Here is a 56,892-nt window from a genome sequence, read left to right on the forward strand (position 1 = left end):
GCGGCATCGACCGGCAGGTACTGACCGGCCAGCCACAGCGTCAGCAGCGGCGTGGCCAGCGGCGCCAGGATCGTGGACACGGAGGTCATGGCCACAGACAGGGCGACATCGCCCCGGGCCAGGTACGCCACCACGTTCGAGGCGGTGCCGCCGGGAGCACAGCCGAGCAGGATGACGCCGGCGGCGATCTCCCCGGGAAGCTGGAGGATCCAGCAGACGAGCACGGCCGCCAGCGGCATGATGACGTACTGGGCGATCACCACCAGGATCACCGGCAAGGGCCGCTTGACGACCAGGGCGAAATCGACCGGCTGCAGGGTCAGGCCCATGGTGAACATGATGATTCCCAGGAGCGGATTGACCAGGAAAGCGCCTTCGCTGACCGGACCGGCGAAGAAGTACCCGACGATCGCGCCGAGCAGGATCAGGATGGGGAAGACCAGAACGGCGCGGTAGCTGTTGCGTGCTTCCTGCGGGGTCTCCGCTTTCGCGCGCGTGGCCGTGGACTCAGGACTCATGGACGTGTGCCTCGTCTTTCAGTGTGCGAGCGGCCCGGGCGTGCACGGCCTCATTGCCGTTGGTGTGTGCTCCTGCCGTGCCGGTGCCGCCGCCTGCCCTCCGATGGGCAGGCATACGCCCCCACGATAATGCGGGAATCGCGTCTTCGAACCGGATTCCGGCGCATTTCTCACGATACGGAATCACTTTGGCGTCCGAGGTTTCCCCTCCGCGTCAAGCCGGCATGCCGGAAAGGTCCGCCGCGATCTCCCGGCGGCAGACCGGTTGCGCCGGAGCGCAGCGCAGGACGGAGCCTCCGTGAACTCGCGAGGCCGGCGGCCATGCGCAGCGGGTTGCTGCGGGGCTCACCGCCGCTGCCCGTCACGAACGGCGCGCCGCGGCGGGCGCCACCGGGGGGCGGAATCTGTACCGCTCAGGCGCTACGAGGGTGCCGGAGCCAGCAGTTCGCGCACGATGACGGTCGCCGCCCGCCGGCCTGCCCGGTTGGCGCCGACGGTGGAGGCCGAGGGTCCGTAGCCGATGAGGAACAGCCGGGGCTCGTCCACGGCGCGGGTCTCGTCGACGCGGATGCCTCCACCCGGCACGCGCAGGCCCAGCGGCGCCAGATGGTCCAGCGCGGGCCGGAACCCCGTGGCCCACAGGATCGCCTGAGCCGGCTCGAAGGCGCCATCGGGCATCCGCACGCCGTCCGGTTCGATCCGGCTGAACATGGGGTGCCGGACGAGCGCGCCGCGCGCCTGCGCCGCCCGTGCCCACGGCGTCCAGAACAGCCCGGTGGCCTTCACGACGCTTTCCGGGGTGAGCCCCTGCCGGGTGCGCTCGGCGATGCGGTTGATCACGGCGATCCGCCGCGGCTCGTCGAAGGGTTCCTCGCTGAATACCGGTTCGCGCCGCGTCACCCAGAGCGTTTCCGTCACCCGCGAGATCTCGTCCAGGAGCTGAATCGCGGAGACCCCGCCGCCGACGATCACCACACGCCGGCCCTCGAATTCCGCGGCCGAGGCGTACTGCGCCACGTGGAGTTGCCGGCCCCGGAAGGTCTCCTGCCCCGGATAACGCGGCCAGAACGGCTTGCTCCAGGTGCCGGTGGCGTTCACCACGGCACGGGCGGCGAACACCCCGTGGTCGGACTCCACCAGCAACCGGCCGGGCTCCTGCCCGGGTGCGCGGCCTTCGCCCCCTTCCGCCGCAGGTGCTGCGGACCCAGCGGGACGATCAGCGGACCCAGCGGGACGACCGGCGCGCTTGCCGGCGCGCCGGACCGCGTGCACCCGGACGGGCCGGCGGACGGCCAGTTCGAACTGCTCCTCGAAGGCGGCGAAGTACTCCGGCAGCACCTGGCGGCTGGGGCTGCGCGGATCCGGTTCCGGCTGGTGCATGCCCGGCAGGTCGTGGATGCCGTTGACGCTGGCCATCGTGAGGGACGGCCACCGGTGCTGCCAGGCGCCGCCCGGGCCCGCCTCGGCGTCGAGCACCACGAAGGTGCCCCGGCCGGTAGCCGAGCGCAGCGGGACCAGGCCGCGGCGGCGCAGGTGATACGCCGCTGAGAGCCCGGCCTGCCCCGCGCCGATCACCACCACATCGACCGCGGCCGCCGCCTCAGCCACCGCATCGACGGCCCCATCGCTCACAGCGTCGACCGCCTCTGTCGTCCCGGTGCCGGCGGGCGCCACTGCGGCGTTCTGCATGCCTCCATCGTTCCAGATCTGCCGCATCCCGGCGCGGTTCCTTGTTCTCCTTGTTTCGCGAGGCCCCGCTGGCCGCCATGCGCCGGTAGGCTGTGCCAGTGGAGAGGAGCAGACGATGAGACTCAACCGGGCCTGGGGGATGGGACTCCTCGCCCTGGCCGTCGGCGCGGCGGGGTACCGGCTGCTTCCGGGCAGGCACCCCAGCGGGCGCTACTTCGACGATGAACGCGTCGTGGAGCTGCTGCGCGCCGCCGAGAAGTCCAACCGCGCGGCCATCACCGCCGCGCTGGAGGCCGGAGCGGATCTCGATGCGGTGGGCAACGACGCAGACCCGCGCCGCACCGGCATCTCCCCGCTGCATTACGCCGTCGAGTTCTCCTCGCCGGAGGCGGTGCGGCTGCTGCTGGAAGCCGGCGCGGACCCGCGCGCGCAGAGTCAGGAGCTCAACGGCGGTTTCTGCGTGCCGGCCTACGCCGTGCTGCGGGACGCCACGGAGAACCTCGCGGTCCTGCTCGAGCACGATCCTTCCCTGGCCGATGCCCCGTTCCGCAGCTTCGGCAATCTGCTGCATGGCGCTGTCCTCCACGACCGCGCCGCCGCGCTGCGTCTGCTGATCGACGCGGGTGCCGAGCTGGACAGCGCCGATCCGGCCACCGGGCGGACTCCGCTGCACACCGCCGCCAATGTCCGCAACGTCGGGGCGTGCCTGACGCTGGTGCGGGCGGGCGCCGATGCCGGTGCCCGCGACATCCACGGCCGCACCTTCCTGCCGGTGCTGTTCCGCAACGACGAACGCTCCAGCGCGGAGTTCCTGCGCGTACGCGAGGAACTCGTCCGCGAGCTCCAGCGGCGCCGCTTCCCGGTGGAGACCGGTCTCTGAACCGCGTGACCCCCTCCGCGCCGCCCGCCGGCCAGACCTCACCGTCGCCGTCGTCCTCGTCCGAGCGCGCCGGCGATCTGCTGGCCATCAGCGATCTGCACACCCGGTACGGCGCCAACCGCCGCATCGCCGAGGACCTGCGCCCGGCACGTCCGGGGGACTGGCTCATCGTCGCCGGCGACGTCGCCGACCGGTTCGACGACGTGGTGCGCACGCTGGCCGGCCTGCGGGAGCGCTTCGACCGGGTCCTGTGGGTACCCGGGAACCACGAGCTGTGGACGCTGCCGGGCGATCCGGTGCGCGAACGCGGCGCCGCCCGGTACGAGCGCTTCGTCGCGGCGCTGCGCGATGCGGGGGTCACCACGCCCGAGGACCCCTATCCGGTCTGGGACGGCGGCGAGGGCAGGTACCTCGTCGCGCCGCTCTTCCTGCTCTACGACTACACCTTCCTCCCGCCGGGCGCCGGCACGAAAGACGAGGCGATCGCCGCTGCGCGCCGGGCGCGGGCAGCGTGCTCCGATGAGATCTATCTCCATCCGGACCCGTACCCGAGCCGGGAGGCATGGTCTCGCGCGCGGGTGGAGGCGACCCGTCAGCGGCTGGACGCCGCGGCCGCCGATGCCGGGGTCCGCACCGTCCTGGTGAACCACTATCCGCTCGTCCGCCGGCCGACCAGGAGGCTGTGGGCGCAGGAGTTCGCCCTCTGGTGCGGGACCGAGGCGACCGCCGACTGGCCCGCGCGATACCGGGCAGAGGCCGTCGTCTACGGCCATCTGCACATCCCAGTGACCGAGCGCATCGACGGCGTCCGGCACATCGAGGCCTCCCTCGGCTATCCGCGCCAGTGGGAGCGCCGCGCGTGGCTCGACGGCGACCTGCCCCGCGGGGTCGTGCGCGTGCTGAGGGGCTGAACCGCGGTGCCGCCGCGCGCCGCCGGTACTGTCATCAGCGCCGTCAGCGCCATCCGTGGAGGCGGAGGAGGAACCGTGACACCGCCGCGGCGACGTGTGACACAGATAACAAAATGGCAGCGATTACCGCAGGACGCCCTGCACGCTCCCCGCGGTGTCCGTGCCCGCTGTTAGGCTCGCGCACAGATTCAGGCAATGACGCCCGATCGGGACGATGCCGTCCCACCACCAGGAAAGGGTCACCCCCGTGAATGCAGTGGTTCTCATGTTCGTAGGCCTGGCGATCATCCTCGCCGGCTATTTCGTCTATTCCCGCTATCTGGCCAAGAAGGTCTATCGCCTCAGCGCCACCCACCGCACCCCTGCCCATGAGTTCAAGGACGGGGTCGACTACATCCCGACCAACAAGTTCGTCCTCTGGGGACACCATTTCACCTCGGTCGCAGGCGCGGCGCCCATCGTCGGTCCCGCCGTCGCGATCATCTGGGGCTGGGGCCCGGCCTTCCTGTGGGTCACCCTCGGCACCGTGTTCTTCGCCGGCATGCACGATCTCGGTGCGCTCTGGGCCTCCGCACGCAATAAGGGCCAGTCGATCGGCACCCTCTCCGGCCGCTACATCGGACCGCGCGGACGCAATCTGTTCCTGGCGATCATGTTCCTGCTCCTGGTCATGGTCAACGCCGTGTTCGCCGTGGTCATCTCCGGTCTCCTGGTCAGCCAGCCCAGCGCCGTCATCCCCACCTGGGGCGCGATCGTCGTGGCGCTGCTGATCGGCCAGGCCATCTACAAGCTGCGCTGGAACCTGGCTGTGGTCTCCATCGCCGGCGTGGTCGCGCTCTACGGCCTCATCCTGCTGGGCGACCGCTTCCCGATCGTGCTGCCGGAGACGATCATGGGCCTGTCGGCCAGCGCGTTCTGGATCATCGTGCTGTTCATCTACGCCGGCATCGCCTCGCTCATGCCGGTGTGGATGCTGCTGCAGCCGCGTGACTACATCAACGGCCTGCAGCTGTTCATCGGCCTGGGCCTGCTGTACGCGGCCATCCTCCTCTCGGCGCCGACGATGGTGGCCCCGATGATCAACCAGAACACCCCGCCGGACACCCCCGGCATCGTGCCGCTGCTGTTCGTCACCATCGCCTGCGGCGCGATCTCCGGTTTCCACGGCATGGTCTCCTCCGGTACGTCCTCCAAGCAGCTGGACAAGGAGACCGACGCCCGCTTCGTCGGGTACTTCGGCGCGGTCGGCGAAGGCCTCCTGGCGCTCGTCACGCTGCTGGTCGTCTCCGCCGGGTTCCAGACCCTCGCCGACTGGGAAGAGGTCTACCACGCCTTCAACGAGGGTGGCGCGGGCGCATTCGTCGCCGCCGGCGGGACCGTCCTCTCCAACGGCCTGGCCATCCCCGAATCGCTGTCCGCGACCGTCCTGGCCACCATGGCGGTGCTGTTCGCCGCCACCACGATGGATACCAGCGTCCGGCTGCAGCGGTACATCATCTCCGAGATCGGCGAGCTCATGGGCCTCAAGCTCAAGCCGCTCATCGCCACCGTGCTGGTGCTGCTCTTCGGCCTGGGCCTCGCCTTCGGCGCCGATCCGAGCGGCGAGGGCGGCATGATCATCTGGCCGCTGTTCGGCACCACCAACCAGCTGCTGGCCGCTCTCACGCTGTCCATCATCACCGTCATCCTGGTGCGCAAGCGCCGGCCGTTCCTGCCGGTGCTGCTGCCGCTCATGTTCGTGCTCGTCATGTCGGTCTCGGCGCTGGTGGTGCAGCTGGGCACCTTCTACGGTCAGGGCAACTGGCTGCTGCTGGGCATGGGCATCGTGATCCTGATCGCGGCGATCTGGGTGATCATCGAGGCCGCCGTGACGCTCAACCGGGTCCGGAATCAGCCCCCGGAACCGGAGGACGAGGATGTCGCCGTCGCGGCGCAGGCGGGTGCGGATGGCCGCTGACGGCCTGCTGCGGCGGATATCCGACGGCCTCGGAGAGTTCTACGCGGCCCCCTACCGGCGCACGCTCGCGCGCGCCAAGCGGGACCAGGACGATCTGTTCACCATGCTGGTGCTCTCCGAGGCCCTCGGCGTGCCGAACCCGGCGTCGCATTACACGCTGGAACTGCTGCCGGTCGTCTACGAGGAATTCCACGACTGGCACCGGCGGATGGGAATGGACCGCTCCCCGCTGGATGAGGTGGCATGCTGCTAGAGCTGGCCCGCCGCCGGCGGGTGCTGTTCCTCGGCGGCAAGGGCGGCGTGGGCAAGACGACGGTGGCCTCCACCGTCGCCCTTGCCCGTGCCCGGGAGGGCGGCCGGGTGCTGTTGGTCTCCACTGATCCGGCCCACAATCTGGGCCATCTCTGGCAACAGCGCATCGGCGGACGTGCGGTGCGGCTGCGGGAGAACCTGGACGCCCTCGAACTGGATCCCGAACAGGCCAGCAGGGAGCATCTGGCATCCGTTGAGGAGAATCTGCGGTCGTTCATGCCGGAGCACCTGCACCGGGAGATCGGGCGGCACATCGAACTGGCGCGGCATGCCCCCGGCGCCCATGAGGCGGCGGTCCTGGAGCGGATCGCGCAGCTGATCGCCGACGGGTCCCGGGACTATGACCTGGTCGTCTTCGACACGGCGCCCTCAGGCCACACGGCGCGGCTGATGGTGCTGCCGGAGGCGATGGCCGCCTGGACCGGCGGCCTGCTGCGCAACCGGGCCCGCTCCGAACGCCTGGGCGCCGCGCTGGGGGCGCTGGGAGGCGATGCGAAAGCCGCGCGGGACGCGCGCATCCGCGCCGTGCTCGACGACCGGCGGGCGCGGCTGACGGCGCTGCGCGAGACGCTGCGGGATCACGAGCACACGTCCTTCGTCATCGTGCTCACCCCGGAACGGATGCCGGCCCAGGAGAGCGTCGAGCTGGCCGCGCAGCTCCGTCAGGCGGGCATGGGCATCGGCGCCCTGGTGTGCAACCGGCGCACGCCCGCTGGAGCGGACGGGCTCCTGGCTGGCCGGCACGAGATCGAGACGGGCATCCTGGCGCAGCTCACGGCCGCCCTGCCCGGCGTGCCGCTGACCGAACTGCCGATGCTGCCGGGGGAGTTGCACGGCGCGCATGCCCTGGACCGGTTCGCCGCCCGTCTCGCTTCGCTGTAACGGCGCCCTGCCATCCACGTGAGCTGCCTCCCCGGTGCTCTGCCTCCCCGGCGTTCTGCCTCTCCGGGCGTTCGCCTCGCCTCCCCGGGGTCGCCGTCCCCTCCGGGCGCTGGTTCCGCCTTCCCGGGGCCGCCGTCCTTGTGTTCACCCTGCTACCGGTGCTCTGTCGCCCTCCGGGGGCGCTGCTCCTGTAGTGCTCGTTCCGCGCCGGCGTCCTGCGGTCCTGGTGCTTGCCCCTGCCGCCCCAGTGCCCTGCCGGCTTGCTTGGTGCTCGCCCTGCCGCGCCGGCGCTCGTCCTGCACCGGTCGTGAGCTGTCCCGTATCGCCCGGGACCGGTCAATGCTGCGGGCCCGGCTGGCGTTGCGGGCCCGGGCGGCGCGGGAGGTGCCTACCGCCGTCGGCGTCAGAGCCGGGCGGTAGGATCGGAGGCGTTCGCGTTGTTCGCGTCACATTTTGTCGGCATGAACGGACGAGACGTCATGCCCGGAACTGAAAGGCCGCACTGTGACAGTCGCCCCGACCGAGAACACCCAGGCCCCGGCCGCTCCCGCCGACCGGGACGAGCTGCGACGCCGGATCGACGTGCTGGGCATCGAAGCCCAGCTGACGTCCGACGAGCTTGCCGTCCGTGACACCGCTCGCCGCTTCGTCGACGAGCGCATCCGCCCGAACATCGCCCAGTGGTACGAGGACGCCCGCTTCCCGGTGGAGATCGTCCCCGAACTCGGTCGCCTCGGGCTGCTGGGCATGCACCTGGACGGGTACGGCTGCCCGGGACGCAGTGCCGTGGAGTACGGCCTGGTGGGCATGGAGCTGGAAGCCGGGGACTCCGGCCTGAGGACGTTCGTCTCGGTGCAGGGCTCGCTCGCGATGAGCGCCATCCACAAGTTCGGCAGCGAGGAGCAGAAGCAGCAGTACCTTCCCGGCATGGCGCGTGGCGAGATCATCGGCTGCTTCGGCCTGACCGAGCCCAAGGCGGGTTCCGACCCGGCGGGGATGGTCACCTACGCCCGCCGTGACGGCGACCACTGGATCATCAGCGGTGAGAAGCGGTGGATCGGCCTGGCGTCCATCGCGCAGCTGGCGATCATCTGGGCCAAGACCGACGAGGGTCTGCGCGGGTTCATCGTGCCCACCGACACCCCAGGCTTCACCGCGCGGGTGCTGGAGCCGAAGCTGTCGATGCGCGCCTCCGTCCAGTGCGAGATCGAGCTCGACGAGGTCCGGATCCCGGATTCGCTGCGGCTGCCGGAGGCCACCGGGTACCGGGGTCCGTTCTCCTGCCTGAACGAGGCCCGGTACGGCATCATGTGGGGTGCCCTCGGTGCGGCGCGGGACTGCCTGGAAGAGGTCCTGGCGTACACCTCCGAGCGCCGCCAGTTCGGCACCCCCATCGCCGCGTTCCAGCTGACCCAGCGCCGCCTGGTGGAGATGCAGCTTGAACTGCAGAAGGGTCTGCTCGTGGCGCTGCACACCGGTCGGCTCAAGGACGCCGGCACCCTGGACCCGGTCCAGATCTCGGTGGGCAAGCTGAACAACGTCCGTGCCGCCATCGAGATCGCCCGCGATGCCCGCGCCATGCTCGGCGGCAACGGCATCACCCTGGACTACTCGCCGCTGCGGCACGCCAACAACCTCGAATCGGTGCGCACCTATGAGGGCACCGACGAGGTTCACACGCTGATCCTCGGCCGCGCGCTGACCGGTCACGCCGCTTTCAGCTGACGACGCTGTCCGGGGCCAGGACGGCGCTTCGCGGCGGTGACCGGTCACGCCGCGTGCGGCTGACCCTCTCCGCCGTGCGCGGCCGGGCCACAACGAGCTACCCTCGACAGGTGGACCGAGAGCGCGACATGTCACAGACCCCCGCATCGACGGCCGGAAAGCCCGCTGGCCAGGGCACCGGCACCCCTGCGCCGGGCGCCCGGCCCGGTGGCCCCGGTACCGGCGGTGCCGCTATGGGCGGAGGGGACCGCGGGCCGGCCGCGACTGCGGGCCAGGGTCGTAGTGGGGAACAGGGCCGTGCCGCGGAGCCTGGACAGGCCGAGGAGATCGTGCTCACGCTCTCCTGCATGGACACGATCGGCATCGTGCACGCGGTCAGCGGATTCCTGGTGGCGCACCGGCTCAACATCGTCAACAGCCAGCAGTTCGACGACCCCGGCAGCGGACGCTTCTTCCTGCGGGTGCAGGCCCGCGCCGAACGCCCGGTGGACGTGCTGGCACTGCGTTCGGCGTTCCAGGCGCTCGCGGACAACTACGGCATGGACTGGAACCTCTCTGACGCCGATGAGCGCATGCGCCTGCTCATCATGGTCTCCAAGTTCGACCACTGCCTGAACGACCTGCTGTACCGGATCCGCACCGGGGCGCTGCGGGTCGAGGTGCCGGTCATCGTCTCCAACCATCCGGACCTGGCGCCGCTGGCCGAGGCCGAGGGGATCCCGTTCGTGCACATCCCGGTCACCGCCGAGACGAAGCCGCAGGCGGAGGTACGGGTGCGGGAGATCGTCGACGAGTACCGGATCGATCTGGTGGTGCTGGCCAGGTACATGCAGATCCTCTCCGATGAGCTCTGCGCCGATCTGGCCGGGCGGGCGATCAACATCCACCACTCGTTCCTGCCCGGTTTCAAGGGCGCACGGCCCTACCACCAGGCGTTCGAACGCGGAGTGAAGCTCGTCGGGGCGACGGCGCACTACGTCACGGCGGACCTTGACGAGGGACCGATCATCGAGCAGGAGGTGTTCCGCGTGAATCACGCGCACAGCGCCGAGGACCTCGCGCTGGCCGGACGGGACGCCGAATGCGCTGCGCTGGCCCGGGCGGTGCGCTGGCATTCGGAACGCCGTGTGCTGCTCAACGGCGCCCGCACGGTGGTCTTCACCGACTGAGGTCCCGGGGCGCTCCGGCGAAGACGCGCGCATAGCGGCCGGCGGCTGAAGGGCTACCCTGGAAGAACCTGCACGACGAGGAGGACGACCATGCCCGCCAACCCGCCCAAGGATCCCGGCCTCGCCCTGGTGCTGACCATCATCGGGTTCTTCTTCATCGCCGGGCTGCAGTACTTCTACATCGGGAAGTATCTCAAGGGGTTCCTGTTCCTGATCACGCTCGGCTTCCTGTACATCGGCACGATCATCTCGCTGTTCACCATCACGGGGGAGACCCGGCGCCGCAACGTCCTCGAAGGGTACCGCTGACCCGGACGAGTCTCCCTATGTCGTTGCTGCGCCCGTAGATCGTCACTCTCCAGGCCCGGGCGACGACGATATAAGAGCGCGACGACGATGTAAGAGCGCAGTGACGAGCTAACAACCTCGCCAGGCGCGCGACGAGGTGACGACATGCACGGGTGACGACGCAGCTCATTAAGGGGGTCTGCCGGCCCGCGCGCACGCCGGGGGCCCGAGCTCAGCAACGACGCGCACGGCCCAATAGACGAGCTCACTCGAAAGGCGAGGAAGCGCCGTTCAGCGGCCGAGAAGCCGTCTCAGGTATGCGGCACTGTCGAGGTGGCTCCATAGGACGCGGTGAACCGTCCATCCTTCGTAGCGCAACGCCAGTTCGCGCCGCTTCTCCGCGGCGATGGCCTTTTCGGGGTCTGTGCCCGGTGCGACATACTTGCCGATGCCGTCGCACTCCAGGCCCTCTTTCGCCTCTTCGTCGCCTGAAGATGGTCCCTGGCGGAAGCTCATGTACCCGGCTGAGCATGCCTGCTCGGATAAGCAGGGCGTTCTTCTCCCACGGGCGCATCTGAGCCGAGCGTTGCTTGAGCGTTGGGGAGGACGCCAGAGCTGCGACGGGGTTGTGGTCAAGGATCCCGCAGGTATCGAACACGAGATACCAGCCGGTTCGGATTCGCCGCAGGCAGCACCTTCGCGCCGCGGCGTCGATGGCGTGCTCGCTCATGCCCAGGTGGCGGAGTTCGTTTCGCGAGACTACTGTCGGCTGCTCGTGCATGCCCTTTACGTTCGCTTACCGCGACGGTGGCGCGCGACCCTTGGCCACTGGCTGTGGATAACGCTGGCGGGTTTGCCATTGCGCCCGGAGCGAAGAATGGCCAGGCGGACGAGCCTCCTTACGTCGTCGCTGCGCGCTTATATCGTCGTCGCCCGGGCCTGGAGAGTGGCGACGTAAGAGCGCAGTGACGACGTAAGGGCGCGTAACGACAGCGCGGCGCGTTCAGCCGCCGAGGCTGCCGATGACGATGTCCCACTCGCGGATGGTGCGCTCGGCGATGACACCCTCGGTCCAGAACGGGTCCTGATCGAGCAGCCGCGTGACTTCCTCGGCGTCTGCGGCGTTCATGATGACGAGGGCGCTCGGCGGGGTGCCGGGGTGCGGGCCCGATACGATGAGCTTGCCCTGCTCGTGCAGCGAGCGCAGATAGTCACGGTGCGCCGGACGATGCTCGTCCCGCTTCGCTTCGTCGTCGATGTAGTCGTAGATGACGGAGAAGGTGGCCACGGTGCGTTCCTCCTGGTGATGGGTTGCGCCGCCCCATGCGGGCGGCGCGGATGCGCTCTCATCCTCGCACAGCTCTGCCTCCACCCCCGGAACCAGGCGTGCGCGGCTACGTGCGCATCGCGTGGCCCGGCGGGGCAGTGCGGCCGGGCCGGCTAAGGCAGCTCGGGGACCCCGCCGGGCTCGCGGCTAGCCTCGTGAGCCGGTGGCCCCACGATGCCGTGGGAACGCGAAGGCGCCCGCGGCGCTCAATGGCCACGGGCGCCTTCCGGTGCGTACCGCGCGTATATGCGCGAGAATCGTCCGTCCGGAGGTGGCGATCAGATCTTGGTGGAGGCCTCGGTGAGGACGCTGCGCAGGATCTGCTCGATCTGGTCGAACTCGCTCTGACCGATGGTCAGCGGCGGAGCGAGCTGGATGACCGGGTCGCCGCGGTCGTCGGCGCGGCAGTACAGCCCGGCGTCGAAGAGCGCATTGGAGAGGAAGCCCTTGAGCAGTCGCTCGGACTCCTCGTCGTTGAAGGTCTCCTTGGTGGCCTTGTCCTTGACCAGCTCGATGCCGTAGAAGTACCCCTCGCCACGGACATCGCCGACGATGGGCAGGTCCAGCAGCTTCTCCAGCGTGGAGCGGAAGGCGCCGGCGTTGTCGTGCACCCGGTCGACCAGCTTCTCCTGCTCGAAGATGTCCAGGTTCGCCAGAGCGATCGCGCAGGCCACCGGGTGCCCGCCGAAGGTGTAACCGTGGTAGAAGGTCTCGCCGCCCTTGCCGAAGGGCTCGAAGAGCTTCTCCGAGGCGATCATCGCACCCAGCGGCGCATAACCGGAGGTGATGCCCTTGGCGCAGGTGATGATGTCCGGGGTGTAGCCGAAGTCCTTGCAGGCGAAGATCTCGCCCACCCGGCCGAAGGCGCAGATGACCTCGTCGGAGACCAGCAGGACGTCGTACTCGTCGCAGATCTCGCGCACGCGCTCGAAGTATCCGGGCGGCGGCGGGAAGCAGCCGCCGGAGTTCTGCACCGGCTCCAGGAAGACCGCGGCCACGGAATCCGCGCCTTCGAACTCGATCGCCTCGGCGATGCGGTCGGCGGCCCAGCGGCCGAACGCCTTCTCATCGCCCGAGAACTGTTCGGGCGCGCGGTAGAAGTTGGTGTTGGGCACCTTGCGGGCACCGGGCACCAGCGGGGCGAACTGGTTGCGCAGACCCGGCAGCGAGGTCACCGAGAGCGCCCCGTGCGGGGTGCCGTGGTACGCGGTGGCGCGGGAGATCACCTTGTGCTTGCCGGGCTTGCCCTTGGCGAGGAAGTAGTTCTTGGCCAGCTTGAGCGCCGACTCCACGGAGTCGCCGCCGCCGGAGGTGAAGAACACGCGGTTCAGATCGCCCGGGGCGTATCCGGCGAGCCGGTCGGCCAGCTCGATGGCGCTCGGGTGGGCGTAGGACCACAGCGGGAAGAAGTCCAGCTTCTTCGTCTGCTCGTACGCGACCTTCGCCAGTTCCTCCCGGCCGTGGCCCACCTGGACCACGAACAGACCGGCAAGGCCGTCGATGTACTCCTTGCCCTTGTCGTCGTAGATCAGGTGGCCCTCGCCGCGGGTGATGACGGGCACCTGCCCGCCGTCGACGAGTTCCTTGTGGTTGGACATGTGCAGCCACAAGTGGTCGCGAGCCTGCTGCTGCAGGGTCTCGGATGCGATATCCGCCATGGTTATCTGGTCCCCCAGTCGTATTTCTGCTTGCGAAGCGATAGGTACATGAAGGTCTCCGTGCTGACGACCCCGTCGATCGATCTGATCCGGTCGTTGATCAGGTGGAACAGGTCCGAGTCTGACTCGCACACCGCCTCGACGATGAGGTCGAATCCGCCGGCCGTGATCACCACGTAGTCGACCTCGTCAATCGCGGTCAGCTGGTCGGCGACGACGCTGACGTCCCCGGCGACCTTCACTCCGAGCATTGCCTGACGCGAGAATCCCAGTTGCAGCGGGTCGGTGACCGCTACGATCTGGATGGCTCCGCTGTCGACCAGTCTCCCGACGCGTTGCCGCACCGCGGCCTCGGACAGTCCGACTGCCTTGCCGATGGAGGCGTAACTGCGGCGGCCGTCCTCCTGCAGCTGCTCGATGATGCGCTTGGCGAGGTAGTCCAGTTGCAGAGGCCCGCCCCCGCGTTCCGCTCGGGATTTCTGGCTCACAGAGGGCTCCTTCGTTCTCGCGACCTTATCGTGACGTCTACCACCTTCTATTGAATCCGTAGATTGTGCCCAGCGCAAGAACTGATTCCGAAGTCCCTACCGGGGGAAACCGGCTGAGACTGGGCGCTGATGTTCATCATAGCTGTCCGGGCTGCGGATTCAAGCAGTACCCCGGTGACCATTGCACTGATTTCGTTTCAAGTCGGTAAACAACTCATGGATGCCGTTGTATCGTGATCGCTATCACTGTTTAATGAGGGCACTCGCCCGTGCGCACACGCCGCAGGGGCGAGTGTGACGAGACAGGCGCGGCCACGCGCACCGAGGAAGGCCGCGGCCGTAACGCCCGGTAAGGGCACCGGCCGGTACGGCAGAGCAGAACAGCGCCAGAGGGCGGGAAGTGAGAGATCGTGCAGTTCATCAACGGGGAGCTGATCGCCGGTTCCGGCGAGCAGATCGAGGTCATCAATCCGGCCACCGCGGAGGTGACCGGCACACTGACCGCCGCTGAGCCCGCTGACGTCGATGCTGCCGTGCAGGCGGCCAAGAACGCCTTCCCCGCCTGGTCCCGGCTGACCCCGGGTGAACGCAGCGACCTGATGCTGGCCTGGGCGCAGGCGCTGCGAGACCAGGCAGACGAACTCGCCGCCACCGAATCCCGCGAGACCGGGAAGAGCATCCGCCTGGCCACCGGCTTCGACGTGCCAGGATCCATCGACAACACCGTGTTCTTCGCCGGCGCGGCCCGTCACCTGCAGGGGCTCTCCGCTGGGGAATACTGGCCCGGTGCGACGTCGATGATCCGCCGTGAGCCGATCGGCGTCATCGGCTCCATCGCGCCCTGGAACTACCCGCTGCAGATGGCCGCCTGGAAGATCCTGCCCGCGGTCGCCGCCGGCAACGCCATCGTGCTCAAGCCTAGCGAGCTCACCCCCTCCACCACCCTCGCCTTCGCCCGGGCCGCCTCCGAGGCCGGCATCCCGCCGGGCGTGATCAACGTCGTCAACGGCTACGGCCGGGTCACCGGAGAAGCGCTCGTCGGCCATCCTGACGTGGCCATGACCTCCTTCACCGGCTCCACCGCCGTGGGCCGCCGCATCATGGAGATCGCCGCCGGCACCGGCAAGCGGGTCCACCTGGAACTCGGCGGCAAGGCGCCCTTCGTCGTGTTCGACGACGCCGATGTCGAGGCCGCCGCCCGCGGCGCCATCGCCGGATCGCTCATCAACGGCGGACAGGACTGCACCGCCGCCACCCGCGCCTATGTGCACCGCTCCCTCTTCGGCGAGTTCACCGAGCGGGTGGCCGCTCTGATGGAGCAGATCGTCATCGGCGATCCCAGCGACGAGGACACTGACCTCGGCTCGCTCATCTCGGTGGCCCACCGGGACCGCGTGGCCGGGTTCGTTGAGCGGGCGCAGGCCTCCGGCGCGCGCGTGCTCACCGGCGGAGAGGCACCCCAGGACGTGCCGGCAGGCTCGGCGTTCTACCGTCCCACCCTCATCGTCGGTGCCGAGCAGGACAGCGAGGTCGTCCAGCAGGAGATCTTCGGCCCGGTCCTGGTCGCGCTGCCCTTCGAGACGGACGACGAGGCGATCGCCCTGGCCAACGACACCCCGTACGGCCTGGCCGCCAGCGCCTGGACCTCCTCGGTGAACCGCTCCATGCGCGCCGCCGAGGAGATCGCCGCCGGGACCGTCTGGATCAACGAGCACATCCCGATCATGTCCGAGATGCCCCACGGCGGATACAAGTCCTCCGGGTTCGGCAAGGACATGTCCGCCTACTCCCTGGAGGAGTACACGAACATCAAGCACGTCCTCATCGACCGGAGCCCCGGCTCCACCCGCGACTGGCACGACGCGGTCTTCCGGGACCGCGGCTGAGCCGCGCGGGCGCCGGCCGCCCCTCCCGTCTTCACCAGGTCCTCACCACGAAGGAGCACATGATGTCCACCCGGAAACCCCTCCCGAAAGATCCGCTCATCCGCTCGCTGGTCGCCGCCCAGCTGGCATCCCGGCGGATGTCCCGGCGCTCGCTCATGACCGGCATCGGCGCCGCCGGCATGCTGGGCGCCCTCGCCGCCTGCGGTACCTCCGGCACCGGCACCAGCAGCGAAGGCCTCAGCCCGGCCGAGGACCTCTCGGAGCAGGAGAAGCAGCTCTTCTGGGCCAACTGGACCCTGTACCTGGACTACGACGACTCCACCAGGACCTACCCCAGCCTGGAGCGCTTCCAGGAGCAGACCGGCATCGAGGTCACCTACGCCGAGGACATCAACGGCAACGAGACGTACTACGGCACGATCCAGTCCCAGCTGAACGCCGGCCAGGACTTCGGCCAGGACATCGTGACCTTCACCGACTGGATGGCCGCGCGGCTGATCAGCCAGGGCGTGGTGCAGGAACTCGACCACGCGAACATCCCCAATCTGCAGAACCTGCTGCCGAACCTCCTCGACGTGGAGTTCGACCCGGGCCGTCAGCGCTCGGTCACCTGGCAGTCGGGCATGGCCGGCATCGCCTGGAACAAGGAGGAACTGCCCGACGGGCTGCACTCGGTCTCAGACCTGTGGAACACGCCGGAGCTGCGCGGACGGGTCACGGTGCTCGACGAGATGCGCGACACCATGGGCCTGCTGATGCTGGACGAGGGCGTGGACATCACGAGCTTCACCGCCGAGGACTTCGAGAACGCCATCGACGTCCTGGCCGAGAACATCACCAGCGGGCAGATCCGCCAGGTCCGCGGCAACGACTACAAGGAGGACCTCGTCTCCGGCGATGCGCTCGCCGCGATCTGCTGGTCCGGCGACATCACCCAGCTGAACTTCGAGGAGGGCGACCGCTGGGAGTTCGTCATCCCCGAGGCCGGCGGCACGCTCTGGTCGGACAACCTCCTGGTGCCGATGGGCGCCACCCACAAGACCAACGCCGAGACCCTGATGAACTACTACCTCGATCCCGAGGTGGCCGCCGAGGTCGCCGCCTATGTGAACTTCGTCTGCCCCGTGGTCGGGGCGAAGGAGGCCATGGAACAGGTCGACCCCGAACTCGTGGACGACCCGCTGATCTTCCCCTCCGACGAGGACCTGCAGCACGTCTCCGTGTTCCGCGCCCTGGAAGCGGACGAGGAGAGCGAGTTCATCGACCTGTTCCAGCGGACGATCGGAAACTGACGCGGCCATGACGAATACGGTTAATGCGGCGGACACCGGCGGCGCGACCGGTGCGGGCGCCCCGGCCGGCGGCGCGGATCTGAGGCTGGAGTCCATCACCAAGCGCTTCGGCGACTACCTCGCCGTGGACGACCTGGACCTGCGCGTCCCGGCCGGCCGGTTCTTCGCGCTGCTGGGACCCTCCGGCTGCGGGAAGACCACGACGCTGCGGATGATCGCGGGCCTGGAGCATCCCACCCGGGGCCGGATCCTCATCGGCGATGAGGACGTCACCGCCACCCGGGCGCATCAGCGGAACGTCAACACGGTCTTCCAGAACTACGCGCTGTTCCCGCATCTGAGCATCCTGGAGAACGTCGCCTTCGGCCTGCGGCGCAGGAGAGTCGCCGACGCCGAGGCGAGGGCGCGCGAGGCCCTGGCGCTGGTCGAGCTGGACCATCTGTCCGCCCGGCGGCCCGCCCAGCTCTCCGGCGGGCAGCAGCAGCGCGTCGCCTTGGCCCGGGCGGTGGTCAACCGGCCGCATGTGCTGCTGCTCGACGAGCCGCTCGGCGCGCTGGACATGAAACTGCGCCGGCAGATGCAGACCGAGCTGAAGACCATCCAGCACGAGGTCGGCCTGACCTTCATCCACGTCACCCACGATCAGGAGGAGGCCATGACCATGGCCGACACGGTCGCGGTGATGAACGCCGGCCGGATCGAGCAGATCGGCCCGCCCGAGGAGCTCTACGACCTGCCCCGCACCGCCTTCGTGGCGAACTTCCTGGGCAAATCGAACCTGTTCACCGCACAGGTCAGCGGCAGCACGGGGGACTGGCTGGAACTGGGCTTCGGCCCGCATCTGACACGGCTTCCCGCCGCCCGTGCCGTGCAGTCGAACGGCCAGGTCATCGCCGGGATCCGACCGGAGAAGATCGTCGCCGTCCGGCCCGGCGAGCCCGGACCGGGGGAGCACGGCTGGACAAAGGTCTCCGGCGGCAGGGTCCTGAGCACCTCCTACACGGGTGTCTCCACCGAGTACACCGTCGACGTTCCCGGTGCCGGGGAGTTCGAGGTCTTCTCGCAGAACCTCCGCAGCGAGGTGTTCGCCGAGGGTGCCGAGGTGGACCTGTGGTGGGACGAGCGGAACGTCTTCGGTCTCCCCGGGGACTCCGACACCGAAGCGGGGGTCGAGGAGGTCTGATGAGCGCACGGGCCACTGATGACGCTGATGACGCTGCCAGCGCTGCCGACGCGGCCGGCCCCGCGGGCTCTGCCGGTGCGGTGGGCACCACCACGGCGGGCCCAGCGGGGAAGCCGGGCGGGAACGCCCAGGAGCGCAGCCCGGAGGAACTGAGGGAACACCGGCGACGCGGCCGGGTGGGGATGATGCTGGTGGTCCCCGGCCTGCTCTTCGCGGTGGCGTTCTTCGCCGTGCCGGTCTTCTCGCTGCTGGCGATGTCGCTCTACACCCGCCCCGAGGGCGCGGCCATAGGGGTGTACGAGCCGGGGCTGGAGTTCGGCACCTACGCCGAGGTCCTGTCGCTGTACTGGGAGGCGTTCCTCCGGTCCTTCGGGTTCGCGCTGATCGCCACCATCGCGGCGCTGCTGATCGGGTACCCGATGGCGTACCTGGTGGCGGTGCGGCTGCGCGGCAAGCCGCTGCTGCAGGGCCTGCTGCTGGTCCTGATCATCGCGCCGTTCTTCTCCAGCTTCATTCTGCGCACCCAGTCCTGGCGCCTGATCCTCTCCGATGAGGGGGTCGTCGTCGGGTTCCTGAAGGCCGTGGCGATCCTGCCCGAGGACGGCCGGCTCACCGCCACCGCCTTCGCGGTGGTCTGCGGCCTGACCTACAACTTCCTGCCGTTCATGACGCTGCCGATCTACGCCAATCTGGAGCGGATGGACCTGCGGCTGATCGAGGCCGGCGGTGACCTGTACGCCTCGCCGTTCGAGACGTTCCGGAAGGTGACGCTGCCGCTGTCGATGCCGGGCGTGCTGGCCGGCACCCTGCTGACCTTCATCCCCGCCAGCGGCGACTACGTCAATGCGGTCCTGCTGGGCAACAACCAGAACACGACGATGATCGGGCAGGTCATCGACTCCCGGTTCTTCCGCGCGGTGGACTACCCGCAGGCCTCCGCGCTGTCCTTCGTGCTGATGTTCGCCATCCTGATCCTGGTGACGCTGTACGTCCGCCGGTTCGGTACGAAGGAGCTGGTATGAGGAAGTTCGATCTCAGCCGGTGGTTCATCCCGGTCTTTGGCGGGCTGGCGTTCGTCTACCTGCTCGTCCCCATCGCGTACATCTTCGTCTTCTCGTTCAACGACGCGGGCCGGACGAACCTGTCCTGGCGCGGGTTCACGCTCTCCAACTGGCAGAACCCCTGCGGTGCGCCGCAGGTCTGCGAGGCCTTCGTCAACTCGCTCCAGGTGGGCGTCATCGCGACCGTCGTCGCGACGGTGCTGGGCACCCTGCTGGCATTCGGGCTGGAACGGTACCGATTCCGGTTCTCCGGGACGGCGAACATCCTGGTGTTCCTCCCGCTGGCCACTCCCGAGGTGGTGCTGGGCGCCTCGTTGCTGTCCCAGTTCCTCAACCTGGGCGTCGAGCTGGGCATGACGACGACGATCATCTCGCACATCATGTTCTGCATGTCCTTCGTGGTGGTGACCATCCGCGCCCGGATCGCCTCGCTCGACCCGAAGCTGGAGGAGGCCGCCGCGGACCTCTACGCCTCGGGGCCGATGACCTTCTGGAAGGTCACGTTCCCGCTACTGGTGCCCGGTATCGTCGCGGCGGCCCTGCTGAGCTTCGCGATGAGCTTCGACGACTTCATCGTGGCGAACTTCAACTCCGGCCCCTTCACGACGTTCCCGCAGTTCATCTACGTGGCCGCGACGCGCGGCATCCCGGCGGAGGCGAACGTCATCGGCTCGGGGATGTTCCTGGCCGCGATCGCCCTCGTGCTCGGCGCCCAGCTGTGGCGGTACTGGCGCGGCAAGCGGGTGAGCGCGGTCGGCTGAGCGGAGCGTTCAGCCGGTGCCCGGGTGGTTCGCGCCGGCGCTACGGCGATGGCGCCTGCGCCGTGGCGGCAGCGCGATCCTCCGGCGCTGGACATGCCGGGGAGGCCGGGCGCCGATGAGCGTGAGGGCGTTGCTGACGGCCACCAGGCCGATGCCGGTCCAGGCCAGGGCCGGCAGGTGCTGGTGCAGGGCGACGGCACCGATGAGCGCGGCGAACACCGGGTGCAGAGACATGCCCAGGCCGAACACCACCGGGCTGATCCGGCGCAGCACGATCAGGTCCAGCGTGTACGGCACGGCCGAGGCGAACAGCCCGGCTGCGGCGGCGAAGAGATAGGCCTCCACGGGTGGGCGCTCCTGCCAGATGATGATCGCCGCGACCGGCAGCAGGCCCACGGCCGAGAGCGTCATCGCCACCGCCGTGCCCTGGACCCCGGGCACCAGCCTGCCCACGGCGCGGTTGGCCATGATGTACCCGGCCCAGGAGGCGCTGGCCAGCACGGCCAGCCCCAGGCCGATCAGGTCGCTGGAGGGACCGGGCCGGGTGAGCAGTACGATCCCGGCCAGCGCCAGCGTCGCGCAGACCGCATCGCGCCACCGCCGGGAGGACAGCAGTGCCACCGCGAGCGGGCCGAGGAACTCGATGGTGACGGCGGTGCCCAGGCCGACCCGCTCCACCGCGGCGTAGAGCGAGGAGTTCATGCTGGCGAAGAGCACCGCCAGCAGCACGATGGGCGGCCACTGCTCCCGGGTGAGCCGATGCACCCGGGGCCGGGTGAGGACCAGCAGCACGAGAGCCGCGACGATCTGCCGGGCGGCCACGACGCCGAGCGGCCCGAGCGTGCCGAAGGCCAGGGAACCGGTGGCCGCGCCAGACTGGGTGCTCAGGGCGCTCACGGAGATCACCGCCAGGCCGCGGGCCGGGCGCTCGGGATGGGTCATGTCTCGCATTGTGCGCCGTGACGCGACACCGCGCATAATGCGCGCCACGCCCGAGGTATACGCTTCAGGTATGGATTGGGAGCTGCGTCACATCCGCTGCCTGATCGCCATCGCGGAGACCGGCACGCTCACCGACGCGGGTCTTGCCCTCGGTCTCTCCCAGGCGCAGGTCTCCCGGACGCTACGCGCCCTGGAGGCGGCCTGGGGCGTCGTGCTGGTGCGCCGGCAGGCGCGCGAAGCGGTGCTCACCGAGGAGGGACAGGCAGCCGTCGTGCGCGGGCGGCATCTGCTGGAGATCGCCGGGCGCCTCGATGCGCAGATGAGCGGCCAGCGCAGCCTGCGGCTCGGCTACGCCTGGGCTGCGGCCGGCCGGCACACGGTGGCGCTGCAGCGGGGCTGGGATCGCGAGCAGCCCGGGATCGACCTGGCCCTGGTCCGGGTCAACGGCGCCAGTGCCGGCCTGGCCGAGGGCCTGGTGGACGCGGCGCTGGTGCGCACCGCTCCCGATGCCCGGCGGTACGAATCCGTGCCGGTGGGAGTGGAACGTCGCGTGGCCGCCTTCGCGGCGGACGATCCCTGGGCCTCGCGGAGCAGGGTGCGGATGAAGGACTTCGCCGGACGCAGGCTCCTGGTGGACACCCGCGCCGGGACCACCAACCTGCAGCTCTGGCCGGCCGGCGCAGGCCCGGCGGGCGTTCTGGAAGTGGCCGACATCGACGGCTGGCTCGATGCGCTCGCGGCCGGCCGCGCCGTCGGGATCAGCTCCGAGGCCACCGCCCAGCAGCACCGCAGGCAGGGCGTGCGCTACCGGGTGATCGCCGATGCGCCACCGCTCCAGGTGCGGCTCGCCTGGCACCGGGGCGAGGCCGTGCCCGGGCTGGAGGCGCTATGCGGACTGCTCCGGCGGCTCTACGGCTGGAGCGGCTACGACGCCTGAGGACGGGTGTGCGGGCTTGGCGGGTGCGCGACGCTTGGCGGACGCGCGGGACTGACGGGTGTGCGGGCCTGGCGGGCCCTGCGGCAGTGCCCGTTCGCCTGTTCGCGGCGAGCCCTCCCGCACGTGACAGGACAACCTGTAAGTGCCAGAACAACACCGTAGACGGTGGTGTTCTGGCACTACGGTGTTGTTTGGCGGGCTCGCGGGGGCGGGGTGCGCGGGACCGGGGCGAAGCGATCCGGGGGAGGTCTAGAAGTCCCGGCTCTTGCCGCCACGCAACCAGACGACCTCGGTGCCGGTGAGGTTCCCGATCTGACGGCCGAGCAGCTCACGGCCGCGATCCGAGAGCAGCTCGTCGTGGATCGGGACGCTGTGCGCCGGCACGCCCAGGGCGCGGACGAACTCCACGTGCTCCTTCATCGCCGCCCAGGGGCCCATGATCGGCAGAGCGAGGACGTCCACGCCCTCCGGGACGGCCTCCAGGGAGTCTCCCGGGTGGAAGAAGACCGGCTCTTCCGGGGCGTCCGGCACCCGCACGACGTAGCCGAGGTTGTGGATGCGCGGGATGTCCTGGTGGATGATCGCGTGGTCGCCGCCGACGGCTTCGATCTCCAGACCGCCGATGTGCATCCGGTCGCCCGGCGCGACGGACCGCGCCCCCGGCAGTTCGACGGTCTCATGGACGTCGTCGGCCGTGAAAACGCTCGCGTGGGGATTGTTCAGCAGCAGGGTGGAGGCGCGCTCGGGATCGACGTGGTCGAGGTGCTGATGCGTGATGAGCACCCCGTCGAGGCGCTGGGCATCGTGCCATTCGGAGGAGAACGACCCCGGATCGATCAGGATCCGGGTCTCGGCGGCTTCTACCAGTACGCATGCGTGTCCCAGATGTGTGATCCGCATGCCGCCATGCTCTCACAGACGCCTTTCGTCCCGATAGGGGAGGGCGGCGTCTGTCTCAGGCGGTCACCGACGACGGTGTCCGTGCCGCTGTATAGGGTGGGGCACATGACTGACGCGGTCGTCCCCGATACCCATGGCGCCGGCGCCGCCCCCGACCCGTACGATCCCTGGCTGTGGCTGGAGGACATCCACGGCGAGGAAGCGCTCTCCTGGGTGCGCGAGCAGAACGCGCGCACCGAGGCGCTCCTGCACGGTGGCGCGGCCGGTGCGGAGCACGAGTCGCTGCGCGCGGAACTCCTGGAGGTGCTGGACTCCCCGGAGAAGATCCCGGGGGTGAGCAAGCGCGGCGACTGGTATGTCAACTTCTGGCGGGACGCGGAGCATCCGCGCGGCGTGTGGCGGCGTACCACCTGGGAGGAGTACCGCAGCGGGTCTCCCCGCTGGGAGGTCCTGCTGGACGTGGACGCCCTGGCCGCCGAGGAAGGCGTCGACTGGGTCTTCGCGGGCACGGCCTATCTGCGCCCCGGCTTCTCCCGCGTCCTGGTGAAGCTGTCCCCGGATGGCGGTGACGCCGGGCAGTGGCGGGAGTTCGACTTCGAATCCGCTCGCTGGGTGGAGAACGGCTTCCGGCTGCCGACGGCGAAGTCGAGCGTCTCCTGGGTGGACCGGGACGAGATCCTGGTGAGCACCATCGCCGGGGAGGACGACGCCACCGAATCCACCTATCCCCGCCGGGTGCGGCGACTCCGCCGCGGGCAGGAGCTCCAGGACGCGGAGATCGTCCACGAGGTCGAGACCTCGCACCTGATGGCCGGCGCCGGCTACGACTGGACGCCGGGGTTCGAGCGCACCGTGGCGGTGGACGTCATCGACTTCCATAGCTCCCGTAGCTACGTCAGCCAGGGCCCGCCCCGCGGGAAACCCCAGTGGCAGCGCATCGAGGTGCCCGAGCACGTCGAGGTGGGACTGCATCGCGAATGGCTCGTCCTCTCCCCGCAGCTGGAATGGGAGCACCATGGCCGGGCGTACGCCCCCGGTTCCCTCGTGATCGGCCGGCTGGAGGACTTCCAGCGTGACGGCACCGGTCTGCGGGCCGTGTTCGAGCCGGATGAGCGGACCAGCCTGGCCGGGATCAGCTGGACCAGGAACTACCTCGTGCTGAACCTCCTGCGGGACGTCGCGAGCGTCGTCGAGATCGCCGAGCCGGCCCGAGGGTTCGCCCGGCATGAGGCCGATCTCGGTCTGCCCCTCCAGGATCTCTCGGTGGGCGCGGTGGACGCCCACGAATCGGACGACGTCTGGATCACGACGACGGGCTTCCTCACCCCGACCACGCTGCTGCGCGGCCGCATCATCGCGGGCGACGCCGGCACGGGCGGGGCACAGACCGGCGACGCCGCCCCCCGGATCGAGGCGGAGGAGATCCGCAGGGGACCGGAATTCTTCGACGCCTCCACGCACCAGGTGGAACAGCACTTCGCCACATCGGATGACGGCACCCAGGTCCCCTACTTCCTGGTGGCGCCGGTTCAGATGCCGCTCGACGGCGCCAATCCCACCCTGCTGACGGGATACGGCGGCTTCCTCGTCTCCCGCCTGCCCGGCTACAGCGGCACCATCGGCCGCGGCTGGCTCCAGCGCGCCGACGACCGCGGCCGCCTGGGAGTCTATGTCCTGGCCAATATCCGCGGCGGCGGGGAGTACGGTCCGCGCTGGCACCGCGCGGCGCTGCGGGAGAAACGCCCCCGGGCCTACGAGGACTTCGCCGCGGTCGCCCGGGACCTCGTCGCACGAGGCATCACCAGCCCGGAATACCTGACCGCGCACGGCGGCAGCAACGGCGGGCTCCTGATGGGCAATATGCTCACCCGCTACCCGGACCTGTTCGCTGCGCTGTCGTGCGGCGTCCCGCTGCTGGACATGCGCCGGTACACCAAGCTGTCCGCGGGCGCCTCCTGGATCGCCGAGTACGGGGATCCGGACGACCCGGACGACTGGGAGTTCATCCGCGGATTCTCGCCCTACCACCAGGTGCGTCCCGGCCGGGACTACCCGCCGATCCTGCTGTGGACCGCCACCAGCGACGACCGGGTCGGCCCCGTTCAGGCGCGGAAGATGGCAGCCCGGCTGGCCGAGCTGGGCTATGCGCAGGCGTACTTCCACGAGGAGCTCGACGGCGGCCACGCAGGTGCCTCCGACAACGCTCAGGCGGCGGCACTGCAGGCGCGCTGGCTGTTGTTCCTGCGGCACCAGCTGGGGCGGCCGCGGAACTCCAGAGGAGCGACCGAGGACCCATGATCGAGTTCGAGCGGGCTGGGAAGACCTACCCGGACGGCACGGTCGCCGTCGGGGAGTTCAGCCTGCGCATCCCCTCGCACACCACGACCGTGCTGCTGGGCTCCTCCGGCTGCGGCAAGACGACCCTGCTGCGGATGGTCAACCGGATGGTCGACCCCACCTCCGGCCGGGTGCTGATCGACGGCGAGGACGTGGCCCAGGAGGCGCCCGTCGCGCTGCGCCGCCGGATCGGTTACGTGATGCAGAACTCCGGTCTGCTCCCGCATCGCCGCGTGATCGACAACATCGCCACCGTGCCACGGCTGACCGGGATGCCCCGCGGCGCCGCCCACGAGCGTGCCCGCGAGCTGATGCGCACCGTGGGACTGGACTCCGGGCTCGCCCGCCGCTACCCGGGCCAGCTCTCCGGCGGGCAGCAGCAGCGCGTCGGCGTCGCCCGGGCGCTGGCGAGCGATCCGAACATCCTCCTGATGGACGAACCCTTTGGCGCGGTGGACCCGCTCGTGCGGATGGAGCTGCAACGCGAGCTCCGGCGGCTGCAGACCCAGCTGCGCAAGACCATTCTCTTCGTCACCCACGACATCGACGAGGCGCTGGCCCTCGGTGATCAGATCGTGGTCCTGCAGCCCGGCGGGCAGATCGCCCAGGCCGGCACGCCGGAGGAGATCGTCGCGGCTCCGGCAAACGACTTCGTCGCGCGGTTCCTCGGCCTGGACGCCGGGCGGCGCAGCCTGCGGGCCCGGCCCCAGCCCGGTGGAGGGTGGCTCGTCTCTGACGCCGGCGGCCGGCCGCTGGGCGTTCTGCCGGACGACCCCGCCCGCGAGGGACCGGGCTGAGACCGGTGGACTGGGTCATGGCCAATGCCGGCCACATCCTGGGGCTGACCGGCGCGCACCTGCAGCTGAGCCTGCCCGCGATCGCCGCCGCCTTCCTGCTCTCCCTGCCGCTGGCCAGGCTGGCGAACCGGCTGCGCCCGGCCCGGGCCCTGATCCTCGGCGGCACCGGCCTGCTGTACGCCGTGCCCTCGCTGCCGCTGTTCATCGTCCTCCCGGTGCTCATCGGCACGGGCGTGCGCGACACGCTCAACGTCATCGTGGCGCTCACGCTCTTCGGCCTGGCCCTCATGGTCCGCTCCGCCGCCGATGCCCTCGACGCGGTCGACGAGGACACGCGCCTGGCCGCCACCGCGCTGGGGCATTCGTCCCGCGGGCGGTTCTGGACTGTGGAACTCCCGCTGGCAGGGCCCGCGCTGCTGGCCGGCCTGCGAGTCGTATCAGTGAGCACCATCAGCCTGGTCAGCGTCTCCGCCGTCCTGGGCGTGCAGAGCCTGGGATCGCTGTTCACCGACGGCTTCCAGCGCGGCATCGTCGCCGCCGTCGCCGCGGGAATCGCCATGACGGTCCTGCTGGCACTGCTGCTGGATCTGCTCCTGGTCCTCCTGGGCCGCCTCCTCATGCCCTGGAGCCGGCGATGAACCACCTGAGCGCGGCCGTGGACTGGCTGCTGGACGCGCAGACCTGGACCGGTCCCGGGCAGCTCGGCGCGCGGGCCACCGAGCACCTGGGATACACCGCGGTGGCGGTGCTCATCGCCGCCGTGATCGCCCTTCCCGCCGGCCTGGCGATCGGACACACCGGACGGGGCCGCGCTGCGGCGGTGCTCAGCAGCGGAGCGGTGCGCGCGCTGCCGACCCTCGGACTCCTCACCCTGGCCGCGCTCGCCGCCGGGGTCGGCCTGGTCGCACCGCTCATCGCCCTCGTGGTCCTGGCGGTGCCCTCGATCCTGGCCGGCGCCTACGCCGGGGTGGAGTCGGTGGACCGCGCCACCGTGGACGCCGCCCGGGCCCAGGGGATGAACGCCTGGCAGGTCCTGTGGCGCGTCGAGGTGCCCCTGGGGCTCCCGATCGTCATCGGCGGCCTGCGCCTGGCCGTGCTCCAGGTCACCGCCACGGCGACGCTCGCGGCGTATGTGGGCGCCGGGGGCCTGGGCAGGCCCCTGTTCCTGGGCCTGCGCACCTATGACTACCCGATGATGCTAGGCGCCTCCCTGGTGGTCATCCTGCTCGCGATCCTCCTGGACGCCTGCTTCGAAGTCGTCCAGCGCCTCCTGTCCTACGCGCCCGGACTGGCCCGGACCGGCCGCCTGCGGGAGGCCCGATGAGGACAGCCGATGAGGAGGACCGCACGACGGCCGGCGAGCGGCGGCACGACGAACCCCGGAGACGGCAGCCGGCTCCGGTGCTCCCCGCCCCGAACGGGAGAACCCCCGGAGCCGCTCACCCGGCGACACGATCATCCACGCAACGACAACGCAAAGGACCAGCCATGACGATTCGAAAGCCCACACACGCGCTGCTGGCCGCCGCGGCCGTCCCGCTGCTGGCCCTGACCGCCTGCGGCAGCGACGATCCGCTCGGCCCCGCCGACACCGATGAGGGCGCCATCATCGTCGGCTCTCAGCTGTACTACTCCAATACGATCATCGCCGAAGCATACGCCCAGCGACTCGAGGCCGGCGGCTACGAGGTCCAGCGCGAGTTCGAGATCGGCCAGCGTGAGGTCTACATGCCCGAGCTGGAGCAGGGCGCCATCGACGTGTTCCCCGAGTACAGCGGCAATCTCCTGCAGTACCTGGACCCGGAATCCGAGGCGTCGAGCGCCGACGAGATCCAGCAGGCCCTGGCCGAGGCTCTGCCGGAGGGGCTCGTGCCGCTTGCGCCCGCCGAGGCCACCGATCAGGACAGCTACGTCGTCACCAGCGAGTTCGCCCAGGAGCACGATCTGCGCAGCGTCGAGGATCTGGCCGGCGTCGACGAGGACCTGCGCATCGCGGCGAACTCCGAGTTCGAGACCCGCCCGTACGGACCCGGCGGCCTGCGTGAGGTGTACGGCGTGGAGGTCACGCTCCTGCCGGTGGAAGACTCGGGCGGGCCGCTGACCCTCCGGGCGCTCCTGGACGGCGATGTGCAGATCGCGGATATCTACTCGGCCGATCCTGCCATCGAGGCGAACGACCTGGTCGTGCTGGAGGACCCTCAGCACCTCGTCCTCCCGCAGAACGTCGTGCCGGTGGTGTCCGAGGACCTCAGCGACGATGTGGCCGCCCTGATCGAAGAGGTCAATGCGGCGCTCACCCAGGAGCAGCTGCTCGCCCTCAACGCCCGCAGCGTGGAGGAACAGGCCGCCCCGGAGACCATCGCCGGCGACTGGCTGGCCGAACAGGGCCTCGCCTGAGAACCCGCCCGCCAGCTGGCCAGGTGACCGGCGCTGGGCCGGGACGCTCAGGCTGAGCGCTGCCAGCGGCCGCGCACCAGCACCGGGACCCGCCAGAGCGCATCGGTGGCCGTGATGAACAGCTCGCGCCCGTCACGGCCACCGAAGCACAGGTTCGCCGCAGTCGCCGGCAGCAGCACCTTCGCCAGCGTCCGGGTGCCGTCGCCGGAGAATACATGGACCCCGTCGCCGGCGGAGGAGAAGATCCGTCCCTCCTCGTCCGCCCGCAGCCCGTCGGTCTTGCCGGGGGAGACCCGGAACCACTCCCGTTCCAGGGTGGCCGTTCCCGCGGGGTCCACCCGGTACGCGTAGGTCGCGGCATCGCCGGTGTCGGCCAGGAGGATGCGATCCTCGGCGACGCTTTCGATGCCGTTGGGCTTGTTGCGGTCTCGGATCGGAGCGGTGAGCTCGCCGTCGGGGGAGAGCCGGTACACGAAGTTGCCCGGCTGTTCGCGTTCGCCGCCGTAGCCTTCCTCCGGTTTGTCGATGCCGTAGGTGGGGTCCGTGAACCACAGGCTGCCGTCGGTGTGCAGGGTGACGTCATTGGGGCTGCTGAGCCGGCGGCCCTCGAAGGAGTCGGCAAGGGTGGTCCAGGACCCGTCCGCCTCCTGGCGCAGCAGCGCCCGGCGGCCGTGCGAGCACGCGATCAGGCGTCCCTCCGCGTCGATCACATGGCCGTTCTGGTGATGACTCGGATGTTCCTCCGGCTCCAGCCGCTGCTCATCGGTCCACGCCCAGGTGCGGTTGGCTCGCACATCGGAGAACACCACGCGCCGCCGGGCAGGCACGTAGACGGGGCCCTCGGTCCATACGAAGCCGCCGGCGAGCCGCTCCGGTACGGCTTCGGCGGGGAACACCGCGTCAGCCTCAGGGTCCAGCCGTTCGATGCGCGGAATGAGATCGCTCATACCTTCAGGCTATCGCCCCCGCCGGCTGACGGGCCTGCCGGCTGACGGGCCCGCCGGCTGACGGGCCTGCCGCAGTCGAATGAGCCAGCCTGGAGCCAGCCATGAACCGGTAGTGGCCCCGTGCCATGCCGGTGGAAGCACCGCGCCGGCGATAGGGTGGGAGGGTGACCAGCACTCGAACGCAGCAGGACTCCCGTACGCGTCTCGACTGGGGCGTGGTGCCGGCACTCCTCATCTGTGCCTCCGCGGTGCTGCTGTTCGGCCTCGAGAACGACTGGGGTTACCTGCCGCTGGTTGCCGGCATCGGCCTGGGGTTCCTGCACTCGAGGCTGCTGGGACGAGATCTCTTCCTGATCGGCCTGGCATTGGGCATCATCAGCACGATCTCCCTGAAGGCCGACATCTCCTGGTCCAATATGTTCGTCATGGGCAGCGTGCTGGCCCTGGCGGTGGCAGTGCCGTACGCACTCAACCGTGGTGTGTTCAAGGACCGCACGATCGTCTTCCCGCTGCGCCGGGGTCAGCCGTGGTCGGCGATGGAGAAGTGGTGGCTGGTGATCGTCGTCGTCCTGGCCTGGCTGATCCTGCCGTACTACTTCATCACCTCGGGCGTGTACACCAACTGGCCCGCGGTGGAGACGCCCAGCGAGATGACGCGGCTGTTCATCGGCGTCAACGCCGTGGGCATCTGGGACGAGCTGTTCTTCATCTGCACCGTCTTCGCGCTGTTCCGCCGCCACTTCCCGTTCTGGGTGGCCAATGTGCTCCAGAGCATCGTCTTCGTGTCGTTCCTCTGGGAGCTCGGCTATCAGGCATGGGGGCCGGCGCTGACGATCCCCTTCGCCCTCGTGCAGGCGTGGATCTTCGCCAAGACCAAATCACTGACCTACGTGATCTGCGTGCATCTGCTGTTCGACCTCTTCGTGTTCCTCACGATCGTCCACGCCCACCACGGCACCATTCCCATCTTCTGGCACTGAGCGCTCGCCCGGCGGGCGGTTCCGCCGGATCAGCCGCGGCGGCGGATGCGCGCCGGGACGGTGATCGCGTAGACGGCGAAGACCGCCACGATCAGGCCCAGCAGCGCCAGGCCGCCACCCAGGAGCGCCGGTGCGCGGTAGCCCCAGCCCAGGGCGATCACCGTGCCGCCGAGCCAGGCGCCGAGGGCATTGGCGACGTTGAGCGCCGAGTGGTTCAGCGAGGCCGCCAGCGACTGGGCGCGGGGAGCGGCGTCCATCAGCAGCGTCTGCAGGGCAGGGATCAGCATGGAGCCGCCCGTGCCCAGCACGAAGACCATCATGACGGCCAGCGCCGGCACGGGAGAGACGAAGTAGAACACGACTTTGGCGGCGGCGATGAACAGCAGGACCAGGTAGATCGTCTTGGGCACGGACCAGTCAGCCAGCCGCCCGCCGACCAGATTGCCGGCCACCATGCCCGCGCCGTAGAGCGCCAGCACCCAGGGCAGCATCCTTAAGGGAAGCCCGGTGACCTCGGTCATGATCGGGCTGATGTAGGAGTACACCGCGAAGAACCCGCCGAACCCGACGATGCCGGTCAGCATCGCCAGCCAGAGGCCGCCGGAGGCGAAGCCGCCGAGTTCCCGGCGGATGGAGGCATCCGCGTCCTTGGCCCGCGGCGGCACGAAGACCAGCACGCACAGCAGCGTCAGCGCCGCCAAGACCACCACGAACAGGAACATGACCCGCCAGCCGAACTGCTGGCCCAGGAAGGTGACGGCCGGGACGCCGACGAGGTTCGCCACCGAGAGGCCCAGCATCACCCAGGCCACGGCGCGCCCACGCATCTCCGGGCCGGCCAGATTGGCGGCCACGAGAGCGGCCACGCCGAAGTACGCGCCGTGCGGGACGCCGGAGAAGAACCTGCCCAGCAGCATCAGCCCGTACCCGTCGGCGAACCAGCACAGCAGATTCGCCACCAGCAGGCCGGCAGCCAGCCAGAGCACCAGGGTGCGGCGGGCCACGCGGGCCGCCGCGATCGTGATGACCGGAGCACCGACGACCACACCCAGCGCATACGCCGTGATCAGATGCCCGGCCTGCGGGATGGTGATGTCCAGATCCCAGGCGGCTTCCTGCAGCAGGCCCATCATGGCGAACTCGGTCACGCCGATGGCCACCCCGCCCAGGGCGAGCGAGGCCACCGCCAGGAACAGCCGGCTACCGGCGAGCCGGCTGTTCATGCTGTTTCCCGCGGGGGCGGGCTGAAGGGGCATGGTGCTCCTTGCTGCTGGGACGGGGAACGTGGAGGATAGGCGGAAGGCGCTGCACGGCTCCACCGGGGCACTGCTTGCGCGGGATCGCAGGCTGCGAGCTTCCTGGGAGGGCAGACGATCCATGCTACGGCGTCTCGCGGAGCCGCTCTGTGCAGGATAGCCTTTCCTTGTGTACAGTCGGTTCGTGCCGCTGCACGACGGCCGCACGGTACGACATTCCACGCACAGGAGCCCGATGTCCTCCACGATCGCGCCTGCGACGGCCACCGCCCCGGTCGGCGCGCCCAGCACCGCGGGCGGGATTGAACAGGCCTCGCCTCCCGGAGAGCGTGGTCGCCCGGTTCGCGGCGTGGCGCACAACAACGCCGTCCGGTCCCTGGGGCTGCTCGCCGGAGTCGCCGTGCTCGTCGTGGTGACGCTCGCCAGCGTGGCCATCGGCGCCCGCTCGATCCCGCTCGACGAGGTGCTGCGCGCCCTGCAGAGCGCACCGGTCTACGACGAGGCGATCATCGTCTGGGAGCTGCGCATCCCGCGCACGATCATGGGGCTGGCGGTGGGAGTGGCGCTCGGCGTCGCCGGGGCGCTCATCCAGGCGATGACCCGCAACCCGCTCGCCGATCCCGGCATCCTCGGGGTGAACGCCGGCGCCGCCTTCGCCGTGGCCATCGGCATCACCGTCTTTGGCGCGGGCTCGATCTCGGGATACATGTGGTTCGCCTTTGCCGGCGCGCTGGTGGTCACGGTGCTGGTGTACCTGATCGGCTCGGCCGGCTACGGGCCGGCGACCCCGGTGCGGCTGACCCTGGCCGGGGTGGCGCTGGCGGCCGTGCTCAGCGGGATCACCACCGCCATCACCCTGCTCAACCCCAATACCTTCGACCAGATGCGGTACTGGCAGGCCGGCTCCGTCGTCGGCCGTGGCCTGGAGCTGTTGTGGCCGGTGCTGCCGTTCTTCGCGCTGGGCCTGCTGTGCGCGGTGCTGGTGGCCCGGCCGCTCAACGCGGTCGCGATGGGCGACGACCTGGCCCGCTCCCTGGGCGCCAATGTCGCCGTCACCCGGGTGCTGGTCATCGTCGCCGTGACGGTCCTGGCCGGCGGCGCCACCGCGCTGGCCGGGCCGATCGGATTCGTCGGACTCATGGTCCCGCACGTCGCCCGCTGGATCGTCGGCCCGGATCAGCGATGGATCCTCGCCTACACCGTGGTGCTGGCGCCGGTGCTGCTGATCAGCGCCGATATCATCGGGCGGATCGCCGCGCCGCCGGGTGAGCTGCCGGTGGGCATCGTGACCGCGTTCGTCGGCGCGCCCGTGCTGATCCTCCTGGTGCGCCGGAAGCGGGCGAGCGGGCTGTGAGCGGCCGGTGAACGGCACCGACACCCAGGAACGGGTCCGGTTCGGCCACGGCATCGTGCCGGCGCGCCTCGGCAGCCTGTCCTTCCTGGTCTCCACCCGCGCGCTCTCGGTCTGCGCCGTCCTGATCGGGCTGTGCGCCGTGGTGGGCGTCGTGTCCCTAGCCGTGGGCCGGTACCCGCTCACCATCGCCGAGGTGCTCCAGGCGCTGGGCGGCGGCGCAGAGGGGATCCAGCGCACCGTCGTGGTCGAATGGCGTCTGCCGCGTGCGGCCGCGGCGCTGCTGTTCGGCGCCGCCCTGGGCGTCTCCGGGGCGATCTTCCAGTCACTCACCCGCAATCCACTCGGCTCCCCGGACATCATCGGCTTCGCCTCCGGGTCCTACACCGGCGCGCTCGTGGTGATCATCCTGATCGGCGGCGGGTATCTGCAGGTGGCCGCGGGCGCGCTGGTGGGCGGATGCCTGACCGCCGCGCTGGTGTACGTGCTGGCCTACCGCGGCGGTGTCCAGGGCTTCAGGCTCATCATCGTCGGCATCGCCGTGAGCGCGATGCTCTCCGCGCTCAACACGTGGATGCTCATCCGGGCTTCCCTCGAAGTGGCGCTCTCGGCGGCGGTCTGGGGCGCGGGCACGCTCAACGGCATCGGCTGGTCCCAGATGGTTCCGGCGACGGCCGTGCTGGCGGTGTTCTTCATCGCCGCGGCGTTCCTGGCGCGGCCGATGCGCCTGCTGGAGCTCGGCGACGACGCTTCCAGGGCGCTGGGGGTGCGGACCGAGCGGGCCCGGCTTTCGCTGGTCGTGCTGGGCGTGGGGTTCACCGCCACGGTCACTGCGGCAGCCGGCCCGATTTCCTTCATCTCTCTGGCGGCGCCGCAGATCGCCCGGCGGCTGACCGGTTCGGCCTCGGTCACGATGGGTGCCTCCGCGGTGATGGGCGCCTTCCTGCTGGCTGCGGCGGACTTCCTGGCACAGCACGGTTTCACCCTGTTCCTGGGACGGGAGACGACGCTGCCGGTGGGCGTGATGACCGTGAGCATCGGCGGTCTGTACCTCATCTGGCTCATCATCAGGGAAGCGAGGAAGGGCGTATGAGCGAGCAGGCTCCCGGCAGGACGGGGTCTCCGCTGGACACGGCGGAGCACGCTCCCGGCCTCACAGGTCCCGGCGCCGATCCCGGTGCCGCGCGCTTGCAGGCCAGCGGGGTGAGCCTGGGCTATGACAAGCGGATCATCGCCGAGGACCTCTCGGTGCGGATCCCCGACGGTTCCTTCACCGTGATCGTGGGCCCGAACGCCTGCGGGAAGTCCACGCTGCTGCGGGGCTTGAGCAGGCTGCTCAAGCCCGCGCAGGGTGCCGTGCTGCTGGACGGCAAGGATGTGCACTCCTACCGGGCGCGGGATTTCGCCACGCAGCTGGGACTGCTGCCGCAGAGCTCGATCGCGCCGGACGGGATCACCGTCGCCGAGCTGGTCGCCCGCGGCCGGTATCCGCATCAGAAGCTGATCCGGCAGTGGAGTCGCGAGGATGAACGCGCGGTGCTGGAGGCCATGCGCGCCACCCGGGTGGAGGAGCTCTCCGCCCGTCATCTGGATGAGCTCTCGGGCGGTCAGCGCCAGCGCGTCTGGGTCTCGATGGCGCTGGCACAGGAGACCTCGATCCTGCTGCTGGACGAGCCGACCACCTTCTTGGACGTGGCGCATCAGATCGAGCTGATGGAGCTGTTCTGGGATCTTCACGCGCAGGGGCGCACGCTGGTGGCGGTGCTGCACGATCTGAACCACGCGGCCAGATACGCCTCGCATCTGATCGTGATGAAGGACGGCACCGTCGTCACGCAGGGCGCGCCGGGAGAGATCGTGACGGCCGAACTCGTGGAGGACGTGTTCGGGCTGGCCTGCGTGGTCATCGACGACCCCGAGACCGGCACCCCGCTCGTCGTGCCGAAAGCACGCCGCCGGTAACCCGCGCGGCCCGCGTGGCAGTGGACGCCGGCGCTGTGCACAAATTCCGGGTGAGCCCACCGGGAATCAGGGCGCAACCCCGGCGGTAACGGGGCCCGGCAGCGGCAGTCGCCGGAGAGGACACGCAGCCACGTCACGAGGCAGTGGCTCGCCCGTGGTCAGGACGCGCCCAGGAGGCCCCTCTCCTCGAACGCCTGCTCCCATTCGGGGTGAGTGCGCAGGTAATGCTCTACATAGGAGCACTGCGGGACGATCGTGCGCTCCTCGTCCAGCGCGTCCTTGAAGGCGGCCTCCACCAGCAGTCCGGCGTAGCCCCGGCCGCCATGCGCGGGGTTCGTCACGGTGGTGGTGAAGACGCGGTTCTCGCCGGCATCGCGGTACGCCGCGAAGGCGATGGGCTCACCGTCGAGGAAGGCGACGTAGCGGTGCTGCTCGGCCTGGCGTTCGATCACGGGAGACTCACTCATACCGGCACAACGTTCGCCGCCAGCGATGCTATTCCTTGCGGGACCCGGCCGCACCTCAGACCGCCATGGCGGGTACGACGAGGGCCCCGACGAGCAGTACCGGACCGACGACCACCATCGACAGGCCCCAGCGCAGCAGGATCCTGGTCAGGCGCGGCCGTGCCTCCTCGGGCGCGGAGGCCACCGCGGTGGCCCCCAGGGTGGAGAAGGGCGAGACGTCGACCACCGCGGAGCATACCCCGAGTGCGGCGACGAGCGCCCAGCCGGGCAGGTCGCCGCTCGCGACGAGGGGGAGGGCCAGCGGCACGAGCGCTGCGAGGATGCCGGTCGTGGAGGCGAACGCCGAGACGAGCCCGCCGACCGCGCACAGCACGAGCGCCGCGATCACGGGTGAGCCGATGCTGCGGGCGGCCTCACCGAGCAGGTCGACGGCGCCCATGGTCTCCAGCACGCCGACGAAGGTGATGATGCCCCCGACCAGGAGAACGGTCGACCAGTCGATCTTCGCCAGCGCGGCCTTGCCGACGGCCGGATCCACCAGGATCAGGATGGAGGCGAGCCCGAAGCAGATCACGCCGATATCGGGTTCCCGGCCCGCCGCGGCGAGCGCGACCACGCTGCCGACCAGGATGATGATCGCGGTGACGGTGAGGATCTGGATGCGGGTGAAGGGAGGCAGAGCGGGTGGTGCGTCACTCCCGGCATGCGCCCCTGCCCCGCCCTGTGCGGGCCCCTCATGTGCTGTGACGCCGGGCCCGCCGTGTGCTGCCCCTTCGTGTGTTTCGACCGGGCCGACGGCGGGCGGATCGTCATCCCCTTCCCCGAAGGCAACGTCCGCGGTGGAGGCGCTGCCCCGACGCGCCTGCACGGCCGCGGTGGCCGGGACCTGCGCGGTGCGGCAGAACGACTGGCAGGAACAGGCGGTTGGAACCGACCTTGGCCAGCGCGGCGTCGATGAGCCGGTCCACGGTGCCATTGGCCTGCGCGATCGCGAAGAAATAGGTGACGCCCACGAGCAGGATCATGATGGACAGCGGGAACCCGCCCACCACATCCTCCAGGCTCATATCGCTCAGGATGAGCGCGGTGCCGGCTGCAGCGGCGAACATGAGAACTCCCAGCTGAACCCCGCGCACGGCACCCAGGGCGAACACGGCGATGAAGACGGCGATGGCGCACAGCTGCGCGAGGGTGGGATCCACGAGCATCTCCTGACGGTGGCGACGGCATTGTCTCTGTGCTGCGTCCGGTGTGAAGACGATCACAGGTGGTCAGATGCTCGCAGCAGGATGTCCGGAAGGCAAGGGGACATGCCGGAAAGATCGGCCGTGGCGGCTCGGCTCGGCGCGCAGGCCCGCACGGTCCAGGCCGCCGCCGCGTCGCCGCGACCATGGGCCCGGATGTCCGATCCGCGGACCCGGCGTCGACACGCGTGCTGCGGGTTTGTAGCGTGTGAGGTGGAAACCCCGGATATGAAGGAGATCACGTTTTGTACCGTGTGACCAACCCAGCCACCGGCGAGGTAGTCGAGGAGTTCCCGACGGCCACCGACGCCGAGATCGCCGACGCCCTCGACCGTTCGCATCGGGAGTTCGCCTCCTGGCGCACCCGTAGCGTCTCCGAGCGCGCCGCCCTCATGCACAAGGTCGCGGAGATCTACCGGGAGCGGCAGGACGAGCTCGCCCGGATCATCTCCACCGAGATGGGCAAACTGCTCAAGGAGGCCAAAGGCGAACTCGCCCTGACCGCCAACATCTACGACTACTACGCCGAGAACGCCGAAGCCTTCACTGCCGATGAGCCGGTCAAGGGCACGGACGCCGGCAAGGCCGTCATCCAGAAGCGCCCGGTCGGTTCGATCCTGGGCATCATGCCATGGAACTACCCTTACTACCAGGTGGCGCGGTTCGCGGCGCCGAACCTGGCGCTGGGGAACACGGTACTGCTCAAGCACGCTCCCAGCTGCCCGCGGTCCGCTGCGGCGATGGAGCAGATCTTCCATGACGCGGGGGTGCCCGCCGACGCCTACATCAACATCTACGCCACCAACGAGCAGGTGGAGCAGATCCTGGAGGATCCCCGCAACCAGGGCGTCTCCCTGACCGGTTCAGAGCGCGCCGGTTCCGCGGTGGCCGCCATCGCCGGCAAGAACCTGAAGAAGGTCGTACTGGAACTCGGCGGATCCGATCCGTTCGTCGTCCTGGATGCCGCCGATGTCGAGCAGATGGCCGAGACGGCGTTCCGCACCCGGCTGGGCAACACCGGCCAGGCGTGCAACTCGCCCAAGCGGATGATCGTGCACGAGGATCTGTACGAGGACTTCGTCGCCTCGATCACGGAAAAGGCGAAGAACTACACGCCGGGCGATCCGACTGAGGAGGGTACGACCCTCGCTCCGCTGTCCTCCCGCGCGGCGGCCGAGAACTTCGTCGATCAGGTCAAGGAGACGGTCTCCCAGGGCGCCACGCTGCTGGCCGGCGGCGACCTCATCGACGGGCCGGGCGCGTTCGTCCAGCCGACCGTGCTCACGGACGTCAAGCCGGGGATGCGAGCCTACAAGGAGGAGCTGTTCGGCCCGGCCATCATGGTGTTCAAGGTCTCCGACGAGGACGAGGCCGTGGCGCTGGCCAATGACACGCCGTTCGGTCTGGGCTCGGCCGTGTTCAGCACCGACCCGGAGAAGGCGCGGCGCGTGGGCGAGCAGATCGACGCCGGCATGGTGTTCATCAACGAGACCGAGGCCTCCAAGCCGCATCTGCCCTTCGGTGGCGTGAAGCGCTCCGGCATCGGCCGTGAGCTCGGGCCGCTGGCGATGGAGGAGTTCTGCAACAAGCGCCTGGTGAAGATCGCCTGAGCGCCAGCGAGGCGAAGGCCCTGGTGTTCCCTGTACGAGTCAGGGAACATCAGGGCCTTCCTGCGTGAGTGGCCGCCGGCCCACCAGCCCGATGGTGCTTCGTCCCGTTGACGCCTTGCCCCGGAGCTGACGCGGCGGCGCCGGTCAGGTGCCGGTCAGATGTCGAGTTCCTCCACCAGGGGCTGCTTCTCGGCATCGATGATCGCCTTGCGGACGTCGTCGGGCAATTCGCCGACGAGGGAGTCCGGCGTGGCGAACACGCGCAGTGAACTGGTCTGCGGCCCGGAGAAGGGGAGAGCGAAGCCCTCGAAGGGGTTCTTCTCTGCGGCCTTGTCCTTCAGCCCCTGCGCGCCGCGGCTGACCGACTGCAGCCATTCGCCGCTTTCACCGACGAGATGCTGCAGTTCGGCGGTGATACCGGCGAATCCGCTCGCCGGCGCGATGTGCACGGCGTACTGGCCCTTCTTGGTGGTGTAGACGGTGTAGACGTAGTGGTGGCCGTCGCTCTTGGCGGTCACCTTGGTCAGGAACTTGCCCTGGAAGCGCTTCTCCTTGGAGACGCCCTCGGACGAGACCTGGACGGAGACGGTGGAGAACTCGTCGGCCTCCGCCTCCTTCTTGGCGACCCAGTCGGCGAGCGCTTCCGAGATCGCGGGGGAGAGGCCGCCGCCAAGCTCTGCGGCGCGGTCGAAGAGTTCACGGTCGGAGTCGGATACGTAGATCGTCTTGTTCGCCATGCCGCAAGTGTATGTATAAATCTACGCATCCCGTCAAGGGTGCTTTGCCGATGTACGGCGATCTCCCAGGGGTGACCGCCCAGGGCCGGGCACCCGGCAGTGCGGGCTGCATTCCTGGCGCTGCCCGGGAGCCGCCGGGCGCGGGCCCGATGCGGTGTCCGGGTCTCTCGGGCGGCCACGCGGTGAGCCCCGTGGGTCTCTTCGGACACCCAGCAGTGCGGGCTGCACGGAGAACAACCGGGTAGTGACGAAGCGACGCCGTCGACGGAGGTGTTTCGTCACTACCCGGTTGTGTTGTGAAGGAGGCGTCCGCGAAGCGTTCAGCTCGGGCGCGTCTCCGGAGAGACGGTCAGGCCGGGATCAGTGACGGCCAGGTGCCCGACGGCCTCGTCGATGGCGCGCAGCACCTGCTCGTCGAGCTTCACCCCGGCGGCTTTCACGTTCGACTCGATCTGCTCCGGCCGCGAAGCGCCGACGAGCGCGGAGGCGACGTTGTCGTTGGCGAGGACCCAGGCGATGGCCAGCTGCGCCATGGTCAGGCCCAGCTCGGCGGCGATGGGCTCGAGCTTCTGCACGCCGGTGAGAATGTCGTCGTTCAGGTAACGCTTGATCGTGTTCGCGCCGCCCTTCTGGTCCGTGGCGCGCGAGCCTTCCGGCAGCGGCTGGCCCGGCTTGTACTTACCGGTCAGCACACCCTGGGCGATGGGCGACCAGACGATCTGGGAGACGCCGAGCTCGGCGCAGGCGGGGATCACCTCGGGCTCGATCACGCGCCAGAGGATGTTGTACTGCGGCTGGGAGGAGATCAGCTGGACGCCCAGCTCCTTCGCCAGCGCGTGCCCGGCGCGGATCTCGTCGGCGGTCCATTCGCTCACGCCGATGTACAGCGCCTTGCCGGCGCGGACCACATCGGCGAACGCCTGCATGGTCTCCTCCAGCGGCGTCTCGTAGTCGAAGCGATGCGCCTGGTAGAGGTCCACGTAGTCCGTCTTCAGCCGGCGCAGCGAGCCGTCGATGGACTCCAGGATGTGCTTGCGGGACAGACCCGAGTCGTTGTGCCCCTTGGGGCCGGTGGGCCAGTACACCTTGGTGAAGATCTCCAGGGACTCGCGGCGCTGACCGGCGAGCGCCTCGCCGAGGACTTCCTCGGCCTTGGTGTTGGCGTAGGTATCGGCGGTGTCGAAGGTGCTGATGCCGGCGTCCAGAGCCGCATGCACGCACCGGGTGGCGATCTCGTTCTCCACCTGCGAGCCGTGGGTGAGCCAGTTGCCGTAGGTGATCTCCGAGATCTTGAGGCCGCTGTTTCCGAGGTACCTGAACTCCATGCTGTCTCTCCTCATCGTGCGACGGGCACCGGCGCATCTCTTGCGTGCCGGAGCGGGATCGGCAGACGCCCGCGCCCGCCCGTGGCGGCGCGGCGAACCGGTCTAGGAGCAGCCTATGCTCTCCCGCTGACAACGCCCGCACCGGTGCCGCGACGTGGGTGGCGAGCTGTTCAGCGCCAGGAGCGCCAGGCCCGCACGCTCGCCGTGATCCACCGATGGTGACCGGCGGGGACGGAGGGGCCGGTGAGCACGGTCGCAGGCAGTCGAGCACGCACCCGCCGCGCTCGCAGAGGCCCGCCCCCATCCGTTCCCCGCGCGTTCTGGCCGATGGAGGACATGACATTCGTCATGGCGGCACGGTGACACCCTCATGAACCACGATGAGTCCGGGCACTGCCGTGCGCGGCGCCCGGCGGGCAGAGTGGGAGTCGTAAGCAGAACCGTAAGAAGCCCTGGCCGCGGGGACTGGGAGAATGAGCACATGAGCGAGGACGGCGTGGCGCAGGCCCCGGAGGTGCGGGTGACGCGCGGTGAGAAGCCGCCGCGCAGACTGCCGGGCATGAACGCCGGCATGAACACCGTCCGCCGCACCTTCATCTGGCCCCTGTACGGCATGCTCGTCTTCCCGATCTTCATCGTGCTGGTCAACGGTGAGCAGTTCGCCGACAGCGGGGGTCTCGGCGTTTCCGGAGTGGTGTTCGTCATCGCGGTTCAAGCCGGACTCGCCGCGGCGCCGATGCGCCGGGGTCTTCAGGGTTTCCCCTGGTTGGAACGAAACCTGCCGCCATGGTGGAGCGCGGTGCTGGCCGGCGTGATCGTCGGGGTGGGCGTCGCCGGTGCCGTCGTCGCTCTCCAGGGCCCCGCGGGGGACAACGAGCCGGAGCTGGGTCCCTCGCGGTGGCTGATGCTGCAGACCGGCTGGTTCCTCGCCTGCGCGCTGGGCGCGTACATCGGGCCGGTCATCGCTGCGGTACTGACGTTGGGAACGGTCGGTCTGTCGGTGTCCATCGGCGAGGCGGAGATGACCCTTGGCGGATTCATCGCCGTCTTCTTCGTGGTCGCCACGCCGTGGCTCGTGATCTGGTCCAGCCTCTGGTACATCGAGGTGCTCAGGAGCATCGACCGGGTGCGGCGGCAAGAATCCGTGCTCGCGGTGGCCGAGGAACGGCTGCGGATCTCCCGGGACCTGCACGATGTGCTGGGGCGCCGGTTCTCCGCCATCGCGGTCAAGAGCGAGCTCGGAGCGCAGCTGGCGCTGCGCGAGGGCGGTGAGGACTCGAAGGCGGCGACCCAGTTCCGCGAGGTCAGGCAGCTCGCCCACGATTCCCTGGCCGATATGCGCGGCCTCGTCCAGTCCTACCGCAAGACGAACCTGGAGCAGGAACTCAGCGGCGCACGCTCCCTCCTGGCCTCGGCCGGCGTCGACGTCCACCTGACCGGCAGCGCCGATGCGGTGCCGCCGGCCCACCGGGACCTGGCTGCCCGCGTGCTCCGCGAGGCCGTCACCAATGTGCTGCGGCATTCGCGCGCGGGCCAGGTGAGCATCATGATCGATCCGGCCGGATTGCGGGTGGAGAACGACGGGGTCGGCCCCTCCCCGGCGAAGGACCGCGGCGGCGGCACCGGGCTGGCGGCGTTGCGGGACCGGCTCGCCGAAGCCGGCGGCCGCCTCCGCACCGGCACCGAGGACGGCTGGTTCCGGGTGCACGCCCAGTTCGCGATGCCCCGGGAGGTCCCGGGAGAAGGAACCGCGGGACGATGACGGCTCACAGGGAGGACGACACGATGATGACCACGGTGCTGGTGGACGACGAGCATCTGATCCGGTCCGCCATGGCGGCGATGCTCGGGCTCAACGACGATATCGAGGTGCTCGGCGAAGCAGCCGACGGCGCCCAGGCGATCGAGCTGATCGGCCGGCTGGCGGCCGCGGAGAAGCGTCCCGATGTGGTGCTGCTGGACCTGCAGATGCCAGGTCTGGACGGCATCGAGACGGCGGAACGGCTCATCGGCGACTATGCCGGCATCGGCCTGGTGATCGTCACCAGCCACGGGCGGCCCGGTTACCTCAAACGTGCGCTGGAGGTCGGGGTGCGCGGCTTCGTGCCCAAGACCGCCTCCGCGGAGAAACTGGCCGAGGTGGTGCGCCAGGTGGCGTCGGGCGGACGCTATGTGGACCCGGAGCTGGCGGCGGAGGCGCTCGCGGCCGGGGAGAGCCCCCTGACTCCGCGGGAGGCGGATGTGCTGGAGTTCTCCGCCGATGGGGCCAGCATCGAGGAGATCGCCGTCCGGGCCTCGCTTTCCCCGGGGACCACGCGCAACTACCTGTCATCGGCCAGCATGAAGCTCGGTGCCGCCAACCGGCACGAGGCGCTGGCCATCGCCAAGCGCCACGGCTGGATCTGAACGCACGTTCGGAGAATCCCCAGCACCCGCCTGAAGAACCGGTACGTGGCCCGTAGACTGGCGCCATGACCAGCAAAGGCGCGCAGCAGTCATCGTCGTCTCTGTCCGTCGACCAGCGGATCGCCGCAGCCGTCACCCCGGCGCCGATCACCGACATCGGCGCACGGCTGGGCCTGGAGCCGCAGGATCTGATCCCCTACGGCCACGACAAGGCCAAGGTCGCATACCCGGCACTGGCCGCGGCGCGCAAGCGCTTCGACGCGGGCGACCGAGGGCGGCTCGTGCTGGTGACCGCCATGAGCCCCACTCCCGCCGGCGAGGGCAAGACCACCACGACCGTCGGGCTGGCCGATGCCTTCGCTGGCCTCTCCCGGAACCGGGACTCCCGGATTCCCGGGGCCCGGGTGTCCATCGCGCTACGCGAGCCCAGCCTGGGACCGGTCTTCGGGATGAAGGGCGGGGCGGCCGGCGGCGGGCACGCGCAGGTGGTCCCAATGGAGGACATCAACCTGCACTTCACCGGCGACTTCTCCGCCATCGGCCTGGCCAACAATCTGCTGGCGGCGATGCTGGACAACTCCCTGCATCAGGGCAATCCGCTGCGCATCGATCCCCGGCGCATCCGCCTGTCCCGCGCCATCGACATGAACGACCGGGTGCTGCGCCAGACTGTCGCGGGCCTGGGCGGACCCGGTAACGGGCAGCCGCGGGAGGACGGCTGGCAGATCGTCGTCGCCAGCGAGGTGATGGCGATCTTCTGCCTGGCGACCTCGATTTCCGAACTGCGGGAGCGGCTGGGACGCATCGTCGTCGCGGAGGACTACGACCGCCGGCCGGTCACCGCCGCCGATCTGGGCGCGGCGGGTGCGATGACCGCTCTGCTGCGGGACGCGCTGCAGCCCAATCTGGTCCAGAGCCTGGAGCAGACCCCCGCCTTCGTCCACGGCGGGCCGTTCGCCAATATCGCCCACGGCTGCAACTCCGCGATCGCCACGACGACCGCCCTGGCACTGAGCGACCTCGTGGTCACCGAGGCCGGCTTCGGGGCGGATCTGGGGGCGGAGAAGTTCCTGGACATCAAGGCACGAGCGGCCGGCATCTGGCCCGACGCCGCCGTGCTGGTGGCGACGCTGCGGGCCATCCGTCATCACGGCGGCCTGGCGAACGTGCTGCGGCACGCGGAGAACCTGCGCGATGTCTTCGGGCTGGCCCCGGTGGTGTGCCTGAACCGGTTCCCGGACGACTCGGACGAGGAGATGCGCGCCGTCATCGCAGAACTTGGCGAGGCCGGGGTCGTCGCGGTGGAGGCCCGCCACTGGGCCGAAGGCGGCAGCGGGGCCACCACGCTCGCAGAGGCCGTCCTCGATGCGATGGACGGCTCCGCGCCGGCGCCCCGCCACGCCTACGACCTGGACCAGGGACTGGCGGAGAAGATCGAGGCCGTGGCGAGCCGGATCTACCGTGCCGGCCGGGTCGAGTTCTCCCCGGCGGCGCGCCGCGAGCTCGACAGGCTGGCCGAGGCGGGCCATGACGGCTTGCCGGTGTGCATGGCCAAGACACAGTACTCCTTCTCCGGTGACGCGGCGCTGCGCGGCGCGCCGGAAGGCCACGTGCTGGAAGTGCGTTCGGTCCGGCTGGCAGCCGGGGCCGGGTTCGTCGTGGTGCAGTGCGGCGACATCATGACGATGCCGGGCCTGCCGAAGGAACCGGCCGCGCTGAGCATCGACGTCGACGAGGAAGGGCGGATCACCGGACTGTTCTGACTGCGGCCGTAGTCCGGCGCGTGCCCGGGAGTTCCGGCGTGTCCCGGGGGGCATGGGAGCGGACGCCTCCGCCGACCCAGCGGGACGCGGTGAATATCGTTGTCCCGCCGGTACGTCGCCACTCCCCAGACCTGGGCAACGACGATACAAGCGCGCAGTGGCGACGTAAGCGCGATGCCGGTTCCTGAAGGGGGATAAGCGCGCGGAACCGCCACCTATAGATGCGGCGGCGCCGGCGAGGATGACCTCGCCGGCGCCGCCGGATCAGGAATCGCGAAGGGACGGACTCAGAACGCCGGGATGACGGCGCCGTCGGCCCAGGTCTCCTCGATGAACTGGCGGACCTCCTCGGAGTGCAGCAGCTCGTCGAGCGTCACGATCGCCTCGTTGGTCTCGTCGCCGGCCCGGACCGCCAGGAAGTTGGCGTAGGGGTTGTCCTCGCCGGATTCCACCAGCAGGCCGTCCTCGGTCGGGGACAGGCCCGCCTCGATGGCGTAGTTGCCATTGATGACGGAGGCGTCGACATCGTCCAGCGTGCGCGCCAGCGAGGCGGCGTCGGCCTCGATGAACTCCAGGTTCTTCGGGTTGTCCACCACATCGCCGACGGTGGCCGAGACGACGTCGACGGAGTCGTCGAGCGTGATCAGACCGGCTTCGGCCAGCAGGTCCAGTGCACGGCCCTGGTTGGAGGGATCGTTGTTGATGCCGATCTGGGCGCCGCCCGGCAGGTCGGCGACATCGTCGTACTCGTTGGAGTACAGCGCGAAGGGTTCGATGTGCACGCCGTCGAAGTGCGCCAGCTCGTAGCCCTGGCTCTCCGACTCAGACTCGAAGTAGGGCAGGTGCTGGAAGTAGTTCGCGTCCAGCTCGCCGTCCACCAGCGCGCGGTTCGGCAGCGCGTAGTCGTCGTAGCTGACGATCTCCAGGCTGAGTCCGGCCTCCTCGGCCAGGTTCTCGTTGACGAACTCCAGGATGGTTCCGTGCGGTACCGGGGAGACGCCAACGGTCAGCGTGGTGACTCCTTCCTCGCTCTCCTGCCCGACTTCGGCGTCGGAGCCGCCGCCCGCGCCGCAGCCGGCCAGGAACAGCGCCGAGGCGGCAGTAGCGGCGGAAAGGGTGATCAAGCGTCGCATTCTTACCTGCTTTCTTGTTTCTCTTGCTTGACGTAGTTGTCTTCGCAGCCACCGCGGCGGGACAGGCGTCGCTGCCGGCCGCGGGTGCTGCTCAGCGGTGGTCGATCTTCCGCACGACCGTGTCGCCGATCCACTGCACGAGCGCCACCAGGGCGACCAGCAGCACGATGCAGGCGACCATCGTGTCGCTCTGGTACCGGCGGTAGCCGTAGTCGATGGCCAGGGCGCCCAGGCCGCCGCCGCCGATGGTGCCGGCCATGGCGGTGTAGCTGATCAGCGTCACGACCGTGACGGTCAGAGCCCCGACGATACCGGGGAGGGCCTCCCGGATGAGTACGTGATACGTAATATGACCTTTTGAGGCGCCCATCATCTGCACCGCCTCGACCTTGCCGGAGTCCACCTCGCGCAGCGCGTTCTGCACCAGCCGCGCGAAGAACGGGATCGCGCCCACGGCGAGCGGCACGACGGTCGCCTGCCAGCCCAGGGCGCTGCCCACGACGAACCGGGTGAACGGGATCAGCGCGATCATCAGGATGATGAACGGGATCGAGCGGCCGAAATCCACGATCAGGCTGATGACGCGGTAGACCGGCGCCGCCGGGGTCAGGCCCTTGGGGCTGACGCTGTGCAGCAGCACGCCCAGGGGGAGGCCGAAGGCCGCCACCGCGAGCGTCGTGAAGACCATCATCAGGAGGGTCTCGGCGGTCGCGTCCCACAGCCGTCCGTGGAAGACGGGGTTGTCCAGGAACATCTCACCTGAGGCGAGGATCATCGGGCGCCCCCTTCCTGTCCGTCACGGCCGTCGTGCGCCTCGTTGTCCTCCTGGCGGGCGGCGTCCTCGCGCTGCACCGTCGCGGCGGTGGTCAGCTCGGCGTGCACGCCGGCCTCACGGAGCACGGCGGCCATCCGCTCGGCCTCGTCCCGGTCGCCGGGGGTGAAGTGCAGCCGGCCCACCTGGCGGCCCTGGATGGTCTCGATGGTGCCGGCGGCGACCTGCGCGCTGAAGCCGTGCCGGCCCAGCAGCGCGAACAGCTCGCCGACGTCGGCGAGCCCGCCCTCCGCCGCGACGAGCGCCTCGACGATGGTGGCATCGGCCTGCAGGTGCGCGGTCGGCGGCAGGGAGATGAGCTCCTTGGACAGCGGCGAACCGGTGTCCTGGATGACCTCCAGCAGCGGCCCCGAGCGCTCGATGCGTCCCTCGCTCAGCAGTGACACGGAGTCGCAGATCTCCCGGACGACGGACATCTCATGGGTGATGATCACGACCGTGATGCCCAGCCGGTCCCGCAGCGAGCGGATGAGCGAGAGGATCTGGCGGGTGGTCGCCGAGTCCAGCGCGGAGGTCGGCTCATCGCACAGCAGTACGCGCGGTTCGGCGGCCAGGGCACGGGCGATGCCGACGCGCTGCTTCTGGCCTCCGGAGAGCTGGGCGGGATAGTTCTTGCGCCGGTCGCTCAGGCCCACCAGCTCCAGGAGCTCGTCGACCCGGCGCTTCCGCTCGGCGGCCGGGACCCCGGCGACTTCCAGGGGATGAGCGATGTTCTTCTCGGCTGTGCGGGAATCGAGCAGGTTCACGTGCTGGAAGACCATGCCGATCTTCCGCCGCGCCTTCATCAGGGCGGCGCCGCGGGCGGTGCCCAGGTTCACGCCGTCGATGGTGATCTCACCGCTCGTGGCCGGGTCCAGGCCGGTCAGGCAGCGGATGAGGGTGGACTTCCCGGCGCCGGAGCGGCCCACGATGCCGTGGATCTCGCCGGCGCCGATGGACAGGTCCACCGAGTCGAGCGCGGTCACCCCGCCGGGGTACACCTTGCTCACCGCGCGCAGTTCGATCATGTGAAACTCCCAGTGGACGGATGAGGCGAGGAAAGCCGGCACGGCTGTTCGCGCGCGGCGCTGAGCGGGCACAGCCACATCAACTCTGGCAGGAAGAGGGGAGCGAAGTGAAAGCGAGACCGTCATTGTGACGTTTTATGACGCGCGAAGTGGCGAAGATCACGCCCGGAGGCTAGGCGTTCCCCGCCCCGGCCAGACGTGCCCGCCGTGCCGTCCCGGCGGGCGCTCAGACCAGGGTCTCCCGCCAGGCGGCGTCCAGGGAGGCGAACTCGCCGCCGGCGCCGACCAGCTCGGCGGGCGTCCCGTCCTCGACGATCCTGCCGCGTTTCATCACCAGCACGCGGTCGGCGATCGCGACGGTGGAGAGGCGATGGGCGATGATGAGCGCGGTCCGGCCCGCCAGGACCCGCTCCAGGGCTGCCTGGACGAGGCGCTCACCGGGGATGTCGAGGCTCGCGGTTGCCTCGTCGAGCACGATCACATCCGGATCGGCCAGGAACACCCGCGCGAAGGCCACCAGTTGCCGCTGACCGGAGGACAGGCGCCCGCCGCGGCGTTTCACATCGGTCTCATACCCCTGCGGAAGGGACTCGACGAAATCGTGCAGGCCGACCGCCTGAGCGGCGCGGACCACCTCGGCCATGCCGGCGTCCGGATTCCCGATCCGGATGTTGTCGGCCACCGAGCCGCTGAACAGGTAGCTCTCCTGCGTGACCATGACGATGCGGCGGCGCAGCACGCGGTCGGGCAGATCGCGCAGGTCCGTGCCGTCGAGCGTGATGCGGCCCTCTGCCGGGTCGTAGAACCGGCAGAGCAGCTTTGCCAGCGTGGACTTGCCCGCGCCCGTGGCGCCGACCATCGCGACCGTCTGCCCGGCTGGCACATGAAGGGAGAACGCGGGCAGGACCTCCGCGCCGGAGGCGGAGTACCGGAACGAGACGTCCTCGAACCGGACCTCGCCGCGAAGGCTCTCTCCGCGGGACTCACCGCGAGGGGAAGCCTCATCGCCTTCTCCCCGGCCAGCGGAGCCGGGCCGGTCTTCGGGGACGTTGCCCGTCTGGTCCTCAGGTGCGGCGTCCGCCTGGTCCCCGGTACCGCCGGCCGGGGAGACCGGCTCGGGGACGTCGGGCCGGGCGGAGAGCACTTCGGCGATCTTCTCCAGTGCCGCGGCGGCGGACTGATAGGCGTTGAAGGCCTGCACCAGTTCGTCCAGCGGCGCGTAGAAGCGGCGCAGTGACAGCAGGAACGCCGCGAGCACGCCGACCTCGGTGTCACCCCCGATCACCAGCCAGCCGCCGAGCAGCACGATGACCGCCAGGGAGAGGTTGCCGATCAGCCGGGTGCCGCCGGTGTACCAGGCCATGCCCTGCAGCGCCTCGGTGTTCGCCTGGCAGTAGGCCGCGTCCTCCTCGTCCAGCCGTTCCAGTCCGCGCTGTTCGCGGCGGAACGCCTGGACCGCGCGGATGCCGCCCATCGTCTCCACCACGTGCACGATCACCCGAGCGATCGTCGTCCGCGTCGCGCGGTAGGCTGCCCGCTGACGGCGGTTCGCCCAGATGGTCAGGAAGGTGAGCGGCACGAAGCCGGCGAACACCACCAGCGCCAGCAACGGATCGAGCCATACCAGCATGACCGCGATGGCCACCATCGTCACCAGCGCCATCACGGACTGGATGAGCGCTCCGGCCATGAACTGCTGCACGGATTCCATGTCCGAGGCCTGGCGGGAGACCAGCCGGCCGGAGGTGGACCGCTCGTGGTAGCCGATGCTCAGCCGTTGCACGTGCCGGAACAACCGCGTGCGCAGGGCGAACATCATCCGCTGGACCAGCGCGGCGTTGAGCCGGATCCCCAGGAACGTCCCCAGCGAGACCAGCACGGCCACCGCCAGGAAGCCCGCGGTGGCGCCGACGAGCGGCCCCGGATCGCCGTCGGCGGCGCGCGGCAGCCCGGTGTCCAGGGCCATCGCCACGAAGAGCGGGATGCCCGCCGCCAGGACGGAGGTGGAGACGGTGACGGCGGCGACGAGCGCCAGGCGTGCGCGGTGCGGGCGGATCAGGTCCCCCAGCAGGCGGCGCGCCGGCTGGCTCAGCTGTGCGGGAGCGCCCTCGGGCGGCGCGGTGCCCATCCTCATGGCGTGCTCCCGGCGCTGACGGCGTCGTCGCCCTGGCGGAGTTCACGCGCGCCCATCAGGCTGCGGTACGCCGGGCTGCGGCGCAGCAGCTCGGCATGGGGCGCGCAGTCCACGATGCGGCCGCCCTCCAGGACGGCGACCCGATCGGCCAGTGCGGCGGTGGAGGGCCGGTGCGCGATCACCAGCGCGGTGGACTGCCGGAGGCGTTCCCGCAGGCGTTCCTGGACCCGTTCCTCGGTGGTGACGTCCACCGCCGAGAGCGGGTCGTCCAGCACCAGGACCCTCGGCCGGCCCAGGATCGCGCGGGCCAGGGAGAGCCGCTGCCGCTGCCCGCCGGACAGGGACAGGCCCTGCTCGCCGATGAGGGTGTCGAGTCCTTCGGGCAGCTCGCGCACGAAGGCGGCGGCCTGGGCGATCTCCAGGGCCGCCCAGACCTCATCGTCGCCGGCTTCCGGGGAGCCCAGAGCGACGTTCTCCCGCACCGAGGCGGAGAACAGGATGGGTTCGTCGAAGGCGACGGCGACGTGCCGGCGCAGGGTCTCCAGCGGCAGGTCGCGGACGTCGGTGCCGTCCAGCAGGACGGCACCGGCCGTGACATCGTGCAGACGCGGCAGCAGCGCGGCCACCGCGGTCTTCCCCGTGCCGGTCGCGCCGACCAGCGCCGTGGTGGTGCCGGGTTCGAGGACGAGGCTGAATCCGGCGAGGGTGTCCGCCGCCGCATCGGGGAAGCGGAAGCGGACGTCGCGGAACTCCACGCGTGCCGGGGCATCGGTCGCCGGCAGGGAGGAGGGGGAGGCGGGGTCGGTGATGTCGATGGGAGTGTCCACCACCTCCCAGTGGCGGATCGCCGCGGTGGCGGAGCGGTAGGCGTCCGAGAGCAGGAAGCCCAGCATCTCGATGGGCATCCGCAGGAACATCATGACGGTGATCGCGGCGACCAGGGCGCCGGGCGTCATCGTGCCGTGCACGATCTGCCAGGTCCCGTAGCCGAGGCTGACGCCGATCGCGAGGAACGGCAGCAGGATCAGCGCGATGTTCAGCCAGGCGTCGAGCCGGGCGCGTTCCAGTTCGGTGGACCAGAGCCGGCGCGCCTGAGCCGCATAGCGAGCGGTGATGGTCTCCCCGCGGCCGAAGGCCTTGATGATCCGGATGCCCTGCACGGACTCCTCGACCAGAGTGGTCAGTTCCCCGTTCTGATCCTGCACGGCGCGCGAGATCAGCTGGAACCGGCGCTGTAGCCAGGTGCAGATGACGACGGTCGGCACGGCGCACAGCAGGGTGATAAGCGCGATGACCGGGGAGTACACCGCGAGGATGATCAGGCCGACCACGATGTTCAGCGGTGTCACCAGGAGGAACGGCGCGCCGAAGGAGACGAACCGGCGCAGCTGTGAGAGGTCCTGGACGGCGCGGGAGAGCAGCTGGCCGGACTCCCAGGAATCATGCCGGGCGACCGCCATCCGCTGCAGATGCGCGTAGAGCCGCCGCCGCCAGGCGATCTCCAGCCGGGAGGACACCGGCGCGGCGAGCATGCGCCGGGTCAGGAGCGCCGCGGCCTCCAGCAGTCCGATCGCGGTCACCGCCGCCACCGGCAGCCACAGGCCGGCGTAGTCACCGTGGGCGATGGGACCGTCGATGGCCCAGCCGACGAAGACGGGAATGATGAGGGAGATGACCGTCGCGACCGCTGTCAGGACGAGGACGGCGGTGTAGGCGCCCCGGTACGGACGCAGATCGGGCAGGAGTCTCAGCAGGGGGCGCAGCATACGCGTCTCATGCTACTCCCGGGCGCGGACACCGCCGGTGGCGGCTCAGCGTGCGCGCAGCCGCCGGACGGTGCCGGCCACCGCCTGATACGTGCGCACCACGGGTTTCGGCGCGCGCAGGCGTGCCTCGGCGCGGAGCATCCGGAAGCGGGAGGCCCGCAGCCGCGAGCCGAGCGGTGCCAGCCTGCCGGCACGGGAGTCGGCGGCCAGCCGTTCCAGTTCGGCGAACAACGGCTCGGGCTGCTGATGGAAGTAGTTGTCCTCCAGCCAGCGGGTGTGCGGGAACGGGATCCGGCCGGCGGCGAGCTCGGCCAGGCTCAGTTCCATGCCCGAGCCGCGGAAGGCCAGCGTCAGCAGTTCCTCGTTCATCCCGAACTCGCTGATGATCCCGGTCGGCAGCCCGGCGTCGATGGACTCCAGGGCGGCCGTGGAGGAGACGGTGACGAGGGCGGCGTCGGCGGTCAGGTAGTCCGAGAGGGGACCGGCGGCGACCTCGAGCCGGCCGGCGGGGATCTCGCCGCGGCGTTCGAGCTCGGCCAGCAGCACCGGATAGGCGTATTCCTCATGGTGGGTCTGCTGCTCACCGGCCAGCGCCCGCACCTTGACGATCACGCGGTGCCCGGGGAAGGCCGCAGCGTACCCGGCCAGGGCCTTCAGGATGGCTTCGCGCTGGGCGCGCTCGGCCGGCACTTTCGCCTGCGGAGCGAAGACGAGGCAGCGCCGCTCCTCGTCCTGGCTGCGACGGCGCGGCGGCTCAGTGGAGCGCAGCAGGGGAAGGCGGTTGACCAGGATCCGGGTGGGCAGGTCCAGTTGCCGGCAGATTTCCTGATAGGCGGCCTGCTCGGCGTAGGAGTGCGCGATGAAGGCGTCGCCGAGGGCGCGGAACCGCATGCCCTTCTCCCGGGCGGGCAGGCCCACGCCGGGCAACCCGGAGATCAGGGCCGGACGGCGCGGCAGCGTCGCCGCCGCGGCGAAGACGCGCTCTACCACGGGCCCGGTGGCGGCGCCCACCACCACATCGGGACCGCCGTCGCCGAGGGCCCGGAGCGCCGCGGGGAACTCGGCGAAGGACAGCAGGCGGACGTCGCCGGGGCCGAAGGCTGAACCGGCCAGCGCGGCCTCGATCTGAGCGGCGGAGGGGAGGATCGGATTGTGCAGCAGCCACAGCTGGCCCCGCTGCAGGCCGTGCGCGGAGGCGGGACCTTCGGTGCCGCTGCCGGAGAGGAGCCGGGCCGCCCATTTGAGATACGACTCGCTGTCGGAGACCGAGACGATCGTCGGGGGCGGAGTGAGCATGGGGCGATTCTAATCTGCTTCAGACGGCCCGGTCAGATTCAGTGACCTGCGCCACAGGGGCGCGCGGCGATGCGCCGTGGCGCGCCGCCCCGCGGCGAACTGGATGCGCCGTGCGACGGACCCCGGACCCTCAGGCGCGCAGGCCGCCGTTGTTCTCCGTGAACGAGTTCAGGTAGCTGCGCTCGGCAGCGGGGACCTGGGGCAGCCACCAGGAGTCCGGGATGGGGCGGGGGTGGAGGGTCACGCCAGCGGCCCGCAGCAGCAGGCCCAGGGACTGCAGCGCCGATGTCGGCAGGCAGTAGACGTGCTGGCCGCTGCTCAGGCCCCGCAGCCTCAGCTCCACTGGCAGGCCGGTCTCCTCGACGGTGATGGCCGGGTGCGCGCGGAGCTCGTCCAGCAGGCCGGTGTGGGTGCGGCGGTGCGGGAAGTAGCGGGTGGGGGCGATCTTCGCGATCGACAGCACCCATTCCCGGTAGCGGTCCGCCGGGATGAGCCGGTCGGCGACCATGGCCGAGCCGATCACGATGTTCGGCTCCGGGAACTCCTCCGTGACCGGCAGCGACGCCAGCCACGGGAAGGCATGGGTGATGATCCGGGCCCCCGCTTCCTCAAGCGCGCGGGCGTGCTCGGGGGCCAGCGTCATCGCGGTGAAGAGGCTCAGCCGGCCGCGCCCGGCCGCGCGCAGGAGCTGCTGGCGTGCGCGTGCCCCCAGGAGCTGCCGTCCCAGGTGGAACGCCGCGCTGTCCCGGACGAGTGGCTGCCAGCCAGGCTCGGCGAGCCGGCGCACCGCGGCCCGGGTGATGAGGCCGTCGTCGAGGAGCACGAGGCGGGTGTCGCCGGTGCCGGCGAGCATATCCCGCTGGATCTGCCCGGAGAACACGTCGCCGATGCCGAAAGCCGCGATGCGCCGGTCTCGCAGGGGATGCCTGCCCGGCTCCGGCCGGTCGATGCTGAAGCCCTCGGGGAGGGGGACCCCCTCGAACGCGGTGAGGAACTCGGCCATGCCGGCGCCGACGAGCCGCGGCCACGCGCGGGTGCGGGCGCCCAGCTGCCCGGCGGCGTGCGCTTCGATGGCGCTGAGCAGTTGCAGCGGCGACTCCACCCAGGCGACCGCCTCGCCCTGGCCGGAGCCGGGCGGGGTGGTCACCGGCGGGCTCCGGCCTGGAGCGCCTCGGCCAGGCGGGCGGCGGAGAAACGTCCGAGGCGGGCGGCCACCCGCACCGCATCGGGGACGCGTCTGCCTCCCTGCGGCACCGGGAGACCGACCTTCGCCAGCCGTCTGCGCTTGAAGTAGCGCGCCAGCAGCTCCGGGGTCGCGGTGGCGACGGTGGTCCGCACGCGCGGTTCCAGATCCGCCAGATGCCCGGCCTGCATGCAGTACGCGATGGCGTCGACGAGGTCCTGCAGCGGCGGTCCCGCCGGCTTGTCGTCGACGGACCAGAGCCGGTCGACGATGCTCAGCGGCACCCGGTTGGAGTTGCCGTACGGCGCCAGAGCCTGCAGCATCCGGCCCGTCCCGACCGCCACGGCCGGCGTGCCGAACATGGTGGCCCCGGTGGCCAGCGCAGTGGAGAAGCAGGAGAGCAGCAGCTCCGGTTTCAGCGCGGCGATCGCGATCTCGGCGATGGCGGGGGAGTCCAGCACCAGGAAATCCACGCCGGCGGCGCCGGCCGCCTCGCGCAGCGGCGCCAGCATGCCCGGGGGCGCGGCAGGATGCGGTTTGAACACCACCCGCTCCATCCCGCGCTCGGCGGCGACGGCGATCATCCGCTCGTGCAGCGCGGTCTCCTCATCGGGCCCGATCAGTTCGAGGGAGCTGAGGTACTGGCCCAGGATCAGAGCCGTCCGGGGCTGGGCGGGAGGGATCCGGAAGTCATGCGCCCCGGCGAGCTCGTCGACCACCGCACGCACCGCGTCGAGCGGGATGGGCCGGTATTCCGGGGCGGCCTCGTGCAGCAGGCGCGGGGTCAGCCCGGGCACCAGCGGCGCATAGTCCACCGAGGCGATTCGCTGCTGCATGCTCAAGGGCAGCCGGCTGCGGGTGGGCCCGTAGCTCATCAGGCCGTCGGCGTAGACGCGCAGGGAGGCGGTGTCGAAGATCCGGGCCAGGGCGATGGCGGGGTTGACCTGCGGGGACTCGAGGATGAGTTCCAGCTCGGCCTCGCCCAGGTCCCATTCCCGGCGCAGCAGGCGCTGCATCATCGGCAGCAGGCCGTTCTGCGGGGAGAACGTGTGCGGGTGCAGCGGGTCGATCGCCTCGTTGAGGTCGATCACCCGGTCGAAACGACGCAGCAGCGGCGCGATGCCCTCAGCCTGCTGCAACGGGGTGGCGAGTTCCAGTACCACGGCGCTGCTGCAGCTGAGCAGGATGCGCTCATCGGTCTCCTGCGGATCGCCGTAGAGGCCGGCGTCGATCGCCGCGGCCAGGAACGCGGCCTCCAGATAGCTGGAAGCCAGGAAGAGCTGCTTCCTGCCCGTGCCTCCGGTGCCTGCGGTGCTTCCGGTGCCTGCGGTGCTTTCCTGGGCTCGCGTGACGCTCACGCCAGTGCCTCCTTCAGGTAGCGGGGCGCGCCGCGCAGCCCCTCCAGGGCCGGCATGAGCAGCAGCTGGCGGCGCGGGTCCAGCAGGCCGAACTGGGCCCGGAGGATCTCCTGGGGCACGGCGGCCGTGGTGGCCCGTGCCCGCTCCAGCAGGGTGCGCCGCAGTCCCGGGACCATCTGCTTGGAGCGTTCGAGCTGGTGAGCGAGGATCGCCAGCCAGTTGCGGGTCGCTTTGGGCAGGAACAGCGCGGCGTCCCGGTCGGCGTGCACCAACCGGAAGACCTCGGCGAAGGCGTCGATGAACCACAGCTGGCGCTCGTCGACGATCTGCGTCAGTGATCCGGCGACCTGGCGGCGGTAGCAGATGCCGGGGGCGTCGACCACCGCGAAGGATTCCGCGTTCAGGTGCAGGTTCCAGATCCACGGGCGGTCCTCCGCGGTCATGTACCCCTCGGGGAAGCGCAGCAGGCCGGAGCCGTCCAGCAGCCGGCGGTGGAACGCGCCGGCCCAGGCGAACGGGTAGTCCACCATGGTGCTCTGATCGGTGGGGAGCACACCCTTGCGCGGGTCGAGCGCCCGGCCGCGGACCGCCATCGGCGCCTTGGTCAGATCACGTCGGTCCCCGGTCACCTGGATGTGGTCGGTGCGCACGAAGTCCACCCCGAGATCCCGTACCGCCCGGCTGACGACGGCCAGATGGCCGGGCCGCAGCCAGTCGTCGCCGTCGAGGAAGGCGATGACATCCGCGCTGGCGGCCGCCATGCCCTGGTTGCGCGCGCTGGCCAGACCCACCGGGCGCTCATTGCGCAGCACCGTGAACCGCGGGAAGCGGGCGGCCTGCTGCTCGAGCACCTCCTGGGTGCGGTCGCTGGACCCGTCGTCCACGAACACCACATCCATCCGGCCGGGCTCGTCGAACTGCTTCGCGAGCGTGGCGAACATGGTGCTCAGGTACGGGGACGCGTCCTTGGCAGGGATGACGACGGAGATCTCGGGGTGGCTCATCGGGAGTGTCTTCAGCCCACCTTGCGCAGCGAGGCCACCTTGGCCTCCTCGCCCGGCATGACGCGCTTGTTGCCGTCGCCCAGGGCTTCCTCCAGGATCCGGATGTCCCGCACCAGGCGGTGGAAGCCGTGCGGCTCCAGGGACGCGGCCTGATCGGAGCCCCACATGGTGCGGTCCAGGGTGATGTGACGTTCGACGGTCACCGCGCCCAGTGCGACGGCGGCCAGGGAGATCTGCAGGCCGGTCTCGTGGCCCGAGTAGCCCACCGGGACCTGGTAGCGGTCCTTGAGGGTCTGGATGGCGCGCAGGTTCGCCTCCTCGGGGGGCAGCGGGTAGGTGGAGGTGGAGTGCATCAGCACGAGGTTCTCGGTGCCGACGGTCTCCACGGCCTTGTCGATCTGCTCCAGGGTGGACATGCCGGTGGAGAGCAGGATCGGCTTCTTGGTCTCGGCGACTGCCTTCAGCAGCTCCAGATCGGTGACGCTGGCTGAGGCGATCTTGTGGACCGGCACGTCGAAGCGCTCCAGGAACCCGACGCTGGGCACGTCCCAGGGGGAGGCGAACCACTGCACGCCGGCCTCGGCGGCGTAGCGCGCGATCTCGGTGTACTCGGCCTCCTCGAACTCCACCCGGTACTTGTACTCCAGGTAGGTCATCTCGCCCCAGGGGGTCTGGCGCAGCTTGGACTTCTGGTGCTCCGGGGTGGAGATGTCCGGGGTGCGCTTCTGGAACTTGACTGCCTGCGCGCCGGCGCTCTTGGCCACGTCGATCAGCTTCTTGGCGTTCTCGACATCGCCGTTGTGGTTGATGCCGATCTCACCGATCACGTAGACC

At 70.0% G+C, this 56,892-nt stretch carries 52 protein-coding genes (2 of these 52 running past the window's edge); 27 read left to right on the plus strand and 25 right to left on the minus strand.

The annotated features are described in order from the left end of the window. Both IEW13_RS08215 and IEW13_RS08220 read right to left on the minus strand, forming a co-directional pair. Positions 1-518: the 5' portion of a bile acid:sodium symporter family protein gene (locus IEW13_RS08215; protein WP_188550466.1), read on the minus strand. 490 nt of this gene lie to the left of the window's left edge; 518 of the gene's 1,008 nt are visible here — the first part of the coding sequence; its start codon is at positions 516-518; its stop codon lies beyond the left edge, outside the window. Positions 519-938: 420 nt separating this feature from the next. Beyond that, positions 939-2,207 carry an FAD-dependent oxidoreductase gene (locus IEW13_RS08220; RefSeq protein WP_188550467.1) on the minus strand — a complete coding sequence of 423 codons (1,269 nt, stop codon included), beginning with the start codon at positions 2,205-2,207 and terminating at the stop codon, positions 939-941. A 115-nt stretch (positions 2,208-2,322) separates the two neighbouring features. On the opposite strand from IEW13_RS08220, the gene IEW13_RS08225 reads away from it, so the two are divergent. The 8 genes from IEW13_RS08225 to IEW13_RS08260 all read left to right on the plus strand — a co-directional run bounded on the left by IEW13_RS08225 (position 2,323) and on the right by IEW13_RS08260 (position 10,352). Then, on the plus strand, positions 2,323-3,087 hold the full coding sequence (locus IEW13_RS08225) for an ankyrin repeat domain-containing protein (RefSeq protein ID WP_188550468.1): 765 nt from the start codon (positions 2,323-2,325) through the stop codon (positions 3,085-3,087). Positions 3,088-3,092: 5 nt separating this feature from the next. Beyond that, complete coding sequence (locus IEW13_RS08230; RefSeq protein ID WP_188550469.1) at positions 3,093-3,998, plus strand: metallophosphoesterase family protein; 906 nt, start codon at positions 3,093-3,095, stop codon at positions 3,996-3,998. A 247-nt stretch (positions 3,999-4,245) separates the two neighbouring features. Next, positions 4,246-5,955, plus strand: coding sequence for a carbon starvation CstA family protein (locus IEW13_RS08235; protein ID WP_188550470.1), 1,710 nt, complete (start codon positions 4,246-4,248; stop codon positions 5,953-5,955). Then, the gene (locus tag IEW13_RS08240; protein WP_188550471.1) at positions 5,945-6,208 is read left to right on the plus strand and encodes a cory-CC-star protein; all 264 of its coding nucleotides are present in this window, start codon (positions 5,945-5,947) and stop codon (positions 6,206-6,208) included. Before IEW13_RS08235 ends, IEW13_RS08240 begins: the two co-directional genes overlap by 11 nt. Further along, a complete protein-coding gene (locus IEW13_RS08245; RefSeq protein WP_188550472.1) occupies positions 6,199-7,149 on the plus strand; it encodes an ArsA family ATPase in 951 nt (316 codons plus the stop codon). Before IEW13_RS08240 ends, IEW13_RS08245 begins: the two co-directional genes overlap by 10 nt. A gap of 576 nt (positions 7,150-7,725) precedes the next feature. Then, entirely contained in the window at positions 7,726-8,874 is a 1,149-nt protein-coding gene (locus tag IEW13_RS08250) for an acyl-CoA dehydrogenase family protein (RefSeq protein WP_373283563.1), read from the plus strand. Between the two features lie 128 nt (positions 8,875-9,002). Next, complete coding sequence (purU, locus tag IEW13_RS08255; protein ID WP_268235181.1) at positions 9,003-10,043, plus strand: formyltetrahydrofolate deformylase; 1,041 nt, start codon at positions 9,003-9,005, stop codon at positions 10,041-10,043. A gap of 90 nt (positions 10,044-10,133) precedes the next feature. Then, entirely contained in the window at positions 10,134-10,352 is a 219-nt protein-coding gene (locus tag IEW13_RS08260) for a TM2 domain-containing protein (RefSeq protein ID WP_188550473.1), read from the plus strand. A 270-nt stretch (positions 10,353-10,622) separates the two neighbouring features. On the opposite strand, the gene IEW13_RS08265 is transcribed toward IEW13_RS08260, so the two are convergent. From IEW13_RS08265 to IEW13_RS08280, 4 genes are all read right to left on the minus strand, one after another. Further along, entirely contained in the window at positions 10,623-10,847 is a 225-nt protein-coding gene (locus tag IEW13_RS08265; RefSeq protein ID WP_188550474.1) for a hypothetical protein, read from the minus strand. A 487-nt stretch (positions 10,848-11,334) separates the two neighbouring features. After that, the gene (locus IEW13_RS08270; RefSeq protein WP_188550475.1) at positions 11,335-11,619 is read right to left on the minus strand and encodes a YciI family protein; all 285 of its coding nucleotides are present in this window, start codon (positions 11,617-11,619) and stop codon (positions 11,335-11,337) included. Positions 11,620-11,936: 317 nt separating this feature from the next. Further along, positions 11,937-13,316 (minus strand): aspartate aminotransferase family protein, encoded by a 1,380-nt coding sequence (locus IEW13_RS08275; protein WP_188550476.1) that lies wholly within the window; start codon positions 13,314-13,316, stop codon positions 11,937-11,939. Positions 13,317-13,318: 2 nt separating this feature from the next. Next, positions 13,319-13,804 carry an Lrp/AsnC family transcriptional regulator gene (locus IEW13_RS08280; protein ID WP_188550477.1) on the minus strand — a complete coding sequence of 162 codons (486 nt, stop codon included), beginning with the start codon at positions 13,802-13,804 and terminating at the stop codon, positions 13,319-13,321. Positions 13,805-14,211: 407 nt separating this feature from the next. On the opposite strand from IEW13_RS08280, the gene IEW13_RS08285 reads away from it, so the two are divergent. From IEW13_RS08285 to IEW13_RS08305, 5 genes are read left to right on the plus strand one after another with little or no spacing between them, the layout of a single operon-like run. Continuing rightward, a complete protein-coding gene (locus IEW13_RS08285) occupies positions 14,212-15,690 on the plus strand; it encodes a gamma-aminobutyraldehyde dehydrogenase (RefSeq protein WP_188550588.1) in 1,479 nt (492 codons plus the stop codon). Between the two features lie 59 nt (positions 15,691-15,749). After that, positions 15,750-16,982, plus strand: coding sequence for an ABC transporter substrate-binding protein (locus IEW13_RS08290; RefSeq protein WP_188550478.1), 1,233 nt, complete (start codon positions 15,750-15,752; stop codon positions 16,980-16,982). A 7-nt stretch (positions 16,983-16,989) separates the two neighbouring features. Next, the gene (locus IEW13_RS08295) at positions 16,990-18,165 is read left to right on the plus strand and encodes an ABC transporter ATP-binding protein (RefSeq protein WP_188550479.1); all 1,176 of its coding nucleotides are present in this window, start codon (positions 16,990-16,992) and stop codon (positions 18,163-18,165) included. Continuing rightward, a complete protein-coding gene (locus IEW13_RS08300) occupies positions 18,165-19,187 on the plus strand; it encodes an ABC transporter permease (protein ID WP_188550480.1) in 1,023 nt (340 codons plus the stop codon). The genes IEW13_RS08295 and IEW13_RS08300 overlap by 1 nt, the downstream gene beginning before the upstream one ends. Further along, the gene (locus IEW13_RS08305; protein ID WP_188550481.1) at positions 19,184-19,987 is read left to right on the plus strand and encodes an ABC transporter permease; all 804 of its coding nucleotides are present in this window, start codon (positions 19,184-19,186) and stop codon (positions 19,985-19,987) included. Before IEW13_RS08300 ends, IEW13_RS08305 begins: the two co-directional genes overlap by 4 nt. A gap of 9 nt (positions 19,988-19,996) precedes the next feature. Here IEW13_RS08305 and IEW13_RS08310 read toward each other — a convergent pair whose 3' ends face one another. After that, on the minus strand, positions 19,997-20,929 hold the full coding sequence (locus IEW13_RS08310) for an EamA family transporter (protein WP_229745012.1): 933 nt from the start codon (positions 20,927-20,929) through the stop codon (positions 19,997-19,999). A 70-nt stretch (positions 20,930-20,999) separates the two neighbouring features. On the opposite strand from IEW13_RS08310, the gene IEW13_RS08315 reads away from it, so the two are divergent. Then, complete coding sequence (locus IEW13_RS08315) at positions 21,000-21,866, plus strand: LysR family transcriptional regulator (RefSeq protein WP_188550482.1); 867 nt, start codon at positions 21,000-21,002, stop codon at positions 21,864-21,866. Between the two features lie 249 nt (positions 21,867-22,115). On the opposite strand, the gene IEW13_RS08320 is transcribed toward IEW13_RS08315, so the two are convergent. Next, positions 22,116-22,766: an MBL fold metallo-hydrolase gene (locus IEW13_RS08320; protein ID WP_188550483.1), complete on the minus strand. Its 651-nt coding sequence runs from the start codon at positions 22,764-22,766 to the stop codon at positions 22,116-22,118. Between the two features lie 105 nt (positions 22,767-22,871). On the opposite strand from IEW13_RS08320, the gene IEW13_RS08325 reads away from it, so the two are divergent. From IEW13_RS08325 to IEW13_RS08345, 5 genes are all read left to right on the plus strand, one after another. Continuing rightward, complete coding sequence (locus tag IEW13_RS08325; protein ID WP_188550484.1) at positions 22,872-25,064, plus strand: prolyl oligopeptidase family serine peptidase; 2,193 nt, start codon at positions 22,872-22,874, stop codon at positions 25,062-25,064. Then, positions 25,061-25,900, plus strand: a complete 840-nt coding sequence (locus tag IEW13_RS08330) for an ABC transporter ATP-binding protein (protein ID WP_188550485.1) — start codon at positions 25,061-25,063, stop codon at positions 25,898-25,900. Before IEW13_RS08325 ends, IEW13_RS08330 begins: the two co-directional genes overlap by 4 nt. A 17-nt stretch (positions 25,901-25,917) precedes the next feature. Further along, positions 25,918-26,538, plus strand: coding sequence for an ABC transporter permease (locus IEW13_RS08335; RefSeq protein WP_229745013.1), 621 nt, complete (start codon positions 25,918-25,920; stop codon positions 26,536-26,538). Then, positions 26,535-27,224 (plus strand): ABC transporter permease, encoded by a 690-nt coding sequence (locus IEW13_RS08340; RefSeq protein ID WP_188550487.1) that lies wholly within the window; start codon positions 26,535-26,537, stop codon positions 27,222-27,224. The genes IEW13_RS08335 and IEW13_RS08340 overlap by 4 nt, the downstream gene beginning before the upstream one ends. A gap of 164 nt (positions 27,225-27,388) precedes the next feature. Continuing rightward, positions 27,389-28,297, plus strand: coding sequence for an ABC transporter substrate-binding protein (locus IEW13_RS08345; protein WP_188550488.1), 909 nt, complete (start codon positions 27,389-27,391; stop codon positions 28,295-28,297). Positions 28,298-28,344: 47 nt separating this feature from the next. On the opposite strand, the gene IEW13_RS08350 is transcribed toward IEW13_RS08345, so the two are convergent. Beyond that, the gene (locus IEW13_RS08350) at positions 28,345-29,244 is read right to left on the minus strand and encodes an SMP-30/gluconolactonase/LRE family protein (protein WP_188550489.1); all 900 of its coding nucleotides are present in this window, start codon (positions 29,242-29,244) and stop codon (positions 28,345-28,347) included. A gap of 164 nt (positions 29,245-29,408) precedes the next feature. Between IEW13_RS08350 and IEW13_RS08355 the strand changes: the two genes are divergently transcribed. Continuing rightward, a complete protein-coding gene (locus tag IEW13_RS08355; RefSeq protein ID WP_188550490.1) occupies positions 29,409-30,224 on the plus strand; it encodes a CPBP family intramembrane glutamic endopeptidase in 816 nt (271 codons plus the stop codon). A gap of 29 nt (positions 30,225-30,253) precedes the next feature. Here the strand turns inward: IEW13_RS08355 and IEW13_RS08360 are convergent, their stop codons facing one another. After that, positions 30,254-31,480 (minus strand): MFS transporter, encoded by a 1,227-nt coding sequence (locus tag IEW13_RS08360; RefSeq protein WP_229745014.1) that lies wholly within the window; start codon positions 31,478-31,480, stop codon positions 30,254-30,256. Positions 31,481-31,715: 235 nt separating this feature from the next. Here IEW13_RS08360 and IEW13_RS08365 point away from each other — a divergent pair, with 235 nt between their 5' ends. The 3 genes from IEW13_RS08365 to IEW13_RS08375 are packed head-to-tail and all read left to right on the plus strand — an operon-like array spanning position 31,716 to position 34,793. Continuing rightward, positions 31,716-32,834, plus strand: a complete 1,119-nt coding sequence (locus IEW13_RS08365; RefSeq protein ID WP_188550491.1) for a FecCD family ABC transporter permease — start codon at positions 31,716-31,718, stop codon at positions 32,832-32,834. A gap of 7 nt (positions 32,835-32,841) precedes the next feature. Next, entirely contained in the window at positions 32,842-33,924 is a 1,083-nt protein-coding gene (locus IEW13_RS08370) for a FecCD family ABC transporter permease (RefSeq protein WP_188550492.1), read from the plus strand. Further along, positions 33,921-34,793: an ABC transporter ATP-binding protein gene (locus IEW13_RS08375; RefSeq protein ID WP_188550493.1), complete on the plus strand. Its 873-nt coding sequence runs from the start codon at positions 33,921-33,923 to the stop codon at positions 34,791-34,793. The genes IEW13_RS08370 and IEW13_RS08375 overlap by 4 nt, the downstream gene beginning before the upstream one ends. Positions 34,794-34,951: 158 nt before the next feature. Here the strand turns inward: IEW13_RS08375 and IEW13_RS08380 are convergent, their stop codons facing one another. Genes IEW13_RS08380 through IEW13_RS17395 form a run of 3 tightly spaced genes read right to left on the minus strand, consistent with a single transcriptional unit; the run spans position 34,952 to position 36,462 of the window. Further along, positions 34,952-35,260, minus strand: a complete 309-nt coding sequence (locus tag IEW13_RS08380) for a GNAT family N-acetyltransferase (protein ID WP_188550494.1) — start codon at positions 35,258-35,260, stop codon at positions 34,952-34,954. A gap of 55 nt (positions 35,261-35,315) precedes the next feature. Further along, positions 35,316-36,128, minus strand: a complete 813-nt coding sequence (locus IEW13_RS08385) for a transporter permease (RefSeq protein ID WP_229745015.1) — start codon at positions 36,126-36,128, stop codon at positions 35,316-35,318. Beyond that, the gene (locus IEW13_RS17395; RefSeq protein ID WP_229745016.1) at positions 36,070-36,462 is read right to left on the minus strand and encodes a transporter permease; all 393 of its coding nucleotides are present in this window, start codon (positions 36,460-36,462) and stop codon (positions 36,070-36,072) included. Before IEW13_RS17395 ends, IEW13_RS08385 begins: the two co-directional genes overlap by 59 nt. Positions 36,463-36,749: 287 nt before the next feature. Here IEW13_RS17395 and IEW13_RS08390 point away from each other — a divergent pair, with 287 nt between their 5' ends. Beyond that, complete coding sequence (locus IEW13_RS08390; protein ID WP_188550495.1) at positions 36,750-38,114, plus strand: NAD-dependent succinate-semialdehyde dehydrogenase; 1,365 nt, start codon at positions 36,750-36,752, stop codon at positions 38,112-38,114. A gap of 155 nt (positions 38,115-38,269) precedes the next feature. Here IEW13_RS08390 and IEW13_RS08395 read toward each other — a convergent pair whose 3' ends face one another. Then, positions 38,270-38,851 carry an EXLDI protein gene (locus tag IEW13_RS08395; RefSeq protein WP_188550496.1) on the minus strand — a complete coding sequence of 194 codons (582 nt, stop codon included), beginning with the start codon at positions 38,849-38,851 and terminating at the stop codon, positions 38,270-38,272. A gap of 320 nt (positions 38,852-39,171) precedes the next feature. Continuing rightward, positions 39,172-40,176: an aldo/keto reductase family protein gene (locus tag IEW13_RS08400; RefSeq protein ID WP_188550497.1), complete on the minus strand. Its 1,005-nt coding sequence runs from the start codon at positions 40,174-40,176 to the stop codon at positions 39,172-39,174. 481 nt (positions 40,177-40,657) lie between these two features. Between IEW13_RS08400 and IEW13_RS08405 the strand changes: the two genes are divergently transcribed. The 3 genes from IEW13_RS08405 to IEW13_RS08415 all read left to right on the plus strand — a co-directional run bounded on the left by IEW13_RS08405 (position 40,658) and on the right by IEW13_RS08415 (position 44,345). Beyond that, on the plus strand, positions 40,658-41,938 hold the full coding sequence (locus IEW13_RS08405; protein ID WP_188550498.1) for a sensor histidine kinase: 1,281 nt from the start codon (positions 40,658-40,660) through the stop codon (positions 41,936-41,938). Then, positions 41,935-42,582, plus strand: coding sequence for a response regulator transcription factor (locus IEW13_RS08410; RefSeq protein ID WP_229745017.1), 648 nt, complete (start codon positions 41,935-41,937; stop codon positions 42,580-42,582). Before IEW13_RS08405 ends, IEW13_RS08410 begins: the two co-directional genes overlap by 4 nt. Positions 42,583-42,647: 65 nt before the next feature. Next, a complete protein-coding gene (locus IEW13_RS08415; protein WP_188550499.1) occupies positions 42,648-44,345 on the plus strand; it encodes a formate--tetrahydrofolate ligase in 1,698 nt (565 codons plus the stop codon). A gap of 287 nt (positions 44,346-44,632) precedes the next feature. Here IEW13_RS08415 and IEW13_RS08420 read toward each other — a convergent pair whose 3' ends face one another. The 10 genes from IEW13_RS08420 to IEW13_RS17400 form a co-directional block, all read right to left on the minus strand. Continuing rightward, positions 44,633-45,478, minus strand: coding sequence for a MetQ/NlpA family ABC transporter substrate-binding protein (locus IEW13_RS08420; RefSeq protein WP_188550500.1), 846 nt, complete (start codon positions 45,476-45,478; stop codon positions 44,633-44,635). A 91-nt stretch (positions 45,479-45,569) separates the two neighbouring features. After that, positions 45,570-46,253 (minus strand): methionine ABC transporter permease, encoded by a 684-nt coding sequence (locus IEW13_RS08425; RefSeq protein WP_188550501.1) that lies wholly within the window; start codon positions 46,251-46,253, stop codon positions 45,570-45,572. Further along, positions 46,250-47,317 (minus strand): methionine ABC transporter ATP-binding protein, encoded by a 1,068-nt coding sequence (locus IEW13_RS08430; protein WP_188550502.1) that lies wholly within the window; start codon positions 47,315-47,317, stop codon positions 46,250-46,252. Before IEW13_RS08430 ends, IEW13_RS08425 begins: the two co-directional genes overlap by 4 nt. A 226-nt stretch (positions 47,318-47,543) precedes the next feature. Continuing rightward, the gene (locus IEW13_RS08435; protein WP_229745018.1) at positions 47,544-49,451 is read right to left on the minus strand and encodes an ABC transporter ATP-binding protein; all 1,908 of its coding nucleotides are present in this window, start codon (positions 49,449-49,451) and stop codon (positions 47,544-47,546) included. Continuing rightward, positions 49,448-51,217, minus strand: coding sequence for an ABC transporter ATP-binding protein (locus IEW13_RS08440; protein WP_188550503.1), 1,770 nt, complete (start codon positions 51,215-51,217; stop codon positions 49,448-49,450). Before IEW13_RS08440 ends, IEW13_RS08435 begins: the two co-directional genes overlap by 4 nt. 45 nt (positions 51,218-51,262) lie before the next feature. Further along, the gene (locus IEW13_RS08445; RefSeq protein ID WP_188550504.1) at positions 51,263-52,513 is read right to left on the minus strand and encodes a DUF6716 putative glycosyltransferase; all 1,251 of its coding nucleotides are present in this window, start codon (positions 52,511-52,513) and stop codon (positions 51,263-51,265) included. Positions 52,514-52,643: 130 nt separating this feature from the next. Further along, positions 52,644-53,660, minus strand: coding sequence for a hypothetical protein (locus tag IEW13_RS08450; protein ID WP_188550505.1), 1,017 nt, complete (start codon positions 53,658-53,660; stop codon positions 52,644-52,646). Continuing rightward, the gene (locus tag IEW13_RS08455; protein ID WP_188550506.1) at positions 53,657-55,054 is read right to left on the minus strand and encodes a polysialyltransferase family glycosyltransferase; all 1,398 of its coding nucleotides are present in this window, start codon (positions 55,052-55,054) and stop codon (positions 53,657-53,659) included. The genes IEW13_RS08450 and IEW13_RS08455 overlap by 4 nt, the downstream gene beginning before the upstream one ends. Next, positions 55,051-56,058, minus strand: coding sequence for a glycosyltransferase family 2 protein (locus IEW13_RS08460; RefSeq protein ID WP_188550507.1), 1,008 nt, complete (start codon positions 56,056-56,058; stop codon positions 55,051-55,053). The genes IEW13_RS08455 and IEW13_RS08460 overlap by 4 nt, the downstream gene beginning before the upstream one ends. Positions 56,059-56,069: 11 nt before the next feature. Further along, positions 56,070-56,892 carry the 3' portion of an N-acetylneuraminate synthase family protein gene (locus tag IEW13_RS17400; protein WP_229745032.1) on the minus strand. It continues 59 nt past the right edge of the window, so 823 of the gene's 882 nt are visible here — the last part of the coding sequence; its start codon lies beyond the right edge, outside the window — the gene reads right to left on this strand; its stop codon occupies positions 56,070-56,072.

The sequence above is a fragment of the Sediminivirga luteola genome (assembly GCF_014639315.1).
In the GTDB taxonomy this organism is placed as follows: domain Bacteria; phylum Actinomycetota; class Actinomycetes; order Actinomycetales; family Brevibacteriaceae; genus Sediminivirga; species Sediminivirga luteola.

Bases quoted from the DNA above. Each gene is read 5' to 3' on its own strand.
- IEW13_RS08220 (WP_188550467.1), bottom strand. From the start codon at position 2,207: ATGCAGAACGCCGCAGTGGCGCCCGCCGGCACCGGGACGACAGAGGCG.
- IEW13_RS08225 (WP_188550468.1), top strand. From the start codon at position 2,323: ATGAGACTCAACCGGGCCTGGGGGATGGGACTCCTCGCCCTGGCCGTC.
- IEW13_RS08240 (WP_188550471.1), top strand. From the start codon at position 5,945: ATGGCCGCTGACGGCCTGCTGCGGCGGATATCCGACGGCCTCGGAGAG.
- IEW13_RS08245 (WP_188550472.1), top strand. From the start codon at position 6,199: ATGCTGCTAGAGCTGGCCCGCCGCCGGCGGGTGCTGTTCCTCGGCGGC.
- purU (WP_268235181.1), top strand. From the start codon at position 9,003: ATGTCACAGACCCCCGCATCGACGGCCGGAAAGCCCGCTGGCCAGGGC.
- IEW13_RS08260 (WP_188550473.1), top strand. From the start codon at position 10,134: ATGCCCGCCAACCCGCCCAAGGATCCCGGCCTCGCCCTGGTGCTGACC.
- IEW13_RS08265 (WP_188550474.1), bottom strand. From the start codon at position 10,847: ATGAGCTTCCGCCAGGGACCATCTTCAGGCGACGAAGAGGCGAAAGAG.
- IEW13_RS08275 (WP_188550476.1), bottom strand. From the start codon at position 13,316: ATGGCGGATATCGCATCCGAGACCCTGCAGCAGCAGGCTCGCGACCAC.
- IEW13_RS08290 (WP_188550478.1), top strand. From the start codon at position 15,750: ATGATGTCCACCCGGAAACCCCTCCCGAAAGATCCGCTCATCCGCTCG.
- IEW13_RS08295 (WP_188550479.1), top strand. From the start codon at position 16,990: ATGACGAATACGGTTAATGCGGCGGACACCGGCGGCGCGACCGGTGCG.
- IEW13_RS08300 (WP_188550480.1), top strand. From the start codon at position 18,165: ATGAGCGCACGGGCCACTGATGACGCTGATGACGCTGCCAGCGCTGCC.
- IEW13_RS08305 (WP_188550481.1), top strand. From the start codon at position 19,184: ATGAGGAAGTTCGATCTCAGCCGGTGGTTCATCCCGGTCTTTGGCGGG.
- IEW13_RS08310 (WP_229745012.1), bottom strand. From the start codon at position 20,929: ATGACCCATCCCGAGCGCCCGGCCCGCGGCCTGGCGGTGATCTCCGTG.
- IEW13_RS08315 (WP_188550482.1), top strand. From the start codon at position 21,000: ATGGATTGGGAGCTGCGTCACATCCGCTGCCTGATCGCCATCGCGGAG.
- IEW13_RS08320 (WP_188550483.1), bottom strand. From the start codon at position 22,766: ATGCGGATCACACATCTGGGACACGCATGCGTACTGGTAGAAGCCGCC.
- IEW13_RS08325 (WP_188550484.1), top strand. From the start codon at position 22,872: ATGACTGACGCGGTCGTCCCCGATACCCATGGCGCCGGCGCCGCCCCC.
- IEW13_RS08330 (WP_188550485.1), top strand. From the start codon at position 25,061: ATGATCGAGTTCGAGCGGGCTGGGAAGACCTACCCGGACGGCACGGTC.
- IEW13_RS08335 (WP_229745013.1), top strand. From the start codon at position 25,918: ATGGCCAATGCCGGCCACATCCTGGGGCTGACCGGCGCGCACCTGCAG.
- IEW13_RS08340 (WP_188550487.1), top strand. From the start codon at position 26,535: ATGAACCACCTGAGCGCGGCCGTGGACTGGCTGCTGGACGCGCAGACC.
- IEW13_RS08345 (WP_188550488.1), top strand. From the start codon at position 27,389: ATGACGATTCGAAAGCCCACACACGCGCTGCTGGCCGCCGCGGCCGTC.
- IEW13_RS08350 (WP_188550489.1), bottom strand. From the start codon at position 29,244: ATGAGCGATCTCATTCCGCGCATCGAACGGCTGGACCCTGAGGCTGAC.
- IEW13_RS08360 (WP_229745014.1), bottom strand. From the start codon at position 31,480: ATGCCCCTTCAGCCCGCCCCCGCGGGAAACAGCATGAACAGCCGGCTC.
- IEW13_RS08365 (WP_188550491.1), top strand. From the start codon at position 31,716: ATGTCCTCCACGATCGCGCCTGCGACGGCCACCGCCCCGGTCGGCGCG.
- IEW13_RS08375 (WP_188550493.1), top strand. From the start codon at position 33,921: ATGAGCGAGCAGGCTCCCGGCAGGACGGGGTCTCCGCTGGACACGGCG.
- IEW13_RS08380 (WP_188550494.1), bottom strand. From the start codon at position 35,260: ATGAGTGAGTCTCCCGTGATCGAACGCCAGGCCGAGCAGCACCGCTAC.
- IEW13_RS08395 (WP_188550496.1), bottom strand. From the start codon at position 38,851: ATGGCGAACAAGACGATCTACGTATCCGACTCCGACCGTGAACTCTTC.
- IEW13_RS08400 (WP_188550497.1), bottom strand. From the start codon at position 40,176: ATGGAGTTCAGGTACCTCGGAAACAGCGGCCTCAAGATCTCGGAGATC.
- IEW13_RS08405 (WP_188550498.1), top strand. From the start codon at position 40,658: ATGAGCGAGGACGGCGTGGCGCAGGCCCCGGAGGTGCGGGTGACGCGC.
- IEW13_RS08410 (WP_229745017.1), top strand. From the start codon at position 41,935: ATGACGGCTCACAGGGAGGACGACACGATGATGACCACGGTGCTGGTG.
- IEW13_RS08415 (WP_188550499.1), top strand. From the start codon at position 42,648: ATGACCAGCAAAGGCGCGCAGCAGTCATCGTCGTCTCTGTCCGTCGAC.
- IEW13_RS08420 (WP_188550500.1), bottom strand. From the start codon at position 45,478: ATGCGACGCTTGATCACCCTTTCCGCCGCTACTGCCGCCTCGGCGCTG.
- IEW13_RS08425 (WP_188550501.1), bottom strand. From the start codon at position 46,253: ATGATCCTCGCCTCAGGTGAGATGTTCCTGGACAACCCCGTCTTCCAC.
- IEW13_RS08430 (WP_188550502.1), bottom strand. From the start codon at position 47,317: ATGATCGAACTGCGCGCGGTGAGCAAGGTGTACCCCGGCGGGGTGACC.
- IEW13_RS08435 (WP_229745018.1), bottom strand. From the start codon at position 49,451: ATGAGGATGGGCACCGCGCCGCCCGAGGGCGCTCCCGCACAGCTGAGC.
- IEW13_RS08440 (WP_188550503.1), bottom strand. From the start codon at position 51,217: ATGCTGCGCCCCCTGCTGAGACTCCTGCCCGATCTGCGTCCGTACCGG.
- IEW13_RS08445 (WP_188550504.1), bottom strand. From the start codon at position 52,513: ATGCTCACTCCGCCCCCGACGATCGTCTCGGTCTCCGACAGCGAGTCG.
- IEW13_RS08460 (WP_188550507.1), bottom strand. From the start codon at position 56,058: ATGAGCCACCCCGAGATCTCCGTCGTCATCCCTGCCAAGGACGCGTCC.